Here is a 56761-nt window from a genome sequence, read left to right as displayed (position 1 = left end):
GGTGTGGATGGGTGCGCGCGCGGTGTGGCAGGCGCGGCGGGCCGGCGGACCCGAGGGGGAGCCGGCGGGCGTGGCGGCGGTGTCGCACGGGCGGGCGTACCGCCAGGGCCTGGTCACCAGTTTCGCCAACCCGAAGGCGGGCGTCTTCGCCGTGTCCTTCCTGCCCCAGTTCGTCCCGCAGGGGGCGCCCGTCCTGCCGACGCTGATCGCCTTCTCGGTGATCTGGGCCCTGGTCGACCTGGTCTGGTACCTGCCGCTGGTCTGGCTGGCCGGGCGGGCCCGGGGCGTGTTCCAGCGGCAGTCCGTGCGGCGCCGTACGGAGCGGATCTCCGGGACCGTGCTGGTCGCGCTGGGACTGCGGCTGGCGCTCGAGCCCTAGACCCTGTCGTGCGGGTCGCCCGGCGTCGGGCGGGAGCCCCGCCGGGTCGGGCCCGTCACCCGTCCCTGGCCTTCGCCCCGCCGCCGACCGTGAACCCGATGACGGACCCGCCGCCCTCGCGGGGGAACGCGAACGCCGCTCCCCCGTGCGACAGCGCCACCTCCCGCACGATGGACAGCCCGAGGCCCGAGCCGGGCAGGCTCCTGGCGTCCGCGGCGCGGTAGAAGCGGTCGAAGATGCGGACGAGATCGCTCTCCTCGATCCCGGGCCCCCGGTCGAGGACCTCGACGCGCACGCTGCCCGGCGTCCGCCCGGTCGGCTTCCCCTCGGGCTCCCGCGACCGGGACGGCTGCTCGGGACCCGTGACCACGATCTCGATCGGCGCGTCGCCACCGCGGTCGAACTTCGCGGCGTTCTCCACCAGGTTGGACACCGCCCGTTGCAGCGCCGACTCACGCCCGTCGACCGTGGTGTCGCCGCTGCCTCGCACGACGACCTCCCGGCCGGTGCGGCGGCGGGCGATCCTCGCCGCGTCCTCGGCGACCTCGGCGAGCGTCAGCCGCTGCGGCGCTTCCGTGTCCGACCGCCCGGCCGCCAGGGCGACCAACTCGTTGACCAGGTCGGTCAGCTCGCGGGACTCCTGGGCGAGGTCGGCGACGAGTTCCTCGCGCGCGGCGGGCGGCAGTTCGTCGATCCGGCGCAGCAGCGAGATGTTCGTCCGCAACGACGTCAGGGGCGTACGCAGTTCATGGCCCGCGTCCTGCACCAGGCGCCGCTGGTCCTCCTCCGACTGCGCCAGCCGCCCGAGCATGCGGTCGAAGGAGCGGCCGAGGCGGGCCACCTCGTCGTTCCCGGTGACGGGCACCTGGATGCCGAGCCGCCCGGTGCGGGCCACGTCCTCGGCGGCACCGGCCAGCCGCACCAGCCGCCCGGTGATCCGCCGCGCGAGCCACCAGCCGAACAGCCCGGCCGCGATCACGACCGCCCCGACCAGCAGGCCCGTGCGCTGCTGGAGGCTGCGCAGCAGGTCCTCGGTGCTGCTGAGCTCCTGGGCGACCTGCACCGCGCCCTGGCCGCGGCCGAGCGCGACGGTGGCGACCCGGTACACGTCGCCGCCGACGCTGACGTCCTTGTGCTCCACCAGCCTGCCCGCCGCCGAGGTGTCGGCGATCCGCCGGTCCCCGCGGCCGACCGGCAGCGACGGGTCGGAGTGGCCGACGACCGCGCCGCCGGGGCCGAGCACCTGCACGACCGTGCGGGCGGGCCGGACGATGTCGTCGCGCGGGGCGTGGTCGTCCGTGTCGGAGACGGCGTAGTCGTCCGGCATCAGTTGCTGCTCGCGGACCTGTTCCCGCAGGTCCTCCACGACCTGCGCGAACACGCTCTGCTGGTCGACGCGCACGAGGCGGGCGGCCGCGTCGTAGCTCAGAAAGCCGACGAGGACGGTGACGCCGGCGGCCACGGCCGCGAACGACACCGTGAAGGTGGTCCGCAGCGACGAGATCCGCCGCAGCCGGGACCGCAGCCGCAGCCGGGACCGCACCCTGCCCGGCAGCCGCCGCCACAGGCGCAGGCACACCCCGGTGCCGGCGTCGGTGTCCGCCCGCAGCGCCGGAGGCACTAGTCCTCCCTCAGGACGTACCCCACGCCACGCACCGTGTGGATGAGTGCCGGGGCCCCCGGCTCGTCGAGCTTGCGCCGCAGATAGCCCACGTAGACGGCGAGGTTCTTGGAGCCGGGGCCGAAGTCGTAGCCCCAGATGCGGTCGTAGATGGTGGCGTGGTCGAGGACGATGCCGGCGTTGCGGGCGAGCAGTTCCAGCAGGTCGAACTCGGTGCGGGTGAGTTCCAGCTCGCGCGTGCCGCGCCAGGCGCGGCGCGCCTGCACGTCCATGCGCAGCCCCGCCACCGACACCTGCCCGGCGGGGGTCTTCTCCTCGTCCCGGGGGGCTTCGTGGACGGTGCCGTTGCTGCGGCGCAGCAGCGCCCGGAGCCGGGCGAAGACCTCCTCCACGTCGAACGGCTTCACCACGTAGTCGTCGGCGCCCGCGTCCAGGCCCGCGATCCGGTCGGCGGTCTCCACGAGCGCGGTGAGCATCAGGATGGGCGTGCGGTCGCCCTCGGCGCGCAGCACGCGGCACACCTGGAGACCGTCGATGCCGGGCATCATCACATCGAGGACGAGCACGTCGGGCCGCACCCGGTGGGCCTGGGCGAGGGCCTCCACGCCGTCGGCCACAGCGGTCACCTGGTAACCCTCCAGCGTCAGCGCGCGTTCCAGGGCATGACGGATGGCGCGGTCGTCCTCGGCGAGCAGCACTGTCTGGGTCACGCCCCCAGTCTGCCAAGATCGCCGTCACGTACCACCTGGTGGGGCGGGCCGCGAGCGGGCTTCTTACCCCCCTCTCACCGCCGCACGCGTGGCGACTTACCCGGTAGGGGCAGTCTGTCGGCTATGCCGGATTGCCGCGCCCCCACAGGGTGTGCGGCGCCGGAGCGTGGCACCGCAAGGACTCCGCGACCCCCGCCCGCGCCACCGCGCGGCGCCGGGGCCGCCGGTGAGCCCACCCGGCGCGCCGTCCCAGGGCGCGGCCGGGTGCCGGAGCCGCCCGGCCGGTCCCGGCCCCTCCCCGGAGCGGGGCCGGCCGCGGCGGAAGGGGTGGGCCGGGAACGGTACGACGGTGGCGGCCCACCCCTCACCCACGCCGACGTGGATGCGCCGCGGGGCGCGCCCCGCAGGTGCCGCAGGAGCGGTCCGACGCGCGGTGGCGGGCGTCCGTCCGACGGGTCAGAAGGAGTACTCGTCCCCGGTGTCGAGGGCCAGCACCCGACGGCGGTCGTTGCCCGGCTCCCGGTCGGCGGCGCCGCCGTCCCACAGGGTGTCGATCTGGAGTCGTACCTGGTCGGCCGACGCGTCCGCGAGTCCCACCCGCAGGTGGATCCGCCGGCCCGCGCTGCCCGCGGCGAGCGGGCCCGTGTCGCACAGCACCGTGCCCGCGTTGTACCGCGCGCATCCCTCGGGGAGCCGCTGGTGCTGTGCCAGCGGCCGGGACCAGCGCAGCCGCACGGTCGCGTCGAGGACATCGGCCGGGCCGTGGTTCTGCGGGGTGAGCTGCACCTCGACCTGGCCTGCGGCCATGGCCACCACGCCGTGATAGGCGAGGTCGGCCTCCGGGGGCGCGGCCACCGCGGGCGCGGCCGCACCCGCCCACACGGTCATGCCCGCCAGCCCGGCCGCGCCCAGCGCGCCGGCAATCCGCATTCGCATTGCGCCCACTTCCTCCGTGTCGGCCCCGGTGATCACCGCATGTATCCCCCGCGCACGGCACGCCAGGCGCCGCCGGGCAGGTGAGTCACCCGAAGCGCCGGCCCGAACACCGGGCCCGGCCACCGGGCCCAGGCACCGGTCGCCCACCGGCCCGGCCACCGGCCCAGGCACCGGCCCAGGCACCGGTCCGGACATCAGGCCCGGGCACCAGACCCGGACGCCAGACCCGCACGCCAGACCCAGGCACCAGACCCGCACACCAGACCCGCACGCCAGACCCAGGCACCAGACCCGCACACCAGACCCGCACGCCAGACCCAGGCACCAGACCCGCACGCCAGACCCAGGCACCGGCCCGCGCACCAGGCCCGCACACCAGACCCGCGCACCGGGCCCGGGCACCGGAGCGGGCGCCGCCGTCCGGTGCTCCGGGGTGGCGTGCGAGGGTGACCGCATGCTGATCCTGCGCTCCGCCGCCCTCTTCGCCGTCGCCGCGCTCTTCGAGATCGGCGGCGCCTGGCTCGTCTGGCAGGGCGTGCGCGAACACCGCGGCTGGGGGTGGATCGGCGCGGGTGTCATGGCCCTCGGCCTCTACGGCTTCGTCGCCACCTTCCAGCCGGACGCGCACTTCGGCCGCGTACTCGCCGCCTACGGCGGTGTCTTCGTGGCCGGGTCCCTGGCGTGGGGCATGGTGGCGGACGGCTACCGGCCCGACCGCTGGGACATGATCGGCGCGCTGGTCTGCCTCGCCGGGACGGCCGTGATCATGTGGGCGCCGCGGGGGCGCTGACCACCCGTCGAACACCGGGCCGCCCACCCTGCGGGCATCCCGGCCTGCCGCGTCCCCCGGCACCTATCCTGACGGAAGTCGCCCGTACGCCGTACCGACGAGCCCGCCGTCCGAGGAGCCGCCCCATGACCGCCGCACCACCCGCCGCGTCCCGCATCGCCGTTGTCACGGGCGCGAGCAGCGGCATCGGCGCCGCGACGGCCCGGCAGCTCGCCGCCGCGGGCTACCGCGTCGTCCTCACCGCCCGCCGCAAGGACCGCATCGAAGCCCTCGCGCAGGAGCTCACCGCGGCCGGCCACTCGGCGACGGCGTACCCGCTGGACGTCACCGACCGTGCGGCGGTCGACGAGTTCGCGACGGCTTTCAGGACGCTCGCCGTCCTGGTGAACAACGCGGGCGGCGCGTTCGGCGCCGACCCGGTCGCCTCCGGCGACCCGGAGGACTGGCGCCGGATGTACGAGACGAACGTCATCGGCACCCTGAACGTCACCCAGGCCCTGCTGCCCGCGCTCACCGCGAGCGGCGACGGCACGATCGTCGTGGTGTCGTCCACCGCAGGCCACGCCACCTATGAGGGCGGCGCCGGCTACGTCGCCGCCAAGCACGGTGAGCACGTCCTCGCCGAGACACTGCGCCTGGAGATCGTCGGCACCCCGGTCCGGGTGATCGAGATCGCCCCCGGCATGGTGAGGACGGACGAGTTCGCGCTGACCCGCTTCGGCGGGGACGCGGAGAAGGCGGCGAAGGTGTACCAGGGCGTCGCCGAGCCTCTGACCGCGGACGACGTCGCCGACACGATCACCTGGGCCGTCACCCGCCCCAGCCATGTCAACGTCGACCTCCTCGTGCTGCGCCCGCGCGCCCAGGCGTCGAACACGAAGGTCCACCGGGAGCTGTGATGACCGAACCGATACCGGCGGACGAGCCCGACCGGACCATGGAACAGCAGCGCCTGGCTCTGGAGAAGAAGCGCGAGCGCTATGTGTGGATCTACCTCGCGTACTTCCTCTTCGGCATCCATGTGGTGGCCTTCGTGATGATCTTCGCCGTGCGCCACGCGAAGTAGGAGGCCGCGAAGCGGACGTCGTTCGCCCGGCGCGGCACGCGAGGCCGGCCCCGCACGCCGTCGGCCGGGCGGACGCGCCGGGCGGTCAGCCCTTCACACAGACGACCTGCTTCAGCTTCGCCACGACCTCGACCAGGTCGCCCTGCTGCTCGATCACCTGCTCGATCGGCTTGTAGGCGCCCGGTATCTCGTCCACGACGCCGGAGTCCTTGCGGCACTCCACGCCCCGCGTCTGCTCCTCCAGGTCCTTCGCCGTGAAGCGGCGCTTCGCCGCGTTGCGGCTCATGCGCCGGCCTGCGCCGTGCGACGCCGAGTTGAACGCCTTCTCGTTGCCGAGACCCTTCACGATGTACGACCCCGTGCCCATCGAGCCCGGGATGATGCCGTACTCGCCCGACCCGGCCCGGATCGCGCCCTTGCGGGTCACGAGCAGGTCCATGCCCCCGTACCGCTCCTCGGCCACGTAGTTGTGGTGGCAGGAGATCTCCGGCTCGAAGACGGGCTTCGCCTTCTTGAACTCCTTGCGGATCACGTCCTTCAGGAGCGCCATCATCAGCGTGCGGTTGTACTTGGCGTACTCCTGCGCCCAGTACAGGTCGTTGCGGTAGGCGGCCATCTGCGGGGTGTCCGCCACGAAGACCGCGAGGTCGCGGTCGACCAGCCCCTGGTTGTGCGGGAGCCTCTGGGCGACGCCGATGTGATGCTCGGCCAGTTCCTTGCCGATGTTCCGGGACCCGGAGTGCAGCATCAGCCAGACCGCGCCGGTCGTGTCGTGGCACACCTCGACGAAGTGGTTGCCCGAGCCGAGCGTTCCCATCTGCTTGGTGGCCCGTTCCTGACGGAACCTCACGGCCTCGGCGACCGAGCCGAACCGCTTCCAGAAGTCGTCCCATTCGGAGGTCGCCACCCCGTGGAGCCGCGCGGGGTCCACCGGCTCGTCGTGCATGCCCCGCCCGACCGGAATGGCCTGTTCGATCCTCGACCGCAGGTGCGACAGGTCTCCCGGCAGGTCGTTGGCCGTCAGCGACGTCTTCACCGCCGACATGCCGCAGCCGATGTCCACCCCGACCGCCGCCGGACACACCGCGTCCCGCATGGCGATGACCGAGCCGACCGTCGCCCCCTTGCCGTAGTGGACGTCCGGCATCACCGCAAGGCCCTTGATCCACGGCAGGGTTGCCACGTTCTGAAGCTGCTGCATCGCGGCGCCCTCGATCGTGGCCGGGTCCGCCCACATGCGGATCGGGACCTCGGCGCCGGGCACCTCTACGTACGACATATCGTCCTCATTCCCCCGGAAAGCCTGTACTCATGACGAAGCGCAAAAACCGGCGCCAGGGTCGACGTAAAGGACAACGGACCGGCGTCCACGGCAGTGCGTGCGATACACATTGTCTGCAGGGGTCCGCCCCGCGCGCCAACCGATTAACCAGCGCCCGAACCGCGCTGAACCGTCGAGAGGAGCCTCACCGTGCAGCGGAAGGCGTACGTTCCGGGCGCCGTCATGCTCCTCGCGGCTCTGCTGGCCGCCTGCAGCAGCGGCTCGGGCGGCGGCGGCACGGCCGGCGACTCGAAGGCGTCCGGCACGGCCACGGACACGACCGCCGCCCAGCCCGGCAAGTACCGCACCCTCTCCGACGCGTGTGGCGCGGTGCGGCAGGACACGCTCGAATCGCTCCTGCCCGGTCTGAGGCAGGTGACCGAACAGGAGCAGCGCGACAGGGCGTACGCGGGCGAGGCCGCGCTCACGTACAGCAACGACCGCCGTTCCGGCTGCCGATGGAAGGCCGAGGCCCCCGGCGCCACGGACCATCTGTTCGTCGACTTCGAGCGGGTGGTGTCGTACGACAACGCGGTCAGCGACGACAGCCGCGCCCAGCAGGTGTTCGCCGCCAAGGAGAAGGCCGCCGGCCTGCCCGCTCCCGACTCCCGCTCCGCCTCGCCGGACGGCGGCTCGGCGAGCACGAGCGCCCCGCCCTCCCCCACCACGTCCGCATCCGGCTCCCCCGCCGCATCGGGCAGTCCGTCGGCCACCGGAACCCCGGTCGACCTCCGGCCCCGCACGCTCGACGACCTCGGCGACGAGGCGTTCCTGAACGACCAGCAGGGCAACGCCCAGCAGCGCACCGTGACTGTGGTGTTCCGCACGTCCAACGTGGTCGTGACGATCGAGTACGAGGAGCAGTCGACCACCGTCGGACAGGCGCCGAGCAGCGAGGACATGCAGGACAAGGCCAGGAAACTGGCCGGGCAGCTGGACGGTTCACTGGGCTGACGGGCAGCCGCCCGCCGCCCCGGCGGCGGAACCGAACCGCACACCGCATGCGTCCCCACCGCGTACCGTGGCCCCTCGGACCCGATCCGACCGCACGACCCACGAGCGTCATGAGTGAAGGAACCATGCACCGACCTGCACAGCGAGACCAGCGAGACCAGCGCGAGCAGCGGCCGGCCCGGCGGGGCCCGCGCCTGAACCGCCTCCTTGTCTGCGCGGCCGCCGTCCCGATGGTGCTCGTCGCCGCCGGCTGCTCCTCGGACTCCGGCTCGGGTGGCGACGGGAAGCAGCAGCAGTCGAGCGCGTCCCCCAGCAAGAGCGCCTCGGCGAACGCCGTGCGCCCCGCGGCGTACACGACGCTTCCCGAGGCCTGCGCCGTCCTGCCCCGGAAGACCCTGGAGGAACTGGTGCCGAAGGGGGCGAAGTCAGGCAAGGAGGGCAGGTCGGAGGACACGAAGACGCGTGCCAGCTGCTCGTGGAGCAGCCTGCAGAACAACGGCGTCAAGGGCTCGCAGTTCCGCTGGCTCAACGTCTCGCTGCTGCGCTTCGAGTCCGACGCCGCGCGCGGCGAGGGCGACAAGCTCGCGCGGACCTACTACGACAAGCAGGTGCGGGAGGCCCGGTCCGTGCCGGGCGCGCAGAACACCCGCTCCGAGCCGGTCGCCGGGGCGGGCGACGAGGCGACCGCGGTGCGCTACGACCTGAAGAAGAAGGAAGGCGCCTTCAAACAGCAGACGGTCGTGGCACGCGTGGAGAACGTCGTCATCACGCTCGACTACAACGGTGCGGGCCTGGCCGGGGAGAAGACGCCGAACGCCGACGACCTGACGAAGGCGGCGGAGCAGGCCGTGAAGACCGCGGTGGCCGCCGTCTCGGCGGCGAACCAGGAGGGCGGCGGCGCGGTCGTGCCCCCGAGCACCTCACCGTCGAAGAGCGCCTCTCCGTCGAAGTCGCCCTCGCCCAGTGCCTCGAAGAGCGCCGTCAAGGGCGCCTCCCCGACCGCCTCCTCGGGCACCGGGAGGAGCTGACCTTCTTCCGTCGTACTCGCGGCGCGGACAGGGTGGCCGGCGCGCCCCGCCGGCCGGGCGGAACGGGCTTCATCCACACCGGCCACCCGTTCGCCGGACGCGTGTGCCACTCTGTTGCGCGCAACAACACGCAAGGGGAGGGGAGTACAGGTGGCCGCGCCAATCCAGCTGACACGGATGCACCGAATTCTCATCGGCGTGGTCGTCACCGGTGCCGTCGTCATCGCCGGGATCGGCTTCGCGGGGTCGTACGCGGCCGTCCGCGAGCTGGCGATCAAGAAGGGCTTCGGGAACTTCAGTTACGTCTTCCCGGTCGGCATCGACGCGGGCATCTGCGTCCTGCTGGCCCTGGACCTGCTGCTGACCTGGATCCGCATCCCCTTCCCGCTGCTGCGGCAGACGGCGTGGCTGCTGACGGCGGCGACGATCGCGTTCAACGGCGCGGCGGCCTGGCCCGACCCGCTGGGCGTGGGTATGCACGCGGTCATCCCGGTGCTGTTCGTGGTCGCGGTCGAGGCGGCCCGCCATGCGATCGGCCGGATCGCGGACATCACGGCGGACAAGCACATGGAGGGCGTCCGCCTCACCCGCTGGCTGCTGTCCCCCCTGCCCACCTTCCTGCTCTGGCGCCGTATGAAGCTGTGGGAGCTGCGCTCCTACGACCAGGTCATCAAGCTGGAGCAGGAGCGTCTCGTCTACCAGGCCCGTCTGCGCTCCCGCTTCGGCCGGGCCTGGCGGCGCAAGGCCCCGGTGGAGTCCCTGATGCCGCTGCGGCTGGCCCGGTACGGGGTCCCGCTCGCCGACACCGCGCCCGCCGGTCTGGCGGCGGCGGGCATCGAGCCGGCGCTGATACCCCCGACGCCCCGGCTCGACACGGCCGCCGTGGGCGGCCGCGACGCCGGGGCGGCGCCCGTGGCGCAGCAGGGGCTGCCCGTCGGCGACGGGCGCCCGCAACTGGACGGCGGCAGGCCCGAGCAGGTACCGGAACCCGACCACAGCCCCTGGTTCCGGCCCCAGCACGTCGAGTACCAGGGCGACTACGACCCGAACTTCGAGCCGGAGCCGTCGTACGAGCCGGAGGAGGAGCACTGGCAGTGGTACGACGACCAGCAGTTCCACGAGGGCCAGTACCAGCAGGCGCAGTACCAGCAGTACCAGGAAGAGCAGTACCCGCCGGAGCAGTACCCGCAGGCGCGGTACCAGGAGCGGCAGCCCCAGGAGCAGCCGCGGCAGCCCGCCGGGGAACCCTCTCCCGAGGACACCGGCAGCTTCCCCATCCCCGTCTCCGGCAACCGCACCCGCGAGCTCGGCGGGGGCGGTGGCACGGAGCCGGACGAGGACGCCTACTACCAGGTCTTCAAGCAGTCGATCAGCGGCAGCGGCTACCCGACGCCGCGCGAGTTCAGCGACAACGTCGAGGCGACGTACGGGGTCCCCGTCCTGGACGCCGACGCGAAGCGGATGGTCATGCGCTTCCAGAAACGCCACTCCATGGAACTCGAAGAGGACCACATCGCGTGAGCGCGTGACGCACGAGGCCCCCGCACGTTGCCGTGCGGGGGCCTCGTGCGCGGGGTCACTCCCCGAGCAGCCTGCGGACCCGGTCCTGGCCCACGGCCAGCAGCAGCGTGGGCAGCCGAGGCCCCGTGTCCCGTCCCACCAGCAGGTGGTAGAGCAGCGCGAAGAACGACCGCTGGGAGGTCTTGATCTCCGGCGGCAGCTCCTTGGGGGTGGCGTCGGCGGAGAAACCGGCCTGGACCTTGGGCACCCCGTACACGAGGTGGGTGAGCCCGTCCAGGGACCAGTGCTCCTCCAGCCCGTCGAGCAGCAGCCGCACCGACTGCTGCGCCTGCTCGTCGAGGGACTTCAGCAGCTCCGCGTCCGGCTCGTCGCGGACGATGGTGCGCTGGTCGGCCGGGACGTGGGTGTTGATCCACGCCTCCGCCCTGTCGTACCGCGGCCGGGCCTCGTCGAGCGAGGTGAGCGGGTTCGCCGGGTCGAGGTCGGACAGGATGCGCAGCGCCTGGTCCCGGTGGCCCGCGGTGATGTCGGCGACGGACGCGAGCGTGCGGTACGGCAGCGGGCGCGGGGTGGCGGGCAGCGCCCCGGAGGCGGTGCCGACCGCCCGGGTGTACGCGGCCACGTCACCCGGCAGCGCGGAGCCGTCGGCGACCTTGGCCGCCAGCTTGTCCCACTCGTCGTAGAGCCGCTGGATCTCCTGGTCGAAGGCGATCTTGAAGGACTGGTTGGGCCGGCGGCGGGCGTAGAGCCAGCGCAGCAGCTGGGGCTCCATGATCCGCAGGGCGTCGGCCGGGGTGGGGACCCCGCCCTTGCTGCTGGACATCTTGGCCATCCCGCTGATGCCCACGAACGCGTACATGGGGCCGATGGGCTGCTCGCCGCCGAAGATCCCGACGATCTGCCCGCCCACCTGGAAGCTGGATCCGGGCGAGGAGTGGTCGACGCCGCTCGGCTCGAAGACCACGCCCTCGTAGGCCCAGCGCATCGGCCAGTCGACCTTCCACACCAGCTTGCCGCGGTTGAACTCGCTGAGCCGGACGGTCTCCGAGAAGCCGCACGCGGTGCAGGTGTAGGCCAGCTCGGTGGTGGCGTCGTCGTAGGCGGTGACGGTGGTGAGGTCCTTCTCGCAGGCGCCGCAGTACGGCTTGTACGGGAAGTACCCGGCGGAGCCGGAGCTGCCGTCGTCCTCGGACGCCGCGCCCGACCCCTCCTCGGCCTCCAGCTCGGCCTCGTCGACGGCCTTCTGCTGCTGCTTCCTGGCGGGCTTCGGCTTGGTCCGGTACTGGCCGAGCACCGCGTCGATCTCGCCGCGGTGCTTCATCGCGTGCAGGATCTGCTCCCGGTACGCGCCCGAGGTGTACTGCGCGGTCTGGCTGATGCCGTCGAACTCCACGCCCAGTTCGGCGAGCGAGGCGATCATGGTGGCCTTGAAGTGCTCCGCCCAGTTGGGGTGCGGGGAGCCCTCCGGGGCCGGCACGGAGGTCAGCGGCTTGCCGATGTGCTCGGCCCAGGACTCGTCGACGCCGGCGACACCGGCCGGCACCTTCCGGTACCGGTCGTAGTCGTCCCAGGAGATCAGATGGCGCACCTCGTACCCGCGCCGCCGGACCTCGTCGGCGACGAGGTGGGGCGTCATGACCTCCCGCAGGTTGCCCAGGTGGATGGGCCCCGACGGGGAGAGCCCGGACGCGACGACGACCGGTTTGCCCGGGGCCCGGCGCTCCGACTCCTCGATGACCTCATCCGCGAAACGGGAGACCCAGTCGGTGGTCTCGGTGCTCTGAGCCACGATCGGCACGTCCTCTTTTTCTGAAGGTTCTCCATGAGCAGCCGGTACGGTCGCACGGCTGACCGGTCCATTGTCCCAGCCGCACCCACATCCGCGAAAACGGCTTCTCGACGCCGTACCGCTCCTTCACCTGGGGACGAGCGGACGCGGGCCGGGGTTCACCCGGCGACCGGAAAACTCGCTTTGCCCCGCATGGGATACTGGCCGTGTCTATCCATTCGCACGAGGAGAACGGCACCCACTCCTATGGCCTCGGTCACGTCCCTCACCGCCTCCGTCCATCAGCGCCTCGCGACCGCCCTCTCGGCTGCCCTGCCGGAGGCCGCCGACGCGGACCCGCTGCTGCGACGAAGCGACCGGGCCGACTACCAGGCCAACGGGATCCTGGCGCTCGCCAAGAAGGCGAGGACGAACCCGCGCGAGCTGGCGGGCCAGGTCGTGGACAAGGTCGTCACCGGCGACCTGATCAAGGACGTCGAGGTCTCCGGCCCCGGCTTCCTCAACATCACGGTCACCGACAAGGCGATCACCGAGAACCTCGCCGCGCGCGCTGCCGACCCCGAGGGCCGCCTCGGCGTGCCCTGTGCCGAGGCGCCGGGCACCACGGTCATCGACTACGCCCAGCCGAACGTGGCCAAGGAGATGCACGTCGGCCACCTGCGCTCCGCGGTCATCGGCGACTCCGTCGTCAAACTCCTGGAGTTCACCGGCGAGACGGTGATCCGCCGCCACCACATCGGCGACTGGGGCACCCAGTTCGGCATGCTCATCCAGTACCTGGACGAGCACCCGCACGAGCTGGACCACAAGGCCGCCGAGGTCACCGGCGAGGAGGCGATGTCGAACCTCGACCGGCTCTACAAGGCGGCCCGCCGGCTCTTCGACTCCGACGAGGAGTTCAAGACCCGCTCGCGCCGCCGGGTGGTGGACCTCCAGGCCGGCGACCCGCACACGCTCGCCGTGTGGCAGAAGTTCGTGGACGAGTCGAAGATCTACTTCTTCTCGGTCTTCGAGAAGCTGGACATGGAGATCCGCGACCCGGACATCGTCGGCGAGTCGGGCTACAACGACATGCTCGAGGAGACGTGCCGCCTGCTGGAGGAGTCCGGCGTCGCGGTCCGCTCCGAGGGCGCGCTGTGCGTGTTCTTCGACGACATCAAGGGACCGGACGGCAACCCGGTCCCGCTGATCGTGCAGAAGTCCGACGGCGGTTACGGCTACGCGGCCACGGACCTCTCCGCGATCCGCGACCGTGTCTTCAACCTGAAGGCCGACTCGCTCCTGTACGTGGTGGACGCCCGCCAGTCGCTGCACTTCCGGATGGTCTTCGAGACCGCCCGCCGGGCCGGCTGGCTGAACGACGACGTGAAGGCGGTCCAGCTCGCGTTCGGCACGGTCCTCGGCAAGGACGGCAAGCCGTTCAAGACCCGTGAGGGCGAGACGGTGCGGCTGGTCGACCTGCTGGACGAGGCGGTCGACCGCGCCTCCGCCGTCGTGCGGGAGAAGGCGCAGGACCTGTCGGAGGAGGAGATCGCCGAGCGCGGCGCCCAGGTGGGCATCGGCGCGGTGAAGTACGCGGACCTGTCGACGTCGGCGAGCCGCGACTACAAGTTCGACCTGGACCAGATGGTGTCGCTGAACGGCGACACGTCCGTGTACCTCCAGTACGCGTACGCCCGTATCCGGTCGATCCTCCGCAAGGCAGGCGAGGCCCGTCCTGCCGCGCACCCGGAACTGGACCTGACCGGCCCGGAGCGGGCCCTGGGCCTGCACATGGACCAGTTCGCGGAGACGGTGGCGGACTCCGCGGGAGAGTACGCCCCGCACAAACTGGCGGCCTACCTCTACCAGCTGGCGTCCCTGTACACGTCCTTCTACGACAAGTGCCCGGTCCTGAAGGCCGAGACGCCCGACCAGGTCGAGAACCGCCTCTTCCTGTGCGACATCACGGCCCGCACCCTGCACGAGGGCATGGCCCTGCTGGGGATCCGGACACCCGAGCGGCTCTGACAGGAGCCGCTCGGCCGGGGCCGGCCGGGGCCGGTTTCCCCGCCCCGGCCGCCGAGCGGTCGTGGGGACCGCCCGGCCACCGGAGCCGCCCCCCGTCGTCCGTGTCAGTGGCTGCCCCTACAGTCACTGGCATGGCTACCCTTCCCAATCCGCTGCCCCGGCTGGCGGCCGACCCGAGCGGGCGTGGGCTCGGGCTCGAACTCCCGCCCGGGAGACTGATCGACGCGACGTGCGACGGCCCCTGGCACGAGCCGTTGCTGTGGCATGCCGGACGTGCGGCGTCCTCCGGCAACTGGGCGCGGCTGGGGTCGCGCGCCGCCCGGGTGGGGCTCCTTCCGGTGCTCATCGACGTGGGCGGGAAGGTGGGCGGCCCGGACAGATGGGAGTTGAGGCCCGGGGAGATGTCCTACCCCGGTGACTACGACGCCGAGGAGGTACTGGCCGGGTTCTGGGACGACTACGTGGCGGAGACGGGCGGCGTCGACGACGACGGTCCGGGCGGGGAGAAGGTCGTCGGGGTCTTCGGTGAGCCTGCGCCGCCCGACGAGACGCTCGCCCCGTTCGGCCCGGACTGGCCCGGCCTCGCCCCCGCGCAGACCCTGGCCGCCGACCCGGACTCCCGGGCCGCCGAGATCGCCGACCGCCTCCTGGACGACGGCTCCTGGTTCGAGGATCCGCGCCTCGCCCTGGTCCCGGCCCGCCGCTCCGCGGACATACCCGCGGCCCTCGGGTGGCCCGGCCCGTTCAACCACGAGAACGACACGGCCGTCCTCTGCTCGGTCCTGCGCTCCTGGGAGGACCGCTTCGGCATACGCGTCGTCGCGCTCACCTACGACCAGCTCGTCCTGTCGGTGGCGGCGCCGCCCACCACCCGGGCCGAGGCCGAGGCATTGGCCGCCGAGCACTTCGCGTGCTGCCCGGACAACATCGTCCAGGGGCACCACGAGACCCTGCGCGCGTACGCCGAGCACGCGGTCCTCGACCAGCGGGTGTGGTCCTTCTGGTGGGACTGAGCCGGCGGGGCTGACCCGGCGGGACCGGGCCGGCGGGACCGGGCCGGCGGGACCGGGCCGCTGGTGCTCAGTCGGCGGGGCCGGCCGCGGCGGCGCCCGTGGTCGCGTCTCGGCCGAGGCCGAGGCCGAGGCCCAGCCTGCGCAGCCCCTCCGCGATCTCCTCCGGTGTGTGCGTGACGAAGCACAGACGCATCGTCGACGTGTCGGGCGCACCCGCGTAGAAGGGCGCGCCGGGCACGTACGCCACGTCCTGCTCCACCACCCGGGGCAGCAGGGCCGTGGTGTCGTGCCCCTCCGGGAGCCGGACCCACAGGAACATGCCGCCCTCCGGGCGGTTCCAGGCCGAGCCCTCCGGGAGCGCGTCCGCGAGGCCCGCCAGCATGGCGTCCCGGCGCTCGCCGTACGCCGCGGCGACCCGCCCCACATGCGCGTCGAGGTCGCGGTCGGCGAGATAACGCGCCGCGGCGAGCTGGTTCACGGTCGGCGTGTGCAGGTCGGCGGCCTGCTTGGCGACCACGCAGGCCCGCCGCAGCGCCGCGGGCGCCCGCAGCCAGCCGAGCCGCAGCCCCGGGGCCATGACCTTGGAGAACGACCCGAGCAGCACGGTGCGGTCCCGCGCCTCCTCGTACGAGGCGATCCACGGCACCCGCTCGCCCTCGAAGCGGAGTTCCCCGTACGGGTCGTCCTCCACGACCCACAGCCCGCGCCGGGCGGCGACGCGCGCGATCGCGGCACGGCGTTCGGCGGGCAGGGTGCGGCCGGTGGGGTTCTGGAAGGTGGGGACCAGGTAGAGCAGCTTGGGGCGCTCCCGCACCACCAGCTCCTCCAGCGCGTCCGGGTCCACCCCGTCCGCGTCCCCGGGCACGGCGACGACCCGGGCGCCCGCGAAACCGAATGCCTGCAGCGCCGCGAGATAGCAGGGGTTCTCGACGAGGACGGTGTCGCCGGGCTCCAGCAGTGCGGTGGCGAGCAGGGACAGCGCCTGCTGCGAGCCGGTGGTCACGAGCAGGTCGTCGAGGTGGGTCGCGAGGCCGCGCGCGGTGGCGCGATCGGCGAGCGCGGCCCTCAGCACGGGTTCGCCCTCGGTCGTCGAGTACTGCAGCGCCCGCTGCGGCGCCTCGGCCAGCACGGCGTGGAACGCGGCGGCGATCCCCCCGGTGTCGAAGAGCCCGGGCGCCGGCAGGCCGCCCGCGAAGTTGACGACCTCGGGCCGGGCGGTGACCGCGAGGATGTCCCGTACGGGCGAGCCGCCGACCGCGGCGACCCGGCCGGCGAACGCGGGCGGTGGCGGACTGCTGACGACGCGGTCGCTGACGGTCACGGCGGCTCCTTGTGGGCAGGGGGCGCCCGCACGGCGCAGTACGCCATGGGCACGCCACTCGAAAACACCTCGTTCATGCACCTTAGGGACATCGCTGCCCCGTACAACAACCTCGTTTCGCCATGCGGACGACCGTCAGGGAGCCGTAGCATGCCGCGCATGCTGCCCAGCGTGGACACGAACGACGAGTTGGAAGCAATGGTCCGCAACGAGGCGCTGATGCGCCCGGCCGCGGAGGACCTGTGCTCCCGACTGGGGCTCACCGGGATGTCGTTGTGGCGTTTCGACGACGGTTCCCTGCCGGTGTACGCGGTGGGGGGCGATCTGGTGCTGAAGCTCTATCCGCGGTTCGAGACGGCCGAAGCCGTCAGGGAGGCAAGGGTGTTGACCCACTTATGGGGACAACTCCCGCTGCCGACACCGCGCTTGCATGCCACCGACGAATACGTGAACGGCTGGCGGTTCGTGCTGATGTCCCGGCTGCCCGGGCTGGCCCTGTCCGAGGCGTGGCCCCGGCTGACGGGGGCGGAGCACGACCGGATCGTCGCGGAGTCGGCCGAGGCGCTGGCCGCGCTGCACGCCATGGACTTCACGCCGCTGACGGACATCGTGGGCCCCTCCGACTGGAACTCCTTCCTGCGCCGCCAGCGGGCGGACACGCTCCGGCAGCACGGCGCCAACGGGGTGACCGAGCCCTGGCTGAGCCAGATCCCCGACTTCCTGGATGCCGTTCCCCTGCCCGTGTCCACCGAACTGGCCCTGTTGCACACCGAGTTCATGCGTGAGCACCTGACGATCGACATGCGCGACGGCCGTCGGCTGACGGGGCTGTTCGACTTCGAGCCGGCGATGATCGGCGACCCGGCCTACGACTTCGCGAGCGTCGGCCTGTTCGTCACGCGCGCCGACCCCCGTCAGTTCCGCCGCTTCCACCAGGCGTACGGCCGCGCCCCCCACGATCCGTACCAACTGCTCGCGTACGCGCTGCTGCACGTCTACAGCGACCTGCCCTGGTACCTGAACGAGCTCCCGGCTCCGTCCGAACCGCGCCTCGACGCTCTCGCGGAGCTGTGGTTCGGCACGGAGGGGTGAGGAGCCGGGTTCGCGGCGTGCGCTCGGTTGGGGGCTACGCCTTGTGGCCCGCGGCCGCGTACACGTTGATGTCGGCGTCGGTGACGTCGGAGGCGGCGCGGTAGCGGATCTTGTCGATGTCGTCGAGGGTTGCGAGGTACCCCGGGTCCACCGGATCGGGCGCGGGCGCCGCACCGTCCGGGTGCCAGTGGTGGACCGGGACGACACCCGGCTCGTCCAGCGTGAGCCCCGGGGTCTCGGAGAAGAACCGGGCGACCTGCTCCTTGGAGCGCTGCACGAAGGGGGCGCCGTGCTGGGCGAGCGTGCGCTGGACGGCGCGGGCGCGCTCCGGGTTGAGGTCGTCGGTGAGATGGCTGATGACGACCCGGCTGCCGGACGGCAGCGCGGCCACCAGCTCACGCACGATCGCGTACGCCTCCTCGTCCTCGACGAAGTGCAGGACCGCCGCGAGCACGAGCGCGACCGGCCGGTCGAAGTCGAGCGTCTTCACGGCCTGTTCGAGGATCTGCGCGGGGTTCCTGAGGTCGGCGTCGATGTAGTCCGTACGGCCCTCGGGACCGCTGGTGAGCAGGGCGCGGGCGTGTGCCAGGACGATGGGGTCGTTGTCGACGTACACGATCCGGGCGTCCGGACCGATCCGCTGGGCGATCTCGTGGACGTTCTCCGCGGTCGGCAGGCCGGTACCGATGTCCAGGAACTGCCGGATGCCGTCGTCCTGCGCCAGCCGGGCGACCGCCCGCCGCACGAAGGCGCGGTTGTGCCAGATGTCGAGGTACAGGCTCGGGTTGGCGGCGAGCGCGGCGGCGGCCGCCTCGCGGTCGACGGGGTAGTGGTCCTTGCCCCCGAGGAAGACGTCATAGACGCGTGCCGGGTGGGCCTTGGTGGTGTCGATCCGCTTTCTCAGCTCGGCCGGGTCGTGGCTGAGGGCTTCACCGGGCATGGGTGTCTCCATGAAGGTCGGCGTGAGGTGGGTCCGCCAATTCGGTCGGCGGGCGACCGATCTGACCGTCAACAACCTAACTCCTGAGGCATGTTCGAAGTGCCCGGGTCCGCCCACCACGGCTGGGCGGACACCGCCCGCGTCCCACGGCCCCTTCCCGGGGGACGGCGTTTGCGCAGGTCGGGCCCCAGCCCCTGGTCCCGGCGTCCCACATTCCCCGGCGGATGTGGCGACCGGGCGCCGGCATCGCCCAAGCTGGGCCGTCGAGGCCCCCGCTCCCGGCGACCGGTCGAGCGGCCGCGCCCCCAGCTCGTCCACGTCGAAGGGCCAGCCCCATGTCCACTCGTACCGCCCGCGTCCGTCTGCTCGCCGCCGCCGGGGCCGTGCTCGCCGCGCTCGCGCTCTCGGCCTGCCGGAACGGAGAGGGTGTACGGGACGAGGGCCCTTCCTCCTCCTCGTCCCGTCCCGGCGCGTCCCTTCGGATCGCCCCGGCCCCCGGCACGACGTCCCCCCGCTCCGGCAGCGGCGTGAGGACCACGGCGGCCGAGGTCTCCCTCCCCGTCGGCCGTCCGCCCCTGGCGGTCACGGGCACCGGCGCCGCCACCCGCTCCCTCGGCGACCGCCCGGAGGCCCACCTCGGCGAGGCGGCCCCCTGGGCCCCCGGCGCCCGGCACGCGGCCCTGCCCGGGCGTGATCCTTTCGGCGGCGGACGGCACCGGCTCGGCGGCCGCACGGCGAGGACCCTCACTCTCACGTTCACCGACGCCGACGACGCCCTGGCGGCGACGTGCCGTTCGGCGAGCGGGACGACGGCCCTGGCGCGCCGCGCCCACGCGGTCCCGGCCGGGGCGGTACGTGCCGCGGGCGGATGACCCGCCTCACCGTTCGATCCGTGTCGCGGCAGGCAGGCCGGTGATGTGTCCCTCTCTCCCCCGCGGCACGCACCGCCCTGGCGGCGACGTGCCGTTCGGCGAGCGGGACGACGGCCCCGGCGCGCCGCGCCCACACGGTCCCGGCCGGGGCGGTACGTGCCGCGGGCGGATGACCCGCCTCACCGTTCGATCCGTGTCGCGGCAGGCAGGCCGGTGATGTGTCCCTCCCCCCGCCCGTCCACCGAGACCGTCACCGACGCGGTCCCCACGCGGACTCCGCCCACCCGGAGCGCCCCGATCGCCGGAGCGTTCAGGGGACCGAGGCGCACCACGCCCGAGGGCACGTCCGGCCGCAGGCCCATCAGCGACGTCAGCAGGCTCACCCCGGCCGCGGCCGCCCACGCCTGGGGCCGGCAGGCCGCCGGGTAGGGCGTCGGCAGGGAGCCGGGGCGGCGTTGCTCCCCCGCATGCAGTTCCGGCAGCCGATGGTCGAACGCGGACGCGGCATCCAGGAGGCCGTCGAGCAGGGAGGCGGCGACCCGGTGGTGACCCGTCTGCGCCAGTCCCGCCACCGCGATGGCCGTGTCGTGCGCCCAGACCGAACCCGTGTGGTAGCCGAGGGGGTTGAAACCCCGGGCACCGGCGCTCATGGTCCGCAGTCCCCACCCGCAGTCCAGGTCCGGCAGGCCGAGCCGGCGGGCGACGATCTCGCACTCCGCCCGGTCGAGGATGCCGGTGCCCAGCAGATGGCCCATGTTGGAGGCCACCCCCGCGACCGGCCGCTTTCCGCCGTCCAGGGCGATCGCCACGAAGGGCCCCTGCGCGTCCTCCACCCAGAACGCGGACCGGAAGCGGCGCGCCAGGGCCCGGGCCCACTCCCGCCACTCCTCCGCACCCGGCCGGCCGAAGGCCGCCAGCAGGTCGGCGCCCGCGAGCGCGGCCTCGTAGGCGTATCCCTGCACCTCCGCGAGGGCGATCGGGGGCTCGGCGAGGCGGGCGGCGGCGGACTGGACGGCGTCCTCGGAGTCCTTCCAGCCCTGGTTGGTCAGCCCCGTGCTCCTGTGTTTCCGGTACTCGACGAAGCCGTCGCCGTCGGCGTCCGCGTGGTCGCGCAGCCACCCCAGCGCGCGCTCCGCGGCGGGCAGCAGAGCCGCCACCTGGGGCTCGGGCATCCCCCATCGCCAGGCTTCGGCCAGCAGCGTCACGAACAGGGGGGTGGCGTCGACGGTGCCGTAGTACAGCGGGGGCAGCCTGCTGCTGGCGTCACGGCGCAGTTCGTGCAAGATCTTCCCGGGCTGTTCCTCGGTCGCGGGGTCGTGCGCCGCGCCCTGCCGCCGTGCCAGGGTCCGCAGGGTGCCGGCCGCCAGTTCGGTCCCCAGGGGCAGCATCATGCGGGCCGCCCACAGCGAGTCGCGGCCGAACAGGGTCAGGTACCAGGGGGCGCCCGCGGCGAGGAAACGGTCGGAGCGGTCCTCCGGATCGGCGAGCAGCATGGCGGACAGGTCGTCGAGGCCGCGGTCGAGAAGACGGGACAGCCGGGGGTCGGCGCAGGTGACCTCCGGTGACGACCACGGTGGCGGTCCCGGAGGCGGCGCGGCGACCGCCGCGGGTCGCGCCCCCGCGGTGGGTGACGACACCTCCAGGGTCAGGTTCGTCGTCCATGACTGCGCCGGCGCCAGCTCGATGTCCCAGGACAGGGCGGGCGCCCGGCCGGGTTCGACACGGTGCGGCTCGGGGCCCGCGACCAAGGTGACCGCCCGCCGCCCGGCGGACTCCCAGATCAGCCCCGGCCCGCGGAGCTCCGCGGGCAGCGCCTCCCGTGGACTGCCCGCCTTCACCTCGGACATGTCCGACAGGTCGCAGGCGGCCTCCAGGCGCAGGGCCAGCCCGATGCGGCGCCGGCCGTGGTTGGTGACCGTGATCCGCTCGCACTCCGGGCCGGCCGTGCGCAGCCGTTCCACGACGACCGTGGGATCGGGGGTGGGGTCCGCACCGTCCCGGTGGATCCCCAGGAAGCGGGTCCGCCCGGCATCGCGGGGGTGGGCGGCCACCGGCTCGGGCTCCCTGCCGTCCACCGTGAGCACCAGGCGGCTGATCAGCCGGGTGTCGGATTCGTAGAAGCCTTCGGCCCCCCTCCTGATCTGGCCGTCGGACGGGGAGAGCACGAGGGCCGGAGCCTTGAGACTGACGAGCGCGCCGTGGATGAGCGGCTGGCGTGTCCACTCCTTCACTGTGACTCCTTCGGATCGGGACGCCTCCCCCGGGGACGGAGGTGGCGGGCCTGGGCTTCGTGCCGTTCGGGAAGAGGTGCCGGGCCTGCGGCGGGCCCGCTCGGGCGGTACCGGCCCGTTCGTGCGGACGGGCGACGGGCCTCCCGGCGGGGAACCCGTCGGGCGCTGCCGCCCCTGGATTCCGCCGCCGGCGCTCAGCCCTTGACCGCGCCGGCGGTCAGCCCCGCGACGATGCGGCGCTGAAGGACGAGCACGAGGGCGATCAGCGGGAGGGCCACGATGACGCCCGCCGCCATCTGTGTGCCGAACGGCTGCTGGTAGCGCGAGCTGCCGGTGAACTTGGCGATGGCCACCGTCACCGGCTGGGAGGCGAGCGTGAGGGTCATCGCGTTGGCGATGAGGTACTCGTTCCACACCGCGATGAACACCAGGAGCGCGCTGGTGAACACGCCCGGCGCGGCGAGCGGGAGCAGGATCTTGCGGAACGCCTGTGCCTGCGTGCAGCCGTCGATCATCGCCGACTCCTCCAGGTCCCAGGGCAGTTCGCGCAGGAAGCTCGTGAGGGTCCAGATCGCCAGCGGCAGCGCGAAGCTGATGTCCGGGATGATCACGGCCTGGTACTGGTCGATCCATCCCCAGTCGCTGAACAGCTGGAAGACGGGGGTCAGCAGGGCGACACCGGGGAACATGGACGCCGCCAGGACGGCCCCGAGTGCCACACGTTTCGCGGGGAAGGTCAGCCGGACGAAGGCGTACGCGGACAGCAGGCCGATCAGCATGCCCAGCACGGTGGTGGTGCCGGCGATGACGGCGCTGTTGCGCAGGGCGTAGAGGAAGTTGTTCTGTCCGCTGAAGACGGCCCGGTAGTTGACCAGGGTCGGGGAGGCCGGCCACAGGTCGTTGTTCAGGATGTCGTTCGGCCCTTTGAGGCTGGAGACCACCATCCAGTAGAAGGGCGCGAGACAGAACAGGGCGATGGCTCCCACGCTGAGGACCAGCCCGGCCGTGCCGAGCCTGCGCCGTGCGGCGGGTGTCAGCCCCCGGCGCCGGGCGGCCGCCTGCCGCACGGGTCCTTGGCGGGGTCTCCCGAGAGCCGGTGCGGGCCCGGGGCGCACTGTGGTGGGCATCAGGGCTCCTCGCCTTCCTCGGCCGGCAGCAGACGGCTGCCGAGGAAACGTACGAATGCCAGCGCGACCAGGAAGATGAGCAGGAAGGTCAGCGTCGACAGGGCGGATCCATAACCGAACTTGGTCTGTTCGACGGACGCCTGCACGACGAGCATCGACAGGGTGGTGGTGCCGTTGGCACCACCGGTGAGGATCTGCGGCAGGTCGTAGATGCGCAGCACGTCCAGCAGCCGGAACAGCACCGCGACCATGAGGGCGGGCATCAGCAGGGGCAGGGTGATGCTGCGGAACCGGCGCCAGGCGCCCGCCCCGTCCACCCGGGCGGCCTCGTGCAGTTCGTCGGGGATGAGCTGGAGCCCGGCGAGGACGAGCAGCGCGAGGAACGGCGCCGTCTTCCACGTGTCGGCGATGATCACCGCCCACCGGGCGGGCCACTGGCTGCCCGTCCACAGCACGGTCTTCCCGAGCAGGTCGTTGACGATCCCGTCGGGCTGGAGCATCCACCGCCACAGCACACTGGTGAGCGCCGTGGGAATGGCCCAGGGGACCAGCACACTGGCGCGTACGAGTCCCCGGCCCCGGAAGGCGCGGTGCATGACCAGCGCCATGGCGGTGCCGATGAGGACCTCCAGCACGAGGGTGAAGGCCGAGAACATCGCGGTGACTTCGACGGCGGACCAGAAGTCGGAGGACGCGTCGCCCGTGAGTGCCTTGTGGTAGTTGCCGAGACCGATGAACTCGGGTGCCCGGCCGATGGTGTCGCTGAACAGTGACAGGTGGACGGCCTTGACGAGCGGGTAGCCGATCACGCTCGCCAGCAGCAGCATCGCGGGGGCGATCAGGCACCAGGCCAGCCATGACTCACGACGGCCGCGGCGTGAGCGCTGGTGCTTCCCCGGTGGTGGCGGCGCCGGTTCGACGGGGGCGTGGACTGCGGTGGACACGGGTGCCTCCTGGTGTGTGCGGCGCGCGCTCAGCCGTTGTCGACCTGCTTGAGCTCCTTGGCGAGGTCCGCGAGGGCCCGTGCCGAACTCTTCTGGCCCTGCAGCGCCTTGTAGATCTCTCGCTGGATGCGGAGGCTGGCGTCGTTGTACGCGGGGACCTGCGGCCGTGGATGCGCTTTCAGCAGGCTCTGGCGCAGCGCGGGCAGGTAGGGGAAGTTCCGGGAGAGCGCCTTGTCGGCGTAGAGCGCGGTCAGGACCGGGGCGTTGGACAGGTCCTCGACCTCGACGCGCTGGACCTCGGGGCTCTCCACGAAGGCCATGAAGTCGAGGACCGATTTCCTGTGCCGGGAGTAGCTGCTGACGGCGAGGTTGGCGCCGCCCAGGGTGGAGGCCCCGGTGCCGTCGGCCCCGGGCAGCGGCGCGACCCCGACCTTCCCCGCGATGCTGGTGTCGGACCCCTTGGCGTTGGCCAGGCTGTACACATAGGGCCAGTTGCGCAGGAAGAGCAGGTCACCCTTCTGGAAGGAGCGGCGGCCCTCCTCCTCCTTGTACGTGATGGCCTTCTTGGGGATGTAGCCCTGGCGGAAGCCGTCGACGAGGAAGTCGATGCCCTTCTTCGCCTCCGGGCTGTCGACGGTCACCGAGCCGTCGGAGCCGTAGACGGAGCCCCCGGCGGAGTTGATCGCCTCGCTCGCGTTGACCGTCAGCCCCTCGTACTGGGCGAACTGGCCCGCGTAGCAGTCCATCCCGTGCTTCTCGGCGATGCCGCAGTCGGCGACGAGTTCCTTCCAGGTGGTCGGCGCCTTGTCCACCAGGTCCTTGCGGTAGAAGAGGAGGGCCCCGGCCGAGGCCATGGGCGCTCCGTAGAGCCGGCCCCGGTACTTCGCGGTGTCGACGGCGGCCGGGAGCATGTCCGCGACGGGCAGGGAGGCGGCCGGGAGCTCCTGGACCCAGCCTCGGGCGGCGAACTCCGCCGTCCAGATGACGTCCATCGCCACCGCGTCGAAGCGGTCGCTCTTGGCCTGGAAGTTCTGCACCATGGAGGCGCGCTGCTCGTCGGCGGACTCGGGCAGCTCGATGAGGGTGACCTTCTCGTCGGGGTGCCGCTTGTTCCAGACGTCGAGGATCTTCGACTGCAGCTTGCCGGTGGTGTCCTTGCCCATCGCGAGCGTGAAGGGCCCGCGGCCGTCGGTGTCCTTGCCCGCGGACCCGGACCCGCCCGGCGTGCTTCCTGCGCAGCCGGCGACGGCCAGCATGACGGTGCATGTGAGGGCCGTGGCGGCTCTGGCGTTTCTCATGGCGACTCCTTCGCGGTGATGACGCGGTCGGCGACCGGTCACGGGGCCGGTGGCCCGGGCGGGCCACGACGGTTCGAACGTGCACATTCGTGTGCCGGGGAGGCGGGTCGCGGGGGGCGACAGGGCGGTGCTGAGGGGCGGCAGGTCGACGCCGGGGGGCGGCAGGTCGACGCCGGGGGGCGACAGAGCGACGCCGGGGGCGCCAGAGCGACGCCGGGGGCGACAGGTCGGGCCTTCGCTGCCGGCGCGGTCGGCGCACCCCGCCGCCGTGACGGGTCGTCGCGCCGCCGTGACGGGTCGGCCGCCGGTGCCGCCCCGGCTCAGGGGCCTGGGCGGTCCCGGATGTCCGGCGGGCCGCCGTGCGGGCGGGGCGCGGTACGGTTCACGCCGGCGCTGGGCGGGGGGCGGGACCCGGCGTGCGGTCGACAAGCCACCAGGCAGCACTGTTGGCGGCCAGCTTCCCCTCGTCGCCGGGCGTACTGGAGAGCACCGGTTCGCCGGGCACGGGCGCGGCGACGGGCGCGTCCCCGAAGTTGACGGCGCAGACGAAGCCGTCGCCGCGCGCGAAGACGATGCTGTCCGGCGGCCCGTCCAGCCAGCGCAGCTCGGGGCCACGCAACGGCAAGAGGCTGCAGCGCAGTTGCAGCGCGTCGCGGTAGACGTGCCAGGTCGAACGGCCGTCGCGCCGCCGGCTCTCCACCGAGTACCCGGCGAACCAGTCCGGCTGGGGCAGCCAGGTGCCCGCGCACTCCTCACCGGAGAATCCGAAGGGCGCCTGCGGCCCCGACCAGGGCAGCGGTACCCGGCATCCGTCACGGCCCCGGCGCGGGTCGCCGGTCGCCGTGGCGATCGGGTCGGTCAGGGCGTGCGGCGGCAGGTCGGTGACCTCGGGCAGCCCGAGCTCCTCCCCCTGGTAGAGGTACACGCTGCCCGGGAGGGCCAGCATCATCAGCGCGGCGGCGCGGGCCCTGGCCTCCCCGCGCTCCAGGTCGGGTACCTCGCCGAGACGCCGGCTGCGGCTGTAGCGGGTGACGCTGCGCTGCTGGTCGTGGTTGTTCAGCACCCACGTGACCGGGGCCCCCGTGGCGGCGATGTCCCGCAGGGCGGCCTCGATCCGCAGTCGGAAGGCGCCGGCGTCCCAGGGGGCGTGCAGCAGGTCGAAGTAGAACGCTTGATGGAGTTCGTCCGGACGCAGATAGAGGGCCTGGTCGGCGGGGGTCGGCACGGCGACCTCCCCGACCAGGACGCGTTCCCTGCCGTCCGAGGCGGTGTACGCGTCGCAGAGGGCGCGCCAGCGGCGCCACACCGCGTGGACCTCGGGCCGGTTCCACGCCAGGGGGTTCACCGCGTCCCTGGCTTCCTCGTCGGCGTCCGGTTCGGGCGAGTCCGGCAGTTCCGGGTGCTTGTACAGGCCGACCGCGACATCGATGCGGAAGCCGTCGACGCCCCGGTCGAGCCAGAAGCGCAGCACGTCGTCGAAGTGGTCCGCCACGTCGGGGTTGCGCCAGGCGAGGTCGGGCTGGTGGGGGGTGAAGAGGTGCAGGTACCACTGTCCTGGCCGTCCGTCGGGCTCCTGGATGCGTGTCCAGGCGGGTCCGCCGAACATGGCTCGCCAGTTGTTGGGCGGCAGTTCACCGCTCTCCCCCCGGCCGTGGGCGAAGTGGAAGCGGGCCCGGGCGGGGCTGCCCGGCTCGGACCCGAGGGCCTTCTGGAACCACGGGTGCTGCGTCGAGCAGTGGTTGGGCACGACGTCCAGGATGACCTTCAGGCCGAGGCGGTGCGCGTCGTCCACCAGCCGGCCGAACTCGTCGAGGTCGCCGAAGAGCGGGTCGATCGCGCAGTAGTCGGCGACGTCGTAGCCGTGGTCGTACTGCGGGGAGGGGAAGCAAGGGCTGAGCCACAGGCCGTCGACACCTAATGCCGCCAGATAGGGCAGGCCACTCCGGGCGCCGCGCAGATCACCCACGCCGTCACCGTTCCCGTCGCGGAAACTGCGCAGGTAGACCTGATACATCACGGCGTCGCGCCACCACGGCACAGGGGGAATCGCCATCGGACGGTGACCTTTCGGGCGGTCGGCCTACGCCGACAGGCATCGGGCCCCAAGGGCATGGGGGCTCTGGTGGGCGGGTCGGTGACAGCCGCACCCGAACGGGGAGGCAGGGGTGGACGGCTGAGCGATGACTGCTGGTCAATTCACGGCTATTGCGGTCATATGAACGTTCAAATCTGCGGTGGCGCAAACAAAAGCATCGGGCCGTTCGGCTGTCAACCCATCGCGCAGGGATCCGTTCAGAAGGCGGGAACCGGTCGGCGGCGGCGGGCAGCACCTACGACTCCCGCTCGTTCGAGGCGCCCGTCCTGACGGGTCACCACGGCTCCGTTGACTCGCCGACACGGGTGTGTCACGGTTGACACACCATGTTTGAACGATCAAAAACGGCGCGTGCCCTCCCCGGGTCCCCACCGTGACCCGCCGTCGGCAGTCCACCGAAGGGCTCACCATCACGGAGGTCGCCCGGGTCGCCCAGGTGTCCCGCCAGACGGTCTCGAACGCCCTGAACGCCCCCGAGCGGGTCCGCGAGGAGACCCTGCAGAGGGTCCTGGCCGTGATCGACGAGCTGGGATACCGGCCGAACCGGATGGCCCGGTCGCTGCGCACCCACCACACCCGCCAGATCGGTTACCGCCTCGACCCCGACCGGTCGGACACCGCGAGCGTCCTGCAGGACCGCTTTCTGCACGCCCTCACCCGCGCGGCCGAGGCCGACGGCTACCTCCTGCTGCTGCTCAGCGCCGGACGCACCAGCGACGAGCTCAGCCGCTACGGCGACATGCTGAACACCGGCAGCGTGGACGCCTTCGTCCTGTCAGGCATCGACCCGGGGGACCCCCGGCCCGGCTGGCTCTCCGAGCGCGGCGCGGTCTTCGTCTGCTTCGGCACCCCCGACGACGCCCTCCCCGACCTGCTCACGGTGGACGTCGACGGGGCCCGGGGCACCGAGATGGCCGTGGACCACCTCGTCGCTCGGGGCCACCGCGACATCGCCTTCCTCGGCTGGCCGGGCACCTCCGGCCCGAGCCAGGCCCGCATGCACGGATGGCGGCGCGCCATGCGCTGGCACGGCCTGGAACCCACCCACTGCGCACAGGCACCGGAAACCGTCTCCGACGGCACCCGGGCGGCCCTCGCACTGCTCGACCGGACGCCGAGGCCGACGGCGGTGGTGGCGGCCAGCGACACCTTCGGGATGGGCTGCTACGCCGCCGCCCGCCGGCTGGGACTGGAGATCGGACGCGACCTGGCGGTGACCGGCTTCGACGATTCCCCCACCGCCGCCGTGGTCGCACCGGGGCTGACCAGCGTCCACCAGCCGCTCGAAGAGGTGGCGCGGGCGGTCATGGGACTCCTCGTCGAGCGGTTGGCGGGACGGACGCCCGCCGAACCCCGGGTGTTGCTGCAGCCGTCGCTCATCGTCCGCGACAGCACCTGAGCCCTGGTCGGCACCAACGTCACCACCGTGACCGTGGGGCGAGGCGCCGTCGGTGAGGGGCGGTCGCCCCCCACCGACGTCCGTCGACCGGTCGCACCTCACCGTGCCGTCGGAGCGCACACTCGTCCGAACGCGGCCGAGGGGCCGGGGTGAAGGAGCCGGACGGTCCACGCGGTGGCAGCCGATCACCGCGGCCCCGGACGCGCGGACCGTCCGCCCTGCCGGCACATCCTTCTCAGGCGACCAGCGCCTGCCAGGTCATGGGACCGGCGATGCCGTCCACGGTGAGGCCGTGGGCGGACTGGAACGAGCGGAGCGCACTGTCGGTGGCCGGGCCGAAGGAACCGTCCACGGTCAGGGACGCCCCGTGGGCGTTGAGTTGCCGCTGCAGCGCCGTGACGGCGGAGCCGGAGTCGCCCTGGCGGACGGTGACGACCAGCGCCTGCCAGGTGTTGGGCCCGACGACACCGTCCACGCTGAGGCCCTGGGCGGACTGGAACGAGCGGACGGCGTTGTAGGTGGCGGTGCCGAAGGAACCGTCCACGGTCAGCGACGCGCCGTGCGCGTTGAGCAGGTACTGCACCGTCCGCACCCGCTCGCCGGTCTGCCCCTGCTGCACGGTCGGCCAGTTCGCGGCCGGGGGCGGCGTGCCGCCGGTGCCGCGGGCGAACGCCTGGAGGTCGGAGTAGGTGCCGTTGAAGACGTCCTGGTCCCCGGGGAAGGTCCCGGAGTCGGAGTACTGCCAGATGGTCTGGGCCGACCAGCCGGCGGGCAGGGTGCCGGGGCTGCTGGAGTAACGGGCCAGCCACAACGGGTTGGTGGCGCCGAAGCTGCCGTCGTTGCCGGTGCAGGCGCTCCACCAGTTGGTGGTGGTGTAGATCGTGGGGTACCGGCCGGTCCGGGAGTGCACCCGGTCGCTGAACGCCCGGATCCAGGACACCATCGCGCTCTGGCTGAGCCCGTAGCAGGTGGCGCCGTAGGGGTTGTACTCGATGTCGAGGGCGGGCGGCAGGGTCATGCCGTCCGCGCTCCAGCTGCCGCCGTGGTCCACGAACCAGTCGGCCTGGACGCTGCCGCCGGAGTTCCCGGGGAGGGCGAAGTGGTAGGCGCCGCGGATCAGTCCGGCGTTGTACGAGCCGCTGTACTGCCCGCTGAAGTACGGGTTGGTGTAGGTGGTGCCCTCGGTGGCCTTCACATAGGCGAAGGCGGCGCCGTTGTTCTTCACCGCGGTCCAGTCCACGGTGGTCTGGTGGCCGCTCACGTCGAGCCCCTGGGGCGCGGCGGCCAGGGTGGACGCGGCGGCGAGGGTGGACGCGGCGCTCCCGGTGCCGCCTTCGTGCTTCCGCACCCCGGAGCCTGCGTGGTCGGCGTCGGGGTGGGTCGCCACCACCGGTTTCGGGCGGGCGGCCGGTGCGGCGGAGGAGGCGGACGGGAGGGCCAGGACCAGGGAGAGGGCGGCGGCCAGCAGCCCGGTCGCCGCTGCGAGGGGACGGCGGACGCGGCCCGGATGTCTCTGCGGGGCGTGGCCGGTCTGGGGGTCATGGGGCATGGGGAGTCCTCACGGGCAGGGTGGCTTGGCGAGGTCATGACACCCAGGGAGGCTACGCGCATAGACCCGTCCGGCGGAAGAGGAGCGAGAGTCGTGAGCGCGCCCGGGGGCTTCAAAACCCCTACGCGTACCGGGGGTTGAGACGGGTAGGCCCGCATGTTCAGCGGCCGTGTATCCGCCGTGGCCGTCGGTCGGCTGTCACCCTGTGTCGGTGCTCTGCGGCATGATGACCGGCGTGAACACCGAGAGGCTCAGCGGACCCGGCGTGAGTTCCGCGCTTCATCGCTGGTGGTCGCCAGGGGCGTATCGGCTGCGTGTTCCTCCGGCTTCGGTGACCGGGCGGGTGGCCGTCTTGTCGTGGTAGCCGAGCGCGGTGGACACGATGGACTGGGACTCCAGCATCGGCTGCGCTGTTCTCACGGCTTGTGCGCGGTGGTGAGGAAGTCCAGGACGAGGGGGCTGGCGTGGGTGCGGCACTCCTCGAAGTAGGCGTGCCGGCCGTTGGGGACCAGGTGCAGTCGGGCGTCGGGGATGCGGTCGGCGAGCAGGGGTGCGTTGGCGGTGGGGTTGAGCAGGTCGTCGCTTCCGTGGACGACCAGGGTGGGGGCGCTGATGTCCGGCAGGAGGTTCCAGGCGTTGTGCCGGTTGCTGGCCGCGAGGTGGTGGCGCCGGGCGTGGGCAGGCATGCCCGGGTCGCCCAGGGTGTGGTGCGGGCCGGGATGGGAGGCGAGCCATCGAGGGCTGTACATCAGCTCCAGCAGGGCCTGTCGCGCGGCTCCAGGCTGAGGTTGCGCCAGGGCTCGGCGGACGTCGTTGCCGCGTTCGACGCTGTGCGGGCCGCCGGGTGCGGTGCAGCCGAGAACCAGGGCGCCCACCCGGTGGGGGTGACGGGCCGCGATCTGCTGGGCCACTCGTCCGCCCATGGACGTGCCGTAGACGTCGGCCCGGTCGATGCCGAGTTCGTCGAGGACGGCGATGACGTCCTGGGCGAACAGTTCGGTGCTGTAGGGGGTGTCGGGCTTGTCGCTGTCGCCGGTGCCGCGGTAGTCGAGCGTGAGGGTGCTGCGAGCGGGATGGAAGTCGGCACGAACCGCATCCCACCAGTGGTGGTTGTTGGCCTGGCCCGCCAGCAGGACCAGCGGCGCCCCCTGGCCCTGGAGCTGGTAGGCGATGCGGGTTCCGTCCGGTGTCATGGCGTATGTCATCGGCTTCCTCGCTCCCGTGCCGTCGGGCAGAGTACCCGCGTGGCCCCGGGCCCGAGCGGGCGGCGATGCCGGGGCGATCGTTTCGGTGTGCTTCGCCGCCACCGGTCATACAAGGCAACCTCATGGCCCCCAGTGCACGAGGCGGCAGATGCCTCGGGCGGTCGGGCGCCGGCAGAGGTACCGGCCCGGCCCTCGGACACCCGCTGCCATCGCGGCCCCAGCCTCAGCAGGACGACGCCGGTGGTCACGCTGACTCCCCGCAGGACGGTCGGCTGCGACACCAGGGCGTGCCAGAGCCGCACCCGTCTCGCCGGTGCGGCTCGAGGGGTGCCGTCAGCGCAGCTTCTGCGCGGCCTCGACGGCCCAGTAGGTCAGGATGGTGCGGGCGCCGGCCCGCTTGATGCCGGTCAGGGTCTCCATGATCGCGCGGTCGCGGTCGACCCACCCCTTCTCGGCGGCGGCCTCGATCATCGAGTACTCGCCGGAGATCTGGTACGCGGCGACCGGCACGTCCACGGCGTCGGCGACCCGGGCGAGGATGTCGAGGTAGGGCCCGGCCGGCTTGACCATCACCATGTCGGCGCCCTCCTCCAGGTCGAGGGCGAGCTCCCGCAGGGACTCCCGCCAGTTGGCAGGGTCCTGCTGGTAGGTCTTGCGGTCGCCCTTCAGGGACGAGGCGACGGCCTCCCGGAACGGCCCGTAGAAGGCCGAGGAGTACTTGGCGGTGTAGGCGAGGATCGCGACGTCCTCGCGCCCGATCTGGTCCAGCGCGTCCCGGATGACGCCGATCTGGCCGTCCATCATCCCGCTAGGCCCGACGACATGGGCGCCCGCGTCGGCCTGCACCTGCGCCATCTCCGCGTACCGTTCGAGCGTGGCGTCGTTGTCGACCCGCCCCTGCGCGTCGAGGACTCCGCAGTGCCCGTGGTCCGTGGTCTCGTCCAGGCAGAGGTCGGACATGACGAGCAGTTCGTCACCGACCTCGGCGCGCACGTCACGGATGGCGACCTGAAGGATCCCCTCCGGGTCGGTGCCCGGCGTCCCGGCGGCGTCCTTCTTCGAGTCCTCCGGCACACCGAAGAGCATGATCCCGGAGATCCCGGCCTCCACGGCCTCCAGCGCCGCCTTCTTCAGGCTGTCGCGGGTGTGCTGCACGACACCGGGCATGGCCGTGATCGGCACGGGCTCGCTGACGCCCTCCCGCACGAAGGCGGGGAGGATGAAGTCGGCCGGGTGCAGCCGTGTCTCGGCGACCATGCGGCGCATGACGGGGGTCGTGCGCAGCCGGCGGGGACGCGCACCGGGAAAGGATCCGTACTTCGTCATGCCCTCTACGCTACGCCCGCGCCGGGGGTCCTTTTACCGACGGTGCGTCGGCCCCGATCGCCCCGGCGTGGGGGTTGGGGCGACCGGCACCACGAGGTCGGAGACAATGCCGTGGACCTAGGCCTTGTCGCGAAAGCGACTGCTGAGGTCGCGATCGCTACGGGGCCGGGCGAGCTGCCGACTGCGCTCCTGCCGCCCTGAGGATTTCGGAGATGTCGGGGCGGGGGCCATCGTCCGCCCAGTCCAGTGGCGACCAGCCTGTGCCTTGGTCTTCGCGGAGGTTGGGATCGGCGCCGTGCGCCAACAGTTCGCGGACCGTTGCGGCGTGTCCCCAGCAAGCAGCCGCGCACAGCGGTGTGCCCTCCGAGCCGGGGCCACTGCTTTCAGTGTCAGGGGAAGCCCCGGCCTCCAGGAGCAAGCGGGCCACTTCGGCCTCTCCCTGCACCGACGCCAGGTACAGAGGAGTGGTGCCGTCAGAGTTCCTTCTCTCCGGACTTGCTCCACTGCGCAGCAGGGTCTTCGCGCCCCTGGCGTCACCTGACAGGATCGCCCCGAAAAGGCGGTGGGAGAGCTTCTTCTGCTGCCGCTGCTTCACAGCCGGTGAGGCTAGCGGTCATGGGTACACCAGAGCCATCCATATCTTTCGTCGATCATTGCGACCAGCACGCTGGGTCACGCCGTTCCGGGCTTCGGCCGGGCGTTCACCGGCAGCGGACCAGATCGATCTCCGCCCATACGCTCTTGCCCGGCACCGGCCCGCACCGCACGCCCCAGCGGTTCGCCAACTCCTCGACCAGCAAGAGCCCGTAGCCGGACGCGGCCGGCGGGCCACCGGCGGCACGGGTGCGGGTGGGCAGCCGGTCGCCCTGGGCGTCGGCGACTTCGATGCGCAGCACCGCGGACGCGGTGACGACGAGGGTCAGGCGGAAGCTCCGCCCGGGGAACCGGCCGTGCACGGCGGCGTTGGCCGCGAGCTCGGCAACGACGAGCCGGGCGGGGTCTAGGGGCAGCTCCCACGAGCGCAGTTGCTCCGTCGCCAGGAGCCGGGCCAGACGGGCGCCGCGGCGCGTGGCGGAGAGCGGCACGGAGAACTGGCGCGGCGGTGCGCCGGAGGCGGGTGCGGTGGTGGAACTGCCGGTTCGGGTGATTCGGTCCTTCACGTCACACAGCGTGGTCGTACGTACATAGCCTGTGAAGGCCGGGTGCCCGTGCGGACGGCGGATGTCCAGGTGCGATCCGGCCTTTGTCCGGCCTGTCCGGGGTGACCGGAACCGGGCGGCCGACGTTGGACACGGGCGGCGTGATGGAGGGCGGTGGCGTACGTGGGCGCCTGGGACGCGGGGCTGGAGGACGACGAGGCCGGGGCGGTGATGAGGACCGTCGCACGGCAGTTGAAGCTGTGGCGGGAGGCCGTGGGCATGACCCAGGCGGAGTTCGGGGCGGCCATCGGGTACGGGGAGGAACTGGTCTCCTCCGTGGAGCGGGGGCGCCGGATCCCCCGGCCCGAGTACCTGGACGCGGCGGATGAGGTCCTGGGGGCCGAAGGCAAGATCGCGGCGATGAAGGGGGACGTGGCGGAGGCACGGTACCCGAAGAAGGTGCGGGACCTGAAGAAGCTGGAGGCGGAGGCGGTAGAGCTGTGTGCCTACAACAACTCCGTCATCCATGGGTTGTTGCAGACGGAGGAGTACGCGCGGGCGGTGTACGCCGGTAGTCGGCCGCCCTTCCTGGAGGATCAGTTGGAACAGCGCGTGGCCGCCCGCATGTCCCGTCAGGACATCGTGAGCGAGTCGACCGGGCGTCCTCTCTTCAGCTTTGTCCAATGCGAGTCCACGCTGCGCCGTCCCATCGGGGGCAAGATGGTGATGCGAGCACAACTCAAACGACTGTTGGAGGTGGGCCGGTTCCGCAATGTGGACCTGCAAGTCCTCCCGCTGAATCGTGAGGAGAACTCCGGCCTCGGCGGCCCGTTCAGGCTGCTCAGGCTCAGAGACGGAACCTCGGTGGGACATACGGAGGTCCAGGAAATCAGTCGTGTGATCGCCGACCCGAAACACGTACAGGTGCTGGACATGCGCTATGGGACTATCCGGGCACAGGCTCTCACCCCACGAGAGTCGATGGCCTTCATCGAGAAAGTGCTGGGAGAGACATGACACTCAGGCCCTTCGACGGAGCCGACTCCGACTCGGAGTGGATAAAGAGCAGCTACAGCACTGCTGAGGGACCCGACTGCGTCGAGGTGGCAGCCGCCCCCGACCGCATCCTCGTCCGCGACTCCAAGAACCCCCACGGCCCCCGCCTCGCCCTCACCCCCACCGCCTGGGCCGACTTCCTGCCCCACGCGTCGAAACGCTGACGCCGCGAACGTCAAGTGGAGGGTTTGGACCGGCTCGAACGGCCCTCACCAGGGACGCCGCGCCGGGCGTCGGCCCAAAACCCTCCACTTGCGAAGGAGCACACCCGTGGCGGAGCGATCCGCGACCGGCGCCGCGCACCGCGCGCCACGGACATGCCTCAGGGGTGCCCCGTGCCCGGGAACACCCCTGAGACCCTGAGACCTGCTGTCCGGCCCTCCGTACGGCTCAGGTCGTGGACCGGCGCCTCCGCGCCCCCGGTCGCCGCTCGCTCGGCCGGGTCACCGGGTCGCCGGCGTCCAGGGCGGCCGCGCGGCGCCGCAGGCCGAAGTCCGCCAGGGCCTCCGCCAGCTTGTGGACCGACGGCTCCGGGGCCATGACGTCCACTCGCAGGCCGTGCTCCTCCGCGGTCTTCGCCGTGGCCGGGCCGATGCACGCGATCACCGTCACGTTGTGCGGCTTGCCCGCGATGCCGACCAGGTTGCGGACCGTGGACGACGACGTGAACAGCACCGCGTCGAAGCCGCCGCCCTTGATCGCCTCGCGGGTCTCGGCCGGCGGCGGCGAGGCACGGACGGTGCGGTACGCCGTGACGTCGTCGACCTCCCAGCCCAGCTCGATGAGGCCGGCCACCAGGGTCTCCGTGGCGATGTCGGCGCGCGGCAGGAAGACACGGTCGATCGGGTCGAACACCGGGTCGTACGGCGGCCAGTCGTCCAGCAGGCCGGCGGCGGACTGCTCCCCGGACGGCATCAGGTCCGGCTTCACGCCGAAGGCCACCAGCGCCTTCGCCGTCTGCTCGCCCACCGCGGCCACCTTGATGCCCGCGAAGGCGCGCGCGTCGAGCCCGTACTCCTCGAACTTCTCCCGGACCGCCCGCACCGCGTTGACCGACGTGAACGCGATCCACTCGTAGCGGCCCGTCACCAGGCCCTTGACGGCACGTTCCATCTGCTGGGGCGTGCGCGGCGGTTCGACGGCGATCGTCGGCACCTCGTGCGGCACGGCCCCGTACGAGCGCAGCTGGTCGGAGAGCGACGCGGCCTGCTCCTTCGTCCGCGGGACGAGGACCTTCCAGCCGAACAGCGGCTTGTTCTCGAACCACGACAGCTGGTCGCGCCGGGCGGGGGCGGACCGCTCGCCGACCACGGCTATCACCGGCCGGCCGCCCTCGGGCGAGGGCAGCACCTTCGCCTGCTTCAGGGTCTGCGCGATCGAGCCGAGCGTCGCCGTCCAGGTGCGCTGCCGCGTCGTCGTCCCGGCGACGGTCACCGTCATCGGGGTGTCCGGCTTGCGGCCCGCGGCCACCAGCTCCCCGGCGGCCGCCGCCACCGAGTCGAGGGTCGTGGAGACCACGACCGTGCCGTCGGAGGCGCCGACCTCGGTCCAGCAGCGGTCCGAGGCGGTCCGCGCGTCCACGAACCGTACGTCCGCGCCCTGCGCGTCCCGCAGCGGCACACCCGCGTACGCGGGCACACCCACGGCGGCCGCGACGCCCGGCACCACCTCGAACGGAACGCCCCCGGCGACGCACGCCAGCATCTCCTCCGCCGCGTACGCGTCCAGGCCCGGGTCGCCGGACACCGCACGGACGACCCGCTTGCCGCCGCGGGCGGCCTCCATGACAAGATGTGCTGCATCCCTCATTGCGGGGACACCAGCGGTTGTTGACGCGACGTCAACAACCGTCAGCTGAGGTGTGCCCGTGCCCGGAAACGTACCCGTGGAAGGGTCCGGGTCCGTGCGCACGAAGGCGACACCCGCTCTGGCGTGCGTGCGCACCACGTCGAGCACCTCGTGCTCGCCGACGAGCACATCCGCGTGCGCCAGCGCCTCCACGGCGCGCAGTGTGAGCAGCCCCGGATCCCCGGGTCCGGCACCGAGGAAGGTGACGTGCCCGTGTTCAAGGCCGACGGGAAGGGTGGTGGGGCTCACTGTGCTCGCTCCCCCATCAGACCGGCCGCGCCCTTGGCGAGCATCTCGGCGGCGAGTTCGCGACCGAGCGCCATTGCCTGGTCGTGCGTCTCGGGCACGGGACCGGTGGTGGACAGCTGCACCAGCGTCCGGCCGTCGGGCGTGCCGACGACGCCGCGCAGGCGCATTTCTTTGACAATCTGCCTGTCGGCCTGGAGAAGGTCGGCCAGCGCGCCCACGGGGGCACTGCAACCGGCCTCCAGGGCGGCGAGCAGGGACCGCTCGGCGGTCACGGCGACCCGTGTGAACGGGTCGTCGAGCCCGGCGAGCGCCGCGACAAGCTCGGCATCCTGGGCGGTGTTCCCCGCCCTGCACTCGATCGCGAGGGCCCCCTGGCCGGGGGCCGGCAGAACCGTGTCGACCGACAGGAAGTCGGTCACCTCGTCGATCCGCCCGATGCGGTTCAGCCCGGCCGCGGCGAGGACCACCGCGTCCAGTTCGCCGCTGCGGACGTACCCGATGCGGCTGTCGACGTTGCCGCGGATCGGGACCGTCTCGATGTCGAGGCCGTGGCCGCGCGCGTACGCGTTCAACTGCGCCATGCGGCGCGGCGACCCGGTGCCGACGCGGGCGCCGCGGGGCAGGTCGGTGAACTTCAGGGCGTCCCGCGCGACGATCACGTCCCGCGGGTCCTCGCGCACCGGCACCGCGGCCAGCGCGAGCTCCGCCGGCTGCGCGGTGGGCAGGTCCTTGAGGGAGTGCACCGCGAAGTCCACCTCGCCCCGCAGCAGCGCGTCGCGCAGGGCCGTCACGAACACACCGGTGCCGCCGATCCGCGCCAGGTGCTCGCGGGACGTGTCGCCGTAGGTGGTGATCTCCACGAGCTCCACGGGCCGTCCGGTCAGCCGGCTCACGGCGTCCGCGACCTGCCCGGACTGGGCCATGGCCAGCTTGCTGCGCCTGGTCCCCAGCCTCAGTGCCTGCTCACTCATGCTCGCCCTCGGTTCTCGGCGTTCTCGGTGTACTCGGTGTACTCGACGTACTCGACGTACTCGGTGTACTCGGTGTACTCGATGTACTCGGTGTTCTCGGCGCGCTTGGTGCCGTCGGCCCGGGAGACGGAGGCGACCGTCTCGGGGTCGAGGTCGAACAGGGTGCGCAGGGCGTCCGCGTACCCGGCGCCGCCGGGTTCGGCCGCCAGTTGCTTGACCCGTACGGTCGGCGCGTGCAGCAGCTTGTCGACGACGCGCCGCACGGTCTGTGTGATCTCGGCGCGGTGCTTGCGGTCGAGCCCGGGCAGCCGCCCCTCCAGACGGGCGATCTCGTTCGCCACCACGTCGGCGGCCATGGTGCGCAGCGCGACCACGGTCGGCGTGATGTGCGCGGCGCGCTGGGCGGCGCCGAAGGCGGCGACCTCGTCGGCGACGATCCGCCGCACCTGGTCGACGTCGGTGGCCATGGGAGCGTCCGCGGACGCCTCGGCGAGCGACTCGATGTCGACGAGCCGCACCCCGAGCAGCCGGTGCACGGCGGCCTCGATGTCCCGCGGCATCGCGAGGTCGAGGAGCGACAGGACGGGCGCGGGGCGGGGGATCTCCACGACCTGCTCGGGGCGGCGGCGCTCCGGGATGCGGCCGCTCGTGGCGACGGTCGCGACGAGCGCGCCGATGACCTCGGCCTCGGCCTCCGGGTCGAGCACGGCGGCACCGGCACCGGCGGCGGCCGCGCGGCCGCCGCGCTCCTCCACGGCGCCCTTGTCCACCCACACCGCGTGCTGCTCCAGTTCGGCGGCCGCCATGCCGGCGACTGCCGCCTCGCCCAGCACCGAGAAGCCGGCCGTGCCCTGCACGGCGGACAGGTCGAGCGGACAGCCGTCCTCGCCGCCCGGGCCGGCCGGCGCGGACTGGTCCCGTACGGGGGACGCGCCGTCCGTACGGGCGGACCGGGCGGCCGGGGCCGCGGGCCGGGTCACGGGGGTGACCGCACCGCCCACGCGCCCCTCGACCGCCTCCGCGACCGCCCGGGCCGTGAGGACCAGGCCGGTGGCACCCGTGCAGGACACCGCGACGTCGGCACGTGTCAGCTCGTGCGGCACCGTCTCCATCGGTACCGCACGTGCCGGCACGTCCGTGTCGTCCGCCTCCATCAAAATCTGCGCGAGGCGCTCGGCGCGCTCGAGCGTGCGGTTGGCGATCACGACCTCGGCGACCCCGGCGCGCGCGAGGGTCGCGGCGGCCAGCGAGGACATGGAGCCGGCACCGATCACGAGGGCGCGCTTGCCCCTGGCCCAGTCCCCGACCGGCGCGCCGGAGGACAGCTGCTCCAGGCCGAAGGTGACCAGGGACTGCCCGGCCCGGTCGATGCCCGTCTCGGAGTGGGCCCGCTTGCCGACCCGCAGGGCCTGCTGGAACAGGTCGTTCAGCAGCCGTCCGGCGGTGTGCAGCTCCTGCGCGGTGGCCAGGGACTCCTTGATCTGGCCGAGGATCTGGCCCTCGCCGACGACCATCGAGTCCAGTCCGCAGGCCACCGAGAAGAGGTGGTGGACGGCCCGGTCCTCGTAGTGCACGTACAGGTGGGGGGTGAGCTCGTCGAGTCCCACGCCGCTGTGCTGGGCGAGCAGCGTGGACAGCTCGGCGACGCCCGCGTGGAACTTGTCCACGTCGGCGTACAGCTCGATGCGGTTGCAGGTGGCGAGCACCGCGGCCTCGGTGGCCGGCTCGGCGGCGACCGTGTCGTGGAGGAGCTTGCCCTGGGCGTCCTCGCCCAGCGCGGCCCGCTCCAGGACGCTGACCGGGGCACTGCGGTGGCTCAGCCCGACGACGAGGAGACTCATGCCGGCATCACGGCGGGAACGTCCCCGTCGGGCCCCTGGTCGGAGGAGTCCTTGGCCACGGCGACGGCCGGCAGGCCCTCGGCCATGGCTTCCTCGCCCGCCTTGCGCTGCTCGTGGAAGGCGAGGATCTGCAGCTCGATGGAGAGGTCGACCTTGCGCACGTCGACGCCGTCCGGGACGGTCAGCACGGTCGGCGCGAAGTTCAGGATGGAGGTCACGCCCGCGGCCACGAGCCGCTCGCAGACCTGCTGGGCGGCGCCGGCGGGGGTGGCGATGACGCCGATGGACACGCCGTTGTCCTTGATGATCTTTTCCAGGTCCTCGGTGTGCTGGACCGGGATGCCCGCGACCGTCCTGCCGGTGAGCGCGGGGTCGGCGTCGATGAGCGCCGCGACCCGGAAGCCGCGGGAGGCGAACCCGCCGTAGTTGGCCAGCGCCGCGCCGAGGTTACCGATACCGACGATCACGACCGGCCAGTCCTGGGTCAGGCCCAGCTCGCGGGAGATCTGGTAGACGAGGTACTCGACGTCGTAGCCGACGCCCCGGGTCCCGTAGGAGCCGAGGTAGGAGAAGTCCTTCCGCAGCTTCGCGGAATTGACCCCGGCGGCCGCGGCCAGCTCCTCGGACGAGACCGTGGGGACCGAGCGCTCCGACAGCCCGGTCAGGGCTCGGAGGTACAGCGGAAGCCTGGCGACGGTGGCCTCGGGAATCCCTCGGCTGCGGGTCGCCGGTCGGTGAGTTCGGCCAGTTGCCACGGTGCTCCTGCGGGTAGAGCGGGGCTGCAGGCGGTCACACGTCCCCGGACCGCCCCGTCGAATGCAGGCTATGTCTTTGTGAACGCGTGCACAAAGATGGTGTCCGTTTTGCCCGGTCAACGTGACCGGGGTCACGCGTCCCCGGCGCGCCCGTGCGGAACCGGCGCCGGGCCACCATCGTTCGTCTTCTTTTGGGGGCAACACCGCGCCCTCCTCCCAACATCCATGCCCCCGTGACCAGTTGCCGTCGATCCTAGGCGACTTTCCGGACGACTTGGACTGGTCGGTCAGGTCTCGTTCCGGGCTCGTGCGGGACGCCTCCCTCCGGTGTGTTGCGTTCGCCACGCGGGCTCCCGGAAGGGCCCCTATGCGAGGGCTTTGCGCAAGCGCTCCTCGTTCACGCGCCAGAACGTGTGCTGCTCCCCGTCGACCAGCACCACCGGGATCTGCTCCCAGTACTGCCGGTGGAGTTCCTCGTCCTGGGTGATGTCCTTGTGCTCCCAGGGAACGCCGAGGTCGGCACAGACCTTCTCGATGACGACCTGCGCGTCGTCGCACAGATGGCACCCGGGCTTGCCGATCAGCGTGACAAGCCGGTCCTGGGGGTTCTTGCGTCGAAACATGGCACTCATGTCGGCCATTCTCGCCCCGGCGGGCAGGAGAGGGCGCCCGGGCGCCGTAACCCGGCGACCGCCGATGACGCCCGGGTGACACGCCGACGGCGCAACTCCTTTAACGACACGGTCGCGGAGAGTTCACGGTCTGCAAACCTCACGAGACCGGTGGCACCCGGTGGACTGGCTATGCTCACGTCATGGCCGCTCTAGGATGGCTCACCCCCCGTAGGCGCTCCGCCACGGCGCGGAGCGTGTTGGCAGGCGAGGCCGCGGCTGAGGCCGCCCGCAAGTCCTCCCAGGACGTCGCCTCCCAGAAGGTTTCCGACCGGGAACCGCAGTTCCCGGTCCTCGGCGACGACCGGGCCGCCGCGTTCTTCGACCTGGACAACACCGTCATGCAGGGCGCCGCGCTGTTCCACTTCGGCCGGGGCCTGTACAAGCGCAAGTTCTTCGAGACCCGGGACCTGGCGAAGTTCGCCTGGCAGCAGGCGTGGTTCCGGCTGGCCGGGGTCGAGGACCCCGAGCACATGCAGAACGCGCGGGACTCGGCGCTGTCGATCGTGAAGGGCCACCGTGTCGCCGAGCTGATGTCGATCGGCGAGGAGATCTACGACGAGTACATGGCCGAGCGGATCTGGCCGGGCACGCGGGCGCTGGCCCAGGCACACCTGGACGCCGGCCAGAAGGTGTGGCTGGTGACGGCCGCGCCGGTCGAGATCGCCACGGTGATCGCCCGCCGCCTGGGCCTGACCGGAGCCCTGGGGACGGTGGCGGAGTCGGTGGACGGCGTCTACACCGGCAGGCTCGTGGGCGAGCCGCTGCACGGCCCCGCGAAGGCGGAGGCGGTGCGCGCCCTGGCCACGGCGGAGGGCCTGGACCTGTCCCGGTGCGCCGCCTACAGCGACTCCCACAACGACATCCCGATGCTGTCGCTCGTGGGGCACCCGTACGCGATCAACCCGGACGCGAAGCTCCGCAAGCACGCCCGCGCCTGCGACTGGCGCCTGCGCGACTACCGCACGGCCCGCAAGGCGGCGAAGGTCGGGCTGCCGGCGGCGGCCGGGGTCGGCGCGGTGGCGGGCGGCACGGCAGCGGCGATCACCCTGTACCGCCGGCGCCGCTGACCGGCGCACGCCGCGGACCCGGCGCAGGCCGGCACACACCCGGGCCGGCACACACCCGGGCCGGCACACACCCGGGCCGGCACACACATAAGACGAACGCACTCGGGACGGGACCACGCGAGCCCGGGACGGGACGGCACGCCCCGAGGCGAGAGCACGCACACCCGAGGCGGGAGCACGCGAGCCCGAGGCGGGCGCCCGTGGCGCCGGGCCCGGACCGGACCAAACGTTGCCGGTTCGTGACCAAACCGCGTGCCGAGGACCGCGCCGACCCACCCGCACTCCCGTCACACAGCGTCACCGAGTGCGCTCCGGCCTGGAAGGCGGCACATTCCGCGCGTCCTACCCCTCCTCCTCCCCCACCACTCCCCTCATCCTCTCCCGGCCACAACACGCCCCGTTCTCAACCGCAAGACAGACTCGTTCGGTCAACAAGCGGTCACTAAGCGGCATTTGGGCGGGCGTCAATCGGTTACAGAAGCGACGTAATCGGTGATTTGAGCAACTGGGTGTAGCGCTGCCTGTACTAAGCGTTATTCTCCTCAGACGCATACCGGTACCCACCGTCGCCACGACGGGTGAATGGTTCCGCACTGCACGTGATGGAAGCTCTGCCTCTGGGAGTCCCGTGTACCCACACGTCGGGGTTGACGCCTCGGGCCTGGCTACGCTGCGCGCAACGGTCCACGACCTGTTGCGAGGCTTCGTCCCCACCGCGTACGCCGTCCCCGCCTTCGCCACCGCTGCCCCCGTCGGCCCGTGCTACGCACTGGCGGACGGCAGCGCCGCGGTCGGCAGCAGGCGGGGCCGCCCCGCCTCGACCGCCACCCCCGCGCGCCGCCCGGCCGCGGACAGTGACAGCGCCCGCATGATGGACCTCGTGGAGCGCGCCCAGGCCGGCGAGGCCGAAGCCTTCGGGCGCCTGTACGACCAGTACAGCGACACCGTGTACCGCTACATCTACTACCGGGTGGGAGGCAGGGCGACCGCCGAGGACCTCACCAGTGAGACCTTTCTGCGCGCCCTGCGGCGGATCGGCACCTTCACCTGGCAGGGGCGCGACTTCGGCGCCTGGCTGGTCACCATCGCCCGCAACCTGGTCGCCGACCACTTCAAGTCCAGCCGTTTCCGGCTGGAGGTGACCACCGGGGAGATGCTCGACGCCAACGAGGTGGAGCGCTCCCCGGAGGACTCCGTCCTCGAGTCCCTCTCCAACGCCGCGCTGCTCGACGCCGTGCGGCGGCTCAACCCCCAGCAGCAGGAATGCGTGACCCTGCGCTTCCTGCAGGGCCTCTCCGTCGCCGAGACCGCCCGTGTCATGGGCAAGAACGAAGGCGCGATCAAGACCCTGCAGTACCGGGCGGTCCGCACCCTCGCCCGGCTCCTGCCCGAAGACGCCCGCTGACGCGGCCCGCCGCGGCGGCGGGCCGCACCGGAGCGCCCCCGCGCCGCATACGCTCCGCCACCCCAACTCACCCAACGTACAAGTCGGTTGACTTCGTGGTCCGATCATCCGTCGTCCGTAACCCAAGTGCCGAGCCGCTCGTTGTGCGGGATACAGGCTCCCTGCGGTCATCCTTCGATCGCCCCCGATCACTCGATCGTGTGGACGTGGTCGGGGGGTGCAACCCTCAGGACCCCTGGGGAGTCGACCGTCATGACGAGAGGAGGTGCCGCCAGTGATCGCGAACGTATCGGCACACCGGCGGGCGAGCGCCTTCGCCCAGGCCCTGGAGGAGCAGTCCGACGACCAGGGCACGGCGGCCCAGCGGCCCGGAGGACCGGCCCCGGCCGCCGCGGAAAGCACCGAGCAGGCCCGGCTGTTGGCCCTCACGGCCCATCTCGGCGCGCTGCCCCGGCCGGAGCTGGATCCCGAGGTCAAGGTCGTCCAGCGCGCGCAGCTGGTGGCCGCGATGGAGGCCATGCTCCGGGAGGGCACGGCCGCGGGGGGCGAAGCGCCGGAGCGGACCGTGCCACGGCAGGGTTCTGCACGCGGTCGGGGCGCTCACCGGGCGAGCTCGCTGGGGAAGTTCCGGCCGCGTACTCGGCTCACCAAGGGCCTCGCCGCGGGCGGGCTCAGTGTGGGTGTCGCCGCGGCCTCCTTCGGCGGAGTGGCCGCCGCGAGTTCCGACGCCCTGCCCGGTGACTCCCTCTACGGCCTCAAACGCGGCATCGAGGACGTCAAGCTCGGCCTGGCCGACGGGGACGTCGACCGCGGCCGGGTCTATCTCGACCAGGCGTCGACCCGGCTGAACGAGGCCCGGCGGCTGATGGAGCGCGGCCGCGGCGGCCACCTCGACCACGAGTCCCTCGGTGAGATCCGCCGCACCCTGTCCGGCGTGCAGCACGACGCGTCCGAAGGCCACCGCCTGCTGCACGAGGCATACGAGCGCAACGGCTCGCTCGGCCCCATCGAGGCGCTCTCCACCTTCTCCGAGTCCCACCGCGACGCCTGGGGCGCCCTGCGCGACCGGCTGCCCGTCCAACTGGGCGACGTCAGTGAGCAGGTCTCGTCGGTGTTCGACGCCATAGACCAGGAGGTGGCCCCCCTCCAGTCACTGCTGCCGCGGTCGCCGTCCCAGGACGGCTCCGGCCGGCACCAGGACCCGGGGGCGGACACCACCGGCGCCACCGGCACCGGCGGCCCGGCGCCCAGCGGCACCGGCGGCTCCACCACCGGCAGCCGCCAGGACGGCCGGCCCGAGCCGTCCACGTCCACGAGTGGCAGCGACGGCCTGCTCGGCGGCAGCACCGGCGGCCTGCTGGACCCGCCGAAGGACAGCGCCAGCGGCTCGCCGTCGTCGACCAGCAGCCCGACCACCGCACCGGATGTGACCCTTCCCCCGCTGCTCCCGGGCCTCCTGCCCGGGCTGGGCATCGACAGCGAGGACAGCAGGTAACGCCACGCACGTCGCGCGTACGAGGACGGGGCGCCCCTTTCGCCAGGGGCGCCCCGTCCTCGTGGGCGGCACTCCGCGGTTCAGAAGAAGACCGACCTGCGCTGCACCAGCAGCTTGTACAGGGTGTGCTGGATCTGCTCCCTGACCTGGTCCGTCAGGTTGAACATCAGCATCGGGTCCTCGGCCGCCTCCGGCGGATAGCCGTCCGTGGGGATCGGCTCACCGAACTGGATCGTCCACTTCGTCGGCAGCGGCACCGCGCCCAGCGGTCCCAGCCACGGGAACGTCGGGGTGATCGGGAAGTAGGGGAAGCCCAGCACGCGGGCCAGCGTCTTCGCGTTGCCGATCATCGGGTAGATCTCCTCGGCCCCGACGACGGAGCACGGGACGATCGGCACCCCGGCGCGCAGTGCCGTGGAGACGAAACCGCCACGGCCGAAGCGCTGCAGCTTGTAGCGCTCGCTGAACGGCTTGCCGATGCCCTTGAAGCCCTCCGGCATCACCCCGACCACCTCGCCGCGCTCCAGCAGCCGCTGGGCGTCCTCCGCGCACGCCAGCGTGTGGCCGGCCTTGCGGGCCAGCTCGTTGACGACCGGCAGCACGAACACCAGATCCGCGGCGAGCAGCCTGAGATGACGGCCCGCCGGGTGGTTGTCGTGCACGGCGACCTGCATCATCAGGCCGTCCAGCGGCAGCGTGCCGGAGTGGTTGGCGACGATCAGCGCCCCGCCCTTCGACGGGATGTTCTCGATGCCCTTCACGTCGACCCGGAAGTACTTCTCGTACAGGGGCCGCAGCAGCGACATCAGGACCTGGTCGGTCAGCTCCTCGTCGTAACCGAAGTCGTCGACCTCGTAGTCACCCGTCAGACGTCGCCGCAGAAAGGCCAGGCCCCCGGCGATACGCCGCTCCAGGCCCCCTCCCCGGGATTCGCGGCGCCCGGCCGGCGGCGGCTCCTCAGCTGTCACAGGACCATCATCCTGCGGGTTCCCCCGGTCGGGCAGGGGCTGGACCTCACGGACCGCCGCGGGCTCGCCCTTGCGCCGGCTCCCCGCGCCCCGGCGCCGCGGCGGCCGCTGCGCGGCGGCTGAGCGGGACCGGTCGTCGTCGAACGGAATGACCTTGGCGTCCGCCATCGTTGATGCGCTCCTCAGTTGGCGCTCTGCGTCGGGGGGTGGCCGCCGCCCAGGACGGGCAGTGCGGCAATCCGGTCGACGGCCCCCGCGAGGGCCTCCGGTGGCAACAGTCCGGGGCCGCGGCTGTGCGCGAAGTCCGCGAAGGTCTCCGCGGTCGTGTACTTGGGCTCGTATCCGAGCGTCTCACGCATTTCGCCCGTCGACACCACCCGGCCATGGGTGAGCAGCCGGATCTGCTCGGGTGAGAAGTCCGTCATGCCCAGGGTGCGCAGCGCCGAGCCGAACCAGGTGACCGCGGGCAGGAGCAGCGGCACGGTGGGCCGGCCGAGGCGGCGCGCGCACTGCGACAGCAGCAGCACCCCGTCACCGGCGACGTTGAAGGTGCCGCTGTTGAGCGTGGAGCGCCGCGGCTCGTGGGAGCCGATCCGCAGCACCTCGATCACATCGTCCTCGTGGACGAACTGCAGCCGCGGGTCGTAGCCGAAGACGGTGGGCAGCACCGGCAGCGAGAAGTACGAGGCGAGCGGCGAATCGGCGCCCGGGCCGAGGATGTTGGCGAAGCGCAGCACGCACACGGCGACATCGGGCCGGCGCCGCGCGAAGCCCCGCACATACCCCTCGACCTCGACGGTGTCCTTGGCGAAGCCTCCGCTGGGCAGCGACTTGGGCGGGGTCGTCTCGGTGAAGACGGCCGGGTCGCGGGGCGCGGAACCGTACACGTTGGTACTGGACTTCACCACGAGCCGCTTGACGGTCGGGGATTTCTGGCAGGCGCCGAGCAGCTGCATGGTGCCGATGACGTTGGTCTCCTTGACCGTGGCCCGGCTGCCGCTGCCCAGCGGTGTGCCGGTCACGTCCATGTGGACGACCGTGTCGACGGAGTGCTCGGCGAGCACACGGGCGATGGTGGGCTGACGGATGTCGGCCCGGACGAAGTCGGCGCCGCCCAGATGGTGCTCGGGCGGGACCGCGTCGACCGCGACGACGCGGTCGACGTCCGGGTCACGCTGGATCCGCCGTACGAACCGGCCGCCGAGCCGGCGGGCCACTCCGGTCACGAGCACGACCTTCCCCAAGATCAGCGCCTCTCTTCCCGTCGCGTCCGGTGGTGGACGCAGCTCTGCCCGCCAGCCTGCCGGGTTCCCCGTGTGCGGCCAACTTATCGGGTCGATGTTGCGCTGTGATGACCGCCTGATGCAGCACGTGACGACACCCCCGTCCGTGCGATCAGACCCAGCCATTCGGACCCACCGGCCGCACCCGACCGTATCCGGCCGGGAACGACGATGACCCCCCACCGACGGTGGGGGGTCATCGTGTGCGCGCTCGCGCACAGAAGCAAGGGCGCCCCTGCGGGCCGCGCCCTACTTCTTGTTGCGACGCTGAACGCGAGTGCGCTTGAGCAGCTTGCGGTGCTTCTTCTTGGCCATCCGCTTGCGCCGCTTCTTGATAACAGAGCCCACGACTACCCTCGCTCACTTCTCATCACTCGGTGCTGGGCGCCATGGGCCCATACGACCTACGAGGGGCTAGCCTACCCGCCCGAGCGCTGAGGTCGTAATCGAGGTGACCCGGCAGGTCCCGACGGGCCCTGCCGGGCTGTCGTCAGGCCGTCTCCACCCCCACGTAACTCTCGCGAAGGTACTCGTGAACCGCCTGTTCCGGCACCCGGAAGGACCTTCCCACCCGGATCGCCGGCAGATGACCGCTGTGCACCAACCGGTACACGGTCATCTTCGACACTCGCATCACCGAGGCGACTTCCGCCACGGTCAGGAACTGAACCTCGTTCAGAGGCCTCTCGCCAGCTGCAGCCATGACACACCTGAACCTTCCGCACTCGACGGCCACCGGCTTCCCCTTCCGGTGACTCTTCGTCGTTGCGTGCTCACTCCCCAGACTAGGGGCGGGTGATGCAAGTGGGGAAGAGGGGATGGCATCGGCGGCCTACTGTGACAGACACGCCCGATTGAGTACATAGCGAGTAAGCGGTCGGTAGTAAGCGGACCGCACTGCGTCATCAAGTGGAACGACGACGGACACGCGCCCCTCCGCCTCCCCGACGAAGGGCGCCGGATCGTCCGTGTCGGCCAGGCCCATGACGTCGAAACCCAGCTGACCTGCCCCGCAGACCCATCCGTGGTCCCCGATGACGAGCTCGGGCAGCGACCCGCCGGCCTCCGCCGCGACCGCCAGCACGGTCCGAACCGGGAGCGGCGAGTGGGTGTGTGCGCCGGTCTCACAACCGGCGGCCCCGGGCCCCGGTTTCCGCACGAACGCGACACCTCGTACGTAATCAAGGTTGTACGTGCGTAGACCGAACCGGGTCGTTATGTCGACACAGCGACCCTGCGCCGGGGTGAGAACGGCACATCCCGCCGCCGACAGAGCGTCCGCGAGCGCGGCGTAGAAACCGAGCAGTCGGTGCGGGTGTCCGGTGCCGAGGAGGACCGGCACCCTGTCCCGCGCGGCCTTGCCGATCCGCCGCGCGAAGGCGTCGAGGGCCTCCAGCGTGCGCTCCGGGTCGATCACGTCGTGGCCGGAGGTGTGCCGGGGATCGGCCGAGACCCCACACCTGTCGGCCATCAACGCCAGCACCTCCCGTTGCGCCCACCGTCCTTCGGGGTCCAGACCGATCAGGACGCGGGGGTCACGGGCGGCGAAGAGCCGATAGCTGCGCAGACTCTCCTCGCGCGAGGTGGCCACGGGCCCGGCCAGCCGGGCGGCCAGCAGATGCGCACGCAGCGCTCCGGTGCTCAACACGTCAGCGATGCTGGCCCATTCGCCGTCACCGCAGGCCCGAAAGGTGGGAAACACCCCACAGTCGGCGTAATCGCGCCACCCTCCGCCACGGCCGCCCGAGCACGGGCGACGGGGTCACGGCCGGCGGAGCGCTCAGGGCAGCAGGCCGCGCAGCGGGAACACCGCCTTGCGTGTGGCGAGCACCGCCTGGTCCAGCCGGTCCGCCGGGTTGTATCCGCCCTCCCAGTCCGCGTACTCGACCGGCCACCGTCCGTCGGTCATCCGCGCCGGCGCCAACTGTCGCGTCCGGGCGAACACTTCCCGCCGCCAGCTCTCGGGGATCACGGTCTCCGGCGCGATCGGCCGGCCCGCCGCGATCGCCACGAGATGCGTCCACGACCGCGGGACGACCTCGACGACCGCGTACCCGCCCCCGCCCAGCGCGACCCAGCGCCCGTCGGTGTGCTCGTGGGCCAGGTCGTGACAGGCGGTCTGCACGGCCCGCTGCGCGTCCAGCGACACGGCGAGATGCGCGAGCGGGTCCTCGAAGTGGGTGTCGGCGCCGTGCTGGGTGACCAGCACCTGCGGCCGGAAGTCGGCGATCAGCTCCGGCACCACCGCGTGGAAGGCCCGCAGCCACCCGGCGTCCCCCGTCCCGGCCGGCAGCCCCACGTTCACCGCGCTGCCCGGCGCGTGCTCGCCGCCCGTCTCCTCCGGCCACCCGGTCTGCGGGAAGAGGGTGCGGGGGTGCTCGTGCAGCGAGATCGTCAGCACCCGCGGATCGTCCCAGAAGGCGGCCTGCACACCGTCGCCGTGGTGCACGTCGACGTCCACGTAGGCGATCCGCTCGGCGCCCAGTTCCAGCAGCCGGGCGATGGCGAGCGCGGCGTCGTTGTAGATGCAGAACCCGGAGGCGCCGCCCGGCATCGCATGGTGCAGCCCGCCCGCGAAGTTCACCGCGTGCAGGGCCTCCCCACGCCACACGGCCTCGGCCGCCCCCACCGACTGCCCGGCGATCAGCGCGGACACCTCGTGCATCCCGGCGAACGCGGGGTCGTCCGTGGTGCCCAGTCCGTACGCCCCGTCGGCCGACGCCGGGTCCGCCGACGCGGCCTTCACGGCCCGCACGTACTCCTCCTGGTGCACCAGCCGCAGCGTCGAGTCGCCCGCCGGTTTCGCCGAGACCACCCCGGCGTCCCGGTCGAGCCCGAAGGTGTCGACGAGTTTCCTGGTCAGCGCGAGCCGGACCGGATCCATCGGATGGTCCTGACCGAAGTCGTAGCCCGTGACCGCCTCATCCCACATCAGCTGTGCGCGCCCGCTCATGTCCGCCACCGTATCGGTCCCCCACGGGCGCGAACGATCCGGCATACGCCAACGTCACCAGGACCAACACCATCGGCACGAGCATGGCACCGCGGTAGTTCCAGGCGTCCCCGAGCGCGCCCACCAACGGGGAGCCGATCAGAAAGCCCACGTAGTTGAAGATGTTCAGGCGCGCGACGGCCGCGTCCGAAGCGCCGGGGAACAACCGCCCGGCGGCCGCGAAGGTCTGCGGCACCAGCACGCACAGCCCGAGACCCAGCAGGGTGAACCCGAGCATCCCCACCCAGGCCCCGGGCGCCCCCGCCACCACCGCGAACCCGAGCGCCGACAGCAGTGCGCCGAGCCGTACGACGGCCGCCGCCCCGAACCGCCGCACCCCGAAGTCCCCGATGGACCGGCCCAGCAGTGTGGTGACCATGTAGACGTTGTACGGAACGGTCGCCAGCTGCTCCGAGCTTCCGAGCGTGTCCTGCAGGTACTTGGCGCTCCAGTTGGAGACCGTCGAGTCCCCGATGTAGGCGAACGTCATCACCAGGCAGAGCGGCAGCAGCAGCCGGAAGACGACGGGGCCGGCGTTTCCGCTCGGCTCCGGTGCCTCCACCGCGGGTTCGCTCCCGTCGACGTACCACCGGCTGCCGGCCAGCGCGGCCGGCAGCAGCACCGCCACGACGGGCAGATACGACACCCACAGCGCCAGATGCCAGTGTGCGCCCGCCCAGGCGAGCGACGCACCGACGATCCCGCCGAGGCTGTACGTCGCGTGGAAACCGAGCATGATGCTGCGCCCGTACGTCCGCTGGAGGCTCACCCCGAGCATGTTCATGGAGGCGTCCAGCGCGCCCACGGCCAGCCCGAACGCGGCCATCGCGAGCGCGAGTTCCACCACCTGACGCCCGGCTCCGACGCCGAGCAGGGAGAGCAGCACCACCGGCTGCGACCAGCGCAGCAGCACGCTGGGCCGCACCCGCTTGACGAGGTGCTCGGTCGCCACGCTGCCGACACCGGCCAGCACCGGTACCGCGGCGAGAAAGACGGGAAGCAGGGCGTCGGACACTCCGTACCGGTCCTGAATGGCCGGAATCCGGGTCACCAGCAGGGCGAAGGTGGCGCCCTGGGCGGAGAAGGCGAACGCCAGCGAGGCCCTGCCGCGCCGCAGCACATCTGTCATGGCGGCGAGCGTAGGGCCCCGGCTTACCGGTGGGTAGATCCAGCCGAAGATGACTTTTGTTCAGCTTCACCCGGCGGCCGCGGGGACGGCCGGCCGAGCCGCCTCGGCCTCGCCCGCCTTCAGTTCGGCGGTGAGCATGGCCGCCATGGGGCCGGCCGCGAGGGCCCCGCTGACGAGGAAGCCCAGGGCCATCGCGGCGATCAGGACGACGGAGCCGAGCCAGACCATGGTGTCCACGGGGAGTGTGTAGGCCCCCACGACCCGCACGACGCACTCACCGAGGAGCACCACGCCCCATGCGAGCGAGAAGAGCCGCTCGGCCCGCCGGAACGCCGCAGATCCGTCCTGCAGCCGCGCCCACGCGGCCTCCCTGCCGGCCTCGCCCTTCACCAGCCAGGGCTTCATGGCGGCGCTCATCATCGGCCTGCCCAGGGCCACGGAGACCAGGATCCCTGCTCCGATGGCGCTGCTGACCCCGCTGTCCTTGGCGAGCATCAGCCGCGGGTCGCCGGAGACGAAGGTGAGCAGCAGCCCGACGACGTTCACGAAGAGGATGAGCGCGGCGAGCGCGTTGACCTTCCGGTCCCTGGCCGCGGTCCACGCGGTGCGCACGGCCGGCACGACGCTGCTGGCGGCGAGCGCCACGAGCGTGCTCAGTCCGCATCCGTTCTTGAGCAGGTAGTACGACCCGACGGGCACCGCCACGTCCATGATCAGCGGGAGGATGGCGTTCTTCTTGCTCTTACTCTGGCCCTGGCCCTGGCCCTGGGAAACCGTGTTCGTCGTCATGCCCTCAGCTTGGCCGCCGAGGGGGTTCGGCAGTAGAAACGATCGTCCGCAGCTGCGCATGACACTTGTCAGTGAGCCTCTTCAGCGTTGCCGCTCCAGGGTGAGAATGGCTTCGGCGATTGACGTCATGCGGTTGGGGCCGCAGCGGGACCTGCGGCAGATCCGCCAGGACTTCGGGCAGGCCACGCCTCGTTCGACCGGTGCCCGTGCCGCGGCCGGAGCCCGGTCGACGGTCTTCTCGGTAGGGGTGAGTTCCCGCAGGGGCCTGCGTTTGATGCGCGTGGTCAGCCAGGGGCCACCGCCCTGGTAGGCGAGGTCGGCCAGGACGGGGACGCCCTGGCGACGAGCACCACGCCCGCCGGTTCGCGACCGAGTTCCTCAGCCGCGCCGAGGTCGCGGCCACGGTCAGTTCGGGGGCACCCCGAGGAATCGCAGTACGGCGAGGACGCGTCGGTGGTCGGCGTCGGCGGCGGGCAGGCCGAGTTTGGCGAAGATGTTGTTGATGTGCTTGGCGACCGCGCTGTCGCTGACCACCAGTGCCTCGGCGATCCCCGCGTTGGAGCGTCCCTCGGCCATCAGCGCCAGCACCTCCCGTTCACGGGGCGTCAGCCGCTCCAACGGGTCGCTGTGGCGGCGCAGCAGCAGCTGGGCGACGACCTCGGGATCCAGCGCCGTGCCGCCGTCCGCGACCCGCCGTACCGCGGCGATGAACTCCTCCACGTCGGCGACACGTTGCTTGAGCAGGTAGCCGACACCGTTGGTGTGGGCGGTCAGCAGATCGGCCGCGTACCGCTCCTCCACGTACTGCGAGAGCAGAACCACCGCCGTTCGGGGCCACTGGCGGCGGATCACCAGCGCGGCGCGCACTCCCTCGTCGGTGAAGGCCGGTGGCATGCGGACATCGACCAGGGCAAGTTCGGGCCGGTGTTGCTCGACCGCGGTCAACAGGGCGTCCGCGTCACCCACGTCGGCTGCGATCAGGAAGCCGGCCATCTCGAGCACCTTGACGAGCCCGACGCGCAGCAGCACCGAGTCTTCGGCGATCACAGCTCGCACGGCAGCTCCACGGTGAGGGTGGTCGGGCCCCCGGCGGGGCTGCTGACGCGGAACGTCCCGTCGACGGAGCCGACGCGTTTGGCCAGTCCGTTCAACCCACTGCCGGCTGAGGCGTCGGCGCCACCGATCCCGTCGTCGGTGACGTTCACGCGCAGCACCTTCCCGATCCGTTCGACGGTCACCTCCGCGCGGGTGGCGCGGGCGTGCTTGGTGACGTTGGTCAGCGCCTCGGAGACCACGAAATAGGCGACCGACTCCACGACGGGCGCTGCTCGCTCTCCGATGTCGACGCGCAGGCCTACCGGCAACGATACCCGGGCGGTCAGGCCGGACAACGCAGCATCCAGCCCTCGGTCTTCGAGGACCGCGGGGTGCAACCCGCGGACCAAGTCGTTGAGTTCAGCGATGGCCTCCTTCGCCTCGCGGTGCGCCTCGTCGATGGCGGTGCGGGCGTCGTCCGGCAGGTCGGTGAGGGTTGCCCTGGCCAGTCCCAGATTGACCGCGAGGGAGACCAGGCGCTGCCGGGTGCCGTCGTGCAGGTCGCGTTCGATGCGGCGGCGCTCGCTGTCGACGGCTTCGATCAGGTCGGTGCGGCTCTCAACCAGGTGCTCGACACGCTGCCGAAGCCGCTCGTTCCGGCTCGGCCCCAGCAGCGCCGGCGCGAGCCGTGCCTCGGTCCGGGCCGTCGCCCCGGCCAGCCAGGGTGCGCTGCACAGCAGCACGACGCCGCCGACGGTGCAGAAAGACGCCTGGTCCACCGGCAGCGCGGAGGCGTACCCGAAGGCGGTGGCGCCCGCCACCGCCGCGGCCCACGCCGCGAGCACGAGCAGTTCCATAGCAGCCAGCAACGGCCCGAGCAGGAGGTGGTATCCGACCTGTCGCCAGGTCTGGGCCGAGGACAGCCACCGCAGGGCACGCCTGGGCCACCATCGTTCCGGCGTCGGCGTCAGCCGGGGGACGTCCACACCGAGCAACGCTCGATAACGGTGTCGTTGAACAACGGTGAGCGCCGGAACGCCGACGAGGAACAGCGCGAACGGTATCGGGACCACGGCCCACGCGTTCGCCTTCAGGACGATGGCCACGCCCCAGACCCACTGCGACGCCAGGGCAAGGTGCAGCGGAATCCCGGCTGCCACGAAGCCGGTGTCCCGTCGCGCTCGAAGTAATGCGCGTCGCAGCGTCCGGGAACTCCTCATGACTCGACGGTAGAACGCCTGGTGACGCACATGCCATGCACCGTGCATCCGGATCGATGGTGAAGCCAGTACCACCCCCAAGTCGGACCTTCGCGTTACCGACGCGCCCACCCGCCGCAGGAAAGCTTGTCCAGGTAAGGCACACAAGCCCGCATCCGGGAGGAGACGCAGCCCCATGGCCCTCGTCGATTCGGCGGCTTGCGGCGCTGCGGACGCGCTGCCCGCCGCCGTCGCGGACGTGCTCTTCTTGTCGCGCACCGCTGTGCTGCGCGAGCAAGGCACCATCGACAGGAGGCGATGGCCCGGCATGGCGTTGATCGGGTGCGGCCTCGCGCTGCTGCCCTGGCTGCTCGTGCTGGCGGCCACGCTGCCCACCGCACCCAGCGTCCCGCACTGGTCGGCCGCGTGGGTGGGGCTGGATGCGCTGGAGGCCCTGGGCCTCACCGCCACCGGAGCACTGCTGCTGCGCCGGGATCCTCGGCACCCGCTCACCGCGGCGGCAACCGCCGCGCTGCTGATCGTCGACGCCTGGTTCGACATCGTCACCTCTGCCCGCGGAGCCGAACTCGCCGCAGCGATCGCGATGGCCGCCGTCGCGGAACTACCGATGGCGGCCTTGTGCGTCGTGCTGGCCACCGCTTCCTGCCGCCCCGGCTTCCCCGGCTTCCCCAGCCACGATCGTCCGCCCCACCATCGCCGACCCGATGTCACTGCGGGTGCTGCCGCCACGCCCCCGCCCACGCCCACGCCCACGCCCACACCTCTGGAGGACACCACGATGACCGAGCAACCCCCGGCACCGGCAACACGCCCCCAGCCCGCCGAGCGCCCGGAAGTCGGGGGCGAGAACGCCATCGTGGACCTGTTCGTCGAACGGCTCGGGGACCGGATCGACGACCGCGTCGTCGCGTCGTTCGACGAGTTGTGCGCCGAGCGGCTGGCGGAGCCCGGCCCTCTTCAGCGAGCTGTGGTCCGCGACCGAAGGGCGGAGCTCAGGGTCCTGTTGCTCTCACTGATCCTCGGCACCGTCGCAACAACCTTCACTCCCGGCGGGACCACCGCACTGCTCATCTCTTGGGCCGGACTGGTGGTCCTCAACCTCGCCCACCTCTTCCGCCCACGCTGACACCCGACTCGGTCCGTCCCCGGAGGCTCACACCAGCCGACGCGCCGTCGCCCACCCGGGCGGTGAGGGGCAGGACCTCCCGTGCGCGCCGGGTGAGGCGGTCGAGGTCCTCGTCGACCGGCGGGGCGCCGCCACGGCCAGGACGGGGACGCCTTGGCGCTCGCAGATGCGGATGATCCGGTGGGTGCGGGCTGGGGGTGCCCCCGGCCGAAGGCTGGGGGAGGTCAGGTCGTGGGAGCGGCCCGGCAGCGCGGGCGAGAGCCACAGCAGCCAGCCGTCCGGATGCTGCTCGCGTAGGACCTTCAGACGTCAGACATCTCGATCAACTGCCCGGGGGCCTCGCTCGTTGCGCTTCACGGACCGTCACCCGATCGGTGGCCCGCTCGAAGCAGCTCAGTGTCGGTCCCGCGACCCGTGTAGGTCCGGGGTCATATCAGCAGGCCGACCAACTCCTCCAGGCCGGCGAAGAGGTGCGTGGCATCGGTGAGCCTGCCGGCGGGTGTCATCGCGGTGAACCCGTACACGTCCATACCGGCGGCGACCGCCGCCTGCACCCCGAGCGGGCTGTCCTCGACGACGGCGCACCTCCGCGTCGCGACTCCCATCCGCTCGGCGGCGTAAAGGAACAGGTCGGGTGCGGGCTTCCCCCGCCCCACGTCCTGGGCACTGAAGATCCGGCTGTCGTCGAACCACCGGTCGAGCCCCGTCGTCCGGTGCCCGACCCGGATCCGTTCGTGGCTCCCGGAGGACGCCACACAGTACGGCACCCCGTCCGCCGCCAGCTTCTCCAGCACGTCCACGGCCCCGGCGACGGGCCTCAGCTCCCGTTCGAACGCCGCGAAGACACGCGCGTGGAAGACGTCGTCGAAGTCGGCCGGCAGCTTCCGTCCCGTGCGCTCCTCGATCGTGTCGTGCACGCGGTGCATGGCGGCGCCCATGTAGTCGCGCAGGGAGTCCTCGTAGCTCGTCGGGTGCCCCAACTCCGTGAGGTAGGCGGCGAGCAGCCGGTTGGAGATCGGCTCGCTGTCGACGAGGACGCCGTCGTTGTCGAAGATCACGAGGTCATAGCGCATGAACACGAGCCTAGACGCAGAAAGCCCCGCACCATGAGGTGCGGGGCTTTCCCACAATTAGTTCGGCGGTGTCCTACTCTCCCACAGGGTCCCCCCTGCAGTACCATCG

Annotated in this window: 52 protein-coding genes and 3 pseudogenes (1 of these 55 cut by a window edge); 18 read left to right on the top strand and 37 right to left on the bottom strand. The window is 72.0% G+C overall.

Features of this window, described 5'->3' with window-relative positions; all coding sequences use genetic code 11:
- Window positions 1-379: the 3' portion of a LysE family translocator gene (locus tag ACFYMU_RS26855; protein ID WP_388378147.1), read on the top strand. The gene continues 245 nt to the left of window position 1, outside the view; 379 of the gene's 624 nt are visible here — the last part of the coding sequence; its start codon lies off the left edge, out of view; the stop codon is at window positions 377-379.
- 55 nt (window positions 380-434) lie between these two features.
- On the opposite strand, the gene ACFYMU_RS26850 is transcribed toward ACFYMU_RS26855, so the two are convergent.
- The 3 genes from ACFYMU_RS26850 to ACFYMU_RS26840 all read right to left on the bottom strand — a co-directional run bounded on the left by ACFYMU_RS26850 (window position 435) and on the right by ACFYMU_RS26840 (window position 3646).
- Window positions 435-1922: an ATP-binding protein gene (locus tag ACFYMU_RS26850; protein ID WP_388378405.1), complete on the bottom strand. Its 1488-nt coding sequence runs from the start codon at window positions 1920-1922 to the stop codon at window positions 435-437.
- 77 nt (window positions 1923-1999) lie between these two features.
- On the bottom strand, window positions 2000-2710 hold the full coding sequence (locus ACFYMU_RS26845; protein WP_388378144.1) for a response regulator transcription factor: 711 nt from the start codon (window positions 2708-2710) through the stop codon (window positions 2000-2002).
- A gap of 456 nt (window positions 2711-3166) precedes the next feature.
- Window positions 3167-3646, bottom strand: a complete 480-nt coding sequence (locus tag ACFYMU_RS26840) for a hypothetical protein (RefSeq protein WP_388378141.1) — start codon at window positions 3644-3646, stop codon at window positions 3167-3169.
- A gap of 454 nt (window positions 3647-4100) precedes the next feature.
- Between ACFYMU_RS26840 and ACFYMU_RS26835 the strand changes: the two genes are divergently transcribed.
- From ACFYMU_RS26835 to ACFYMU_RS26825, 3 genes are all read left to right on the top strand, one after another.
- Window positions 4101-4436: a YnfA family protein gene (locus ACFYMU_RS26835; RefSeq protein WP_388378138.1), complete on the top strand. Its 336-nt coding sequence runs from the start codon at window positions 4101-4103 to the stop codon at window positions 4434-4436.
- Between the two features lie 125 nt (window positions 4437-4561).
- Complete coding sequence (locus ACFYMU_RS26830; RefSeq protein WP_388378135.1) at window positions 4562-5335, top strand: SDR family NAD(P)-dependent oxidoreductase; 774 nt, start codon at window positions 4562-4564, stop codon at window positions 5333-5335.
- Window positions 5335-5502: a hypothetical protein gene (locus ACFYMU_RS26825; protein WP_388378132.1), complete on the top strand. Its 168-nt coding sequence runs from the start codon at window positions 5335-5337 to the stop codon at window positions 5500-5502. Before ACFYMU_RS26830 ends, ACFYMU_RS26825 begins: the two co-directional genes overlap by 1 nt.
- An 85-nt stretch (window positions 5503-5587) precedes the next feature.
- On the opposite strand, the gene ACFYMU_RS26820 is transcribed toward ACFYMU_RS26825, so the two are convergent.
- Window positions 5588-6781, bottom strand: a complete 1194-nt coding sequence (locus ACFYMU_RS26820) for an RtcB family protein (protein WP_388378129.1) — start codon at window positions 6779-6781, stop codon at window positions 5588-5590.
- 192 nt (window positions 6782-6973) lie between these two features.
- On the opposite strand from ACFYMU_RS26820, the gene ACFYMU_RS26815 reads away from it, so the two are divergent.
- The 3 genes from ACFYMU_RS26815 (at window position 6974) to ACFYMU_RS26805 (ending at window position 10326) form a co-directional block, all read left to right on the top strand.
- Entirely contained in the window at window positions 6974-7777 is an 804-nt protein-coding gene (locus tag ACFYMU_RS26815; protein WP_388378127.1) for a DUF3558 domain-containing protein, read from the top strand.
- 125 nt (window positions 7778-7902) lie between these two features.
- Window positions 7903-8805 carry a DUF3558 family protein gene (locus tag ACFYMU_RS26810; protein WP_388378124.1) on the top strand — a complete coding sequence of 301 codons (903 nt, stop codon included), beginning with the start codon at window positions 7903-7905 and terminating at the stop codon, window positions 8803-8805.
- Window positions 8806-8955: 150 nt separating this feature from the next.
- On the top strand, window positions 8956-10326 hold the full coding sequence (locus tag ACFYMU_RS26805; RefSeq protein ID WP_388378121.1) for a DUF2637 domain-containing protein: 1371 nt from the start codon (window positions 8956-8958) through the stop codon (window positions 10324-10326).
- A 55-nt stretch (window positions 10327-10381) separates the two neighbouring features.
- Here ACFYMU_RS26805 and lysS read toward each other — a convergent pair whose 3' ends face one another.
- Window positions 10382-12124 (bottom strand): lysine--tRNA ligase, encoded by a 1743-nt coding sequence (lysS, locus tag ACFYMU_RS26800; protein ID WP_388378118.1) that lies wholly within the window; start codon window positions 12122-12124, stop codon window positions 10382-10384.
- A 237-nt stretch (window positions 12125-12361) separates the two neighbouring features.
- Here lysS and argS point away from each other — a divergent pair, with 237 nt between their 5' ends.
- Together argS and ACFYMU_RS26790 are read left to right on the top strand one after the other, a co-directional pair.
- Window positions 12362-14125 carry an arginine--tRNA ligase gene (argS, locus tag ACFYMU_RS26795; RefSeq protein WP_388378115.1) on the top strand — a complete coding sequence of 588 codons (1764 nt, stop codon included), beginning with the start codon at window positions 12362-12364 and terminating at the stop codon, window positions 14123-14125.
- Window positions 14126-14256: 131 nt separating this feature from the next.
- A complete protein-coding gene (locus ACFYMU_RS26790) occupies window positions 14257-15138 on the top strand; it encodes a DUF4253 domain-containing protein (RefSeq protein WP_388378112.1) in 882 nt (293 codons plus the stop codon).
- 67 nt (window positions 15139-15205) lie between these two features.
- Here the strand turns inward: ACFYMU_RS26790 and ACFYMU_RS26785 are convergent, their stop codons facing one another.
- Window positions 15206-16459, bottom strand: coding sequence for a PLP-dependent aminotransferase family protein (locus ACFYMU_RS26785; protein WP_388378109.1), 1254 nt, complete (start codon window positions 16457-16459; stop codon window positions 15206-15208).
- Between the two features lie 159 nt (window positions 16460-16618).
- Between ACFYMU_RS26785 and ACFYMU_RS26780 the strand changes: the two genes are divergently transcribed.
- A complete protein-coding gene (locus ACFYMU_RS26780; RefSeq protein ID WP_388378107.1) occupies window positions 16619-17551 on the top strand; it encodes an aminoglycoside phosphotransferase family protein in 933 nt (310 codons plus the stop codon).
- Between the two features lie 34 nt (window positions 17552-17585).
- Here the strand turns inward: ACFYMU_RS26780 and ACFYMU_RS26775 are convergent, their stop codons facing one another.
- Window positions 17586-18491, bottom strand: a complete 906-nt coding sequence (locus ACFYMU_RS26775; RefSeq protein ID WP_388378104.1) for an SAM-dependent methyltransferase — start codon at window positions 18489-18491, stop codon at window positions 17586-17588.
- 335 nt (window positions 18492-18826) lie between these two features.
- Between ACFYMU_RS26775 and ACFYMU_RS26770 the strand changes: the two genes are divergently transcribed.
- Entirely contained in the window at window positions 18827-19363 is a 537-nt protein-coding gene (locus tag ACFYMU_RS26770) for a hypothetical protein (RefSeq protein WP_388378101.1), read from the top strand.
- A gap of 179 nt (window positions 19364-19542) precedes the next feature.
- Here the strand turns inward: ACFYMU_RS26770 and ACFYMU_RS26765 are convergent, their stop codons facing one another.
- From ACFYMU_RS26765 to ACFYMU_RS26745, 5 genes are all read right to left on the bottom strand, one after another.
- Complete coding sequence (locus ACFYMU_RS26765; RefSeq protein ID WP_388378098.1) at window positions 19543-21594, bottom strand: glycogen debranching N-terminal domain-containing protein; 2052 nt, start codon at window positions 21592-21594, stop codon at window positions 19543-19545.
- Window positions 21595-21788: 194 nt separating this feature from the next.
- The gene (locus ACFYMU_RS26760; protein WP_388378096.1) at window positions 21789-22721 is read right to left on the bottom strand and encodes a carbohydrate ABC transporter permease; all 933 of its coding nucleotides are present in this window, start codon (window positions 22719-22721) and stop codon (window positions 21789-21791) included.
- Window positions 22721-23665, bottom strand: coding sequence for a carbohydrate ABC transporter permease (locus ACFYMU_RS26755; RefSeq protein ID WP_388378093.1), 945 nt, complete (start codon window positions 23663-23665; stop codon window positions 22721-22723). The genes ACFYMU_RS26760 and ACFYMU_RS26755 overlap by 1 nt, the downstream gene beginning before the upstream one ends.
- A 29-nt stretch (window positions 23666-23694) precedes the next feature.
- Window positions 23695-24963 carry an ABC transporter substrate-binding protein gene (locus ACFYMU_RS26750; RefSeq protein WP_388378090.1) on the bottom strand — a complete coding sequence of 423 codons (1269 nt, stop codon included), beginning with the start codon at window positions 24961-24963 and terminating at the stop codon, window positions 23695-23697.
- A gap of 382 nt (window positions 24964-25345) precedes the next feature.
- The gene (locus ACFYMU_RS26745; RefSeq protein ID WP_388378087.1) at window positions 25346-27016 is read right to left on the bottom strand and encodes an alpha-amylase family glycosyl hydrolase; all 1671 of its coding nucleotides are present in this window, start codon (window positions 27014-27016) and stop codon (window positions 25346-25348) included.
- A gap of 415 nt (window positions 27017-27431) precedes the next feature.
- On the opposite strand from ACFYMU_RS26745, the gene ACFYMU_RS26740 reads away from it, so the two are divergent.
- A complete protein-coding gene (locus ACFYMU_RS26740) occupies window positions 27432-28457 on the top strand; it encodes a LacI family DNA-binding transcriptional regulator (protein WP_388378085.1) in 1026 nt (341 codons plus the stop codon).
- Window positions 28458-28692: 235 nt separating this feature from the next.
- On the opposite strand, the gene ACFYMU_RS26735 is transcribed toward ACFYMU_RS26740, so the two are convergent.
- The 7 genes and pseudogenes from ACFYMU_RS26735 to ACFYMU_RS26705 form a co-directional block, all read right to left on the bottom strand.
- The gene (locus ACFYMU_RS26735; RefSeq protein ID WP_388378402.1) at window positions 28693-29049 is read right to left on the bottom strand and encodes a peptidoglycan-binding protein; all 357 of its coding nucleotides are present in this window, start codon (window positions 29047-29049) and stop codon (window positions 28693-28695) included.
- Between the two features lie 66 nt (window positions 29050-29115).
- A pseudogene (locus tag ACFYMU_RS26730) lies at window positions 29116-30006 on the bottom strand (lysozyme); the annotation flags it as partial.
- 279 nt (window positions 30007-30285) lie between these two features.
- Entirely contained in the window at window positions 30286-30426 is a 141-nt protein-coding gene (locus ACFYMU_RS26725; protein ID WP_388378082.1) for a hypothetical protein, read from the bottom strand.
- Window positions 30423-31211 carry an alpha/beta fold hydrolase gene (locus tag ACFYMU_RS26720; RefSeq protein ID WP_388378079.1) on the bottom strand — a complete coding sequence of 263 codons (789 nt, stop codon included), beginning with the start codon at window positions 31209-31211 and terminating at the stop codon, window positions 30423-30425. The genes ACFYMU_RS26725 and ACFYMU_RS26720 overlap by 4 nt, the downstream gene beginning before the upstream one ends.
- A 333-nt stretch (window positions 31212-31544) precedes the next feature.
- The gene (hemB, locus tag ACFYMU_RS26715) at window positions 31545-32537 is read right to left on the bottom strand and encodes a porphobilinogen synthase (protein ID WP_388378076.1); all 993 of its coding nucleotides are present in this window, start codon (window positions 32535-32537) and stop codon (window positions 31545-31547) included.
- Window positions 32538-32694: 157 nt separating this feature from the next.
- Window positions 32695-33132: an ankyrin repeat domain-containing protein gene (locus ACFYMU_RS26710; protein ID WP_388378074.1), complete on the bottom strand. Its 438-nt coding sequence runs from the start codon at window positions 33130-33132 to the stop codon at window positions 32695-32697.
- A 106-nt stretch (window positions 33133-33238) separates the two neighbouring features.
- A complete protein-coding gene (locus ACFYMU_RS26705) occupies window positions 33239-33697 on the bottom strand; it encodes an ATP-binding protein (protein ID WP_388378071.1) in 459 nt (152 codons plus the stop codon).
- Window positions 33698-33859: 162 nt separating this feature from the next.
- On the opposite strand from ACFYMU_RS26705, the gene ACFYMU_RS26700 reads away from it, so the two are divergent.
- Window positions 33860-34693: a helix-turn-helix transcriptional regulator gene (locus ACFYMU_RS26700; RefSeq protein WP_388378399.1), complete on the top strand. Its 834-nt coding sequence runs from the start codon at window positions 33860-33862 to the stop codon at window positions 34691-34693.
- A complete protein-coding gene (locus ACFYMU_RS26695) occupies window positions 34690-34896 on the top strand; it encodes a DUF397 domain-containing protein (protein ID WP_388378068.1) in 207 nt (68 codons plus the stop codon). The genes ACFYMU_RS26700 and ACFYMU_RS26695 overlap by 4 nt, the downstream gene beginning before the upstream one ends.
- Before the next feature lie 226 nt (window positions 34897-35122).
- Here the strand turns inward: ACFYMU_RS26695 and ACFYMU_RS26690 are convergent, their stop codons facing one another.
- The 5 genes from ACFYMU_RS26690 to ACFYMU_RS26670 all read right to left on the bottom strand — a co-directional run bounded on the left by ACFYMU_RS26690 (window position 35123) and on the right by ACFYMU_RS26670 (window position 41037).
- Window positions 35123-36829, bottom strand: coding sequence for a uroporphyrinogen-III synthase (locus ACFYMU_RS26690; protein WP_388378066.1), 1707 nt, complete (start codon window positions 36827-36829; stop codon window positions 35123-35125).
- Complete coding sequence (gene hemC / locus ACFYMU_RS26685; protein WP_388378063.1) at window positions 36826-37800, bottom strand: hydroxymethylbilane synthase; 975 nt, start codon at window positions 37798-37800, stop codon at window positions 36826-36828. The genes ACFYMU_RS26690 and hemC overlap by 4 nt, the downstream gene beginning before the upstream one ends.
- On the bottom strand, window positions 37797-39641 hold the full coding sequence (locus ACFYMU_RS26680; protein WP_388378060.1) for a glutamyl-tRNA reductase: 1845 nt from the start codon (window positions 39639-39641) through the stop codon (window positions 37797-37799). The genes hemC and ACFYMU_RS26680 overlap by 4 nt, the downstream gene beginning before the upstream one ends.
- A complete protein-coding gene (locus ACFYMU_RS26675; protein ID WP_388378057.1) occupies window positions 39638-40396 on the bottom strand; it encodes a redox-sensing transcriptional repressor Rex in 759 nt (252 codons plus the stop codon). Before ACFYMU_RS26675 ends, ACFYMU_RS26680 begins: the two co-directional genes overlap by 4 nt.
- A 365-nt stretch (window positions 40397-40761) precedes the next feature.
- Window positions 40762-41037 (bottom strand): glutaredoxin family protein, encoded by a 276-nt coding sequence (locus ACFYMU_RS26670; RefSeq protein ID WP_388378054.1) that lies wholly within the window; start codon window positions 41035-41037, stop codon window positions 40762-40764.
- Between the two features lie 173 nt (window positions 41038-41210).
- Between ACFYMU_RS26670 and ACFYMU_RS26665 the strand changes: the two genes are divergently transcribed.
- The 3 genes from ACFYMU_RS26665 (at window position 41211) to ACFYMU_RS26655 (ending at window position 45037) form a co-directional block, all read left to right on the top strand.
- Window positions 41211-42137: an HAD family hydrolase gene (locus ACFYMU_RS26665; protein WP_388378051.1), complete on the top strand. Its 927-nt coding sequence runs from the start codon at window positions 41211-41213 to the stop codon at window positions 42135-42137.
- 628 nt (window positions 42138-42765) lie between these two features.
- A complete protein-coding gene (locus tag ACFYMU_RS26660) occupies window positions 42766-43542 on the top strand; it encodes an ECF subfamily RNA polymerase sigma factor, BldN family (RefSeq protein ID WP_388378049.1) in 777 nt (258 codons plus the stop codon).
- Between the two features lie 274 nt (window positions 43543-43816).
- Window positions 43817-45037, top strand: a complete 1221-nt coding sequence (locus ACFYMU_RS26655) for a DUF5667 domain-containing protein (RefSeq protein ID WP_388378045.1) — start codon at window positions 43817-43819, stop codon at window positions 45035-45037.
- Window positions 45038-45117: 80 nt separating this feature from the next.
- Here ACFYMU_RS26655 and ACFYMU_RS26650 read toward each other — a convergent pair whose 3' ends face one another.
- From ACFYMU_RS26650 to ACFYMU_RS26600, 11 genes and pseudogenes are all read right to left on the bottom strand, one after another.
- Window positions 45118-46173, bottom strand: coding sequence for a lysophospholipid acyltransferase family protein (locus ACFYMU_RS26650; protein ID WP_388378043.1), 1056 nt, complete (start codon window positions 46171-46173; stop codon window positions 45118-45120).
- 14 nt (window positions 46174-46187) lie between these two features.
- Window positions 46188-47249: an NAD-dependent epimerase/dehydratase family protein gene (locus ACFYMU_RS26645; RefSeq protein WP_388378040.1), complete on the bottom strand. Its 1062-nt coding sequence runs from the start codon at window positions 47247-47249 to the stop codon at window positions 46188-46190.
- Window positions 47250-47537: 288 nt separating this feature from the next.
- Window positions 47538-47636, bottom strand: a complete 99-nt coding sequence (locus ACFYMU_RS26640) for a 30S ribosomal protein bS22 (RefSeq protein ID WP_003948845.1) — start codon at window positions 47634-47636, stop codon at window positions 47538-47540.
- 142 nt (window positions 47637-47778) lie between these two features.
- Complete coding sequence (locus ACFYMU_RS26635; RefSeq protein ID WP_004984898.1) at window positions 47779-47991, bottom strand: helix-turn-helix domain-containing protein; 213 nt, start codon at window positions 47989-47991, stop codon at window positions 47779-47781.
- A gap of 129 nt (window positions 47992-48120) precedes the next feature.
- Window positions 48121-48936, bottom strand: coding sequence for a phosphatase (locus ACFYMU_RS26630; protein WP_388378038.1), 816 nt, complete (start codon window positions 48934-48936; stop codon window positions 48121-48123).
- A 132-nt stretch (window positions 48937-49068) separates the two neighbouring features.
- Window positions 49069-50241, bottom strand: coding sequence for an acetoin utilization protein AcuC (locus ACFYMU_RS26625; protein ID WP_388378035.1), 1173 nt, complete (start codon window positions 50239-50241; stop codon window positions 49069-49071).
- A complete protein-coding gene (locus tag ACFYMU_RS26620) occupies window positions 50210-50770 on the bottom strand; it encodes an MFS transporter (protein ID WP_388378395.1) in 561 nt (186 codons plus the stop codon). The genes ACFYMU_RS26625 and ACFYMU_RS26620 overlap by 32 nt, the downstream gene beginning before the upstream one ends.
- Before the next feature lie 705 nt (window positions 50771-51475).
- Window positions 51476-52198, bottom strand: coding sequence for a VC0807 family protein (locus ACFYMU_RS26615; RefSeq protein ID WP_388378033.1), 723 nt, complete (start codon window positions 52196-52198; stop codon window positions 51476-51478).
- Window positions 52199-52279: 81 nt separating this feature from the next.
- Window positions 52280-52552, bottom strand: a pseudogene (locus ACFYMU_RS26610) (transposase family protein); the annotation flags it as partial.
- Window positions 52553-52603: 51 nt separating this feature from the next.
- Window positions 52604-53254 carry a LuxR C-terminal-related transcriptional regulator gene (locus ACFYMU_RS26605; RefSeq protein WP_388378030.1) on the bottom strand — a complete coding sequence of 217 codons (651 nt, stop codon included), beginning with the start codon at window positions 53252-53254 and terminating at the stop codon, window positions 52604-52606.
- Window positions 53242-54453, bottom strand: coding sequence for a histidine kinase (locus ACFYMU_RS26600; protein WP_388378027.1), 1212 nt, complete (start codon window positions 54451-54453; stop codon window positions 53242-53244). The genes ACFYMU_RS26605 and ACFYMU_RS26600 overlap by 13 nt, the downstream gene beginning before the upstream one ends.
- 175 nt (window positions 54454-54628) lie before the next feature.
- Between ACFYMU_RS26600 and ACFYMU_RS26595 the strand changes: the two genes are divergently transcribed.
- Window positions 54629-55579, top strand: a complete 951-nt coding sequence (locus ACFYMU_RS26595; RefSeq protein WP_388378024.1) for a hypothetical protein — start codon at window positions 54629-54631, stop codon at window positions 55577-55579.
- Between the two features lie 55 nt (window positions 55580-55634).
- Here the strand turns inward: ACFYMU_RS26595 and ACFYMU_RS26590 are convergent.
- Window positions 55635-55706, bottom strand: a pseudogene (locus ACFYMU_RS26590) (DNA-binding response regulator); the annotation flags it as partial.
- Between the two features lie 301 nt (window positions 55707-56007).
- The gene (locus tag ACFYMU_RS26585) at window positions 56008-56652 is read right to left on the bottom strand and encodes an HAD family hydrolase (RefSeq protein WP_388378021.1); all 645 of its coding nucleotides are present in this window, start codon (window positions 56650-56652) and stop codon (window positions 56008-56010) included.
- Window positions 56653-56761 lie beyond the last annotated feature (109 nt).

The organism is Streptomyces sp. NPDC007264, from assembly GCF_042869095.1.
Taxonomy (GTDB): domain Bacteria; phylum Actinomycetota; class Actinomycetes; order Streptomycetales; family Streptomycetaceae; genus Streptomyces.
The sequence above is the reverse complement of the archived record's forward strand: the minus strand, read 5'-3'. Positions and strand labels throughout refer to the sequence as shown.

Excerpts from the sequence above, each read along its gene's own strand:
- ACFYMU_RS26840 (WP_388378141.1), bottom strand. The coding sequence starts at position 3,646 with ATGCGAATGCGGATTGCCGGCGCGCTGGGCGCGGCCGGGCTGGCGGGC.
- ACFYMU_RS26835 (WP_388378138.1), top strand. The coding sequence starts at position 4,101 with ATGCTGATCCTGCGCTCCGCCGCCCTCTTCGCCGTCGCCGCGCTCTTC.
- ACFYMU_RS26830 (WP_388378135.1), top strand. The coding sequence starts at position 4,562 with ATGACCGCCGCACCACCCGCCGCGTCCCGCATCGCCGTTGTCACGGGC.
- ACFYMU_RS26825 (WP_388378132.1), top strand. The coding sequence starts at position 5,335 with ATGACCGAACCGATACCGGCGGACGAGCCCGACCGGACCATGGAACAG.
- ACFYMU_RS26820 (WP_388378129.1), bottom strand. The coding sequence starts at position 6,781 with ATGTCGTACGTAGAGGTGCCCGGCGCCGAGGTCCCGATCCGCATGTGG.
- ACFYMU_RS26810 (WP_388378124.1), top strand. The coding sequence starts at position 7,903 with ATGCACCGACCTGCACAGCGAGACCAGCGAGACCAGCGCGAGCAGCGG.
- argS (WP_388378115.1), top strand. The coding sequence starts at position 12,362 with ATGGCCTCGGTCACGTCCCTCACCGCCTCCGTCCATCAGCGCCTCGCG.
- ACFYMU_RS26790 (WP_388378112.1), top strand. The coding sequence starts at position 14,257 with ATGGCTACCCTTCCCAATCCGCTGCCCCGGCTGGCGGCCGACCCGAGC.
- ACFYMU_RS26780 (WP_388378107.1), top strand. The coding sequence starts at position 16,619 with ATGCTGCCCAGCGTGGACACGAACGACGAGTTGGAAGCAATGGTCCGC.
- ACFYMU_RS26775 (WP_388378104.1), bottom strand. The coding sequence starts at position 18,491 with ATGCCCGGTGAAGCCCTCAGCCACGACCCGGCCGAGCTGAGAAAGCGG.
- ACFYMU_RS26770 (WP_388378101.1), top strand. The coding sequence starts at position 18,827 with ATGTCCACTCGTACCGCCCGCGTCCGTCTGCTCGCCGCCGCCGGGGCC.
- ACFYMU_RS26760 (WP_388378096.1), bottom strand. The coding sequence starts at position 22,721 with ATGCCCACCACAGTGCGCCCCGGGCCCGCACCGGCTCTCGGGAGACCC.
- ACFYMU_RS26750 (WP_388378090.1), bottom strand. The coding sequence starts at position 24,963 with ATGAGAAACGCCAGAGCCGCCACGGCCCTCACATGCACCGTCATGCTG.
- ACFYMU_RS26745 (WP_388378087.1), bottom strand. The coding sequence starts at position 27,016 with ATGGCGATTCCCCCTGTGCCGTGGTGGCGCGACGCCGTGATGTATCAG.
- ACFYMU_RS26720 (WP_388378079.1), bottom strand. The coding sequence starts at position 31,211 with ATGACATACGCCATGACACCGGACGGAACCCGCATCGCCTACCAGCTC.
- hemB (WP_388378076.1), bottom strand. The coding sequence starts at position 32,537 with ATGACGAAGTACGGATCCTTTCCCGGTGCGCGTCCCCGCCGGCTGCGC.
- ACFYMU_RS26695 (WP_388378068.1), top strand. The coding sequence starts at position 34,690 with ATGACACTCAGGCCCTTCGACGGAGCCGACTCCGACTCGGAGTGGATA.
- hemC (WP_388378063.1), bottom strand. The coding sequence starts at position 37,800 with ATGAGTGAGCAGGCACTGAGGCTGGGGACCAGGCGCAGCAAGCTGGCC.
- ACFYMU_RS26680 (WP_388378060.1), bottom strand. The coding sequence starts at position 39,641 with ATGAGTCTCCTCGTCGTCGGGCTGAGCCACCGCAGTGCCCCGGTCAGC.
- ACFYMU_RS26670 (WP_388378054.1), bottom strand. The coding sequence starts at position 41,037 with ATGGCCGACATGAGTGCCATGTTTCGACGCAAGAACCCCCAGGACCGG.
- ACFYMU_RS26665 (WP_388378051.1), top strand. The coding sequence starts at position 41,211 with ATGGCCGCTCTAGGATGGCTCACCCCCCGTAGGCGCTCCGCCACGGCG.
- ACFYMU_RS26650 (WP_388378043.1), bottom strand. The coding sequence starts at position 46,173 with ATGGCGGACGCCAAGGTCATTCCGTTCGACGACGACCGGTCCCGCTCA.
- ACFYMU_RS26635 (WP_004984898.1), bottom strand. The coding sequence starts at position 47,991 with ATGGCTGCAGCTGGCGAGAGGCCTCTGAACGAGGTTCAGTTCCTGACC.
- ACFYMU_RS26625 (WP_388378035.1), bottom strand. The coding sequence starts at position 50,241 with ATGAGCGGGCGCGCACAGCTGATGTGGGATGAGGCGGTCACGGGCTAC.
- ACFYMU_RS26620 (WP_388378395.1), bottom strand. The coding sequence starts at position 50,770 with ATGACGTTCGCCTACATCGGGGACTCGACGGTCTCCAACTGGAGCGCC.
- ACFYMU_RS26615 (WP_388378033.1), bottom strand. The coding sequence starts at position 52,198 with ATGACGACGAACACGGTTTCCCAGGGCCAGGGCCAGGGCCAGAGTAAG.
- ACFYMU_RS26600 (WP_388378027.1), bottom strand. The coding sequence starts at position 54,453 with ATGAGGAGTTCCCGGACGCTGCGACGCGCATTACTTCGAGCGCGACGG.
- ACFYMU_RS26595 (WP_388378024.1), top strand. The coding sequence starts at position 54,629 with ATGGCCCTCGTCGATTCGGCGGCTTGCGGCGCTGCGGACGCGCTGCCC.
- ACFYMU_RS26585 (WP_388378021.1), bottom strand. The coding sequence starts at position 56,652 with ATGCGCTATGACCTCGTGATCTTCGACAACGACGGCGTCCTCGTCGAC.